The organism is Pseudomonas sp. PS01298, from assembly GCF_029959745.1.
GTDB lineage: Bacteria > Pseudomonadota > Gammaproteobacteria > Pseudomonadales > Pseudomonadaceae > Aquipseudomonas > Aquipseudomonas aylmerensis.
In genome coordinates, this window is sequence record NZ_JASCPP010000052.1 from 1 (window position 1) to 44,333 (window position 44,333).

Genomic DNA, 44,333 nt, shown 5'->3' on the forward strand with positions numbered 1-44,333 from the left:
GGGCTTGCTCGCGAAGGCGGTGTGTCAGCGCCACATGAGCTGACTGGTCCACCGTATTCGCGAGCAAGCCCGCTCCCACATTGGATCGATGGTGCTTTTTAGATCACCACAAATCGACAAACCGGTTTACCGGTGGGCTTGCAAGCCCGTCTGCACGACACCGACCACTTGTGGGAGCTGGCTTGCCTGCGATGAATCCACCTCGGTATGCCAGAAGTATCGAGGTGATGCCATCGCGGGCAAGCCCGGCTCCCACACTGGATTGATGTTGCTTTTAGATCACGACAAATCGACAAACCGGTTTACCGGTGTGCCTGCAAGCCCGTCTGCACGACACCGACCACCTGTGGGAGCTGGCTTGCCTGCGATGAATTCACCTCGGTACATCAGAAGTATCGAGGCGATGCCATCGCGGGCAAGCCCGGCTCCCACACAAGCCGGGTCCGACACGCTGGCTAGATCACGAACAAATCGACAAGCCGGTTTACCGGTGGCTTGCAAGCCCGTCTGCACGACACCGACCCCTTGTGGGAGCTGGCTTGCCTGCGATGAATTCACCTCGGTCCTCCAGAAGTATCGAGGCGATGCCATCGCGGGCAAGCCCGGCTCCCACACAAGCCAGGTCCGAAACGCTGGCTGGATCACGAACAAATCGACAAACCGGTTTACCGGCATGCCTGCAAGCCCGTCTGCACGACACCGACCACCTGTGGGAGCTGGCTTGCCTGCGAATTCACCTCGGTCCTCCAGAAGTATCGAGGCGATGCCATCGCGGGCAAGCCCGGCTCCCACACAAGCCGGGTCCGACACGCTGGCTAGATCACGAATAAATCGACAAACCGGTTTACCGGTGTGGCTTCAAGCCGTGCCTGGTCTTTGCACAAGGCAAAAATCTCGGCGCTGCGCTGCGCGGTGAAGCGTGTGGCCAGGTTGGCCTTGAACTTGTCCTCCAGCAACGGAATGCCATCCACCCGACGCCGACGATGACCGATCGGGTATTCCACCGCGACCTGCTCGGTGCTGGAGCCGTCCTTGAAAAACACCTGCACCGCGTTGGCGATCGAGCGCTTGTCGGCTTCCAGGTATTCGCGGCTGTAGCGTGGGTCTTCGACGATGACCATCTTGTCGCGCAGCTCATCGATGATCGGGTGCGCCGCGTGGAATTCATCTTCGTACTGCTCGGCCACCAGGTTGCCGAACGCCAGCGGCACGGCGGTCATGTATTGCAGGCAGTGGTCACGGTCGGCGGCGTTGGCCAGTGGGCCGACCTTGGAAATGATGCGAATCGCCGACTCATGAGTGGTGATCACGATGCGTTCGATCTGGTGCAGGCGCTCCTTGACCTGCGGGTGCAAGGTCACCGCCGCCTCGCAGGCGGTTTGCGCATGGAACTCGGCGGGGAAGCTGATTTTGAACAGCACGTTCTCCATCACATAGGTGCCATACGGCTGGGACAGGCTGAACGCGCGCTTGTCTTCGGGCTTGAGGGCCAGGTCTTTGTTGGTGTGGCTGAACAGCACATCGTAGAACCCCCACTGCGGCGCACTCAGCACACCGGGGATGCCCATCTCACCGCGCAGGGCGATGTCCGCCAGGCGTACGCCACGGCTCGACGCGTCCCCCGCCGCCCAGGATTTGCGCGAGCCGGCGTTCGGCGCATGGCGGTAGGTGCGCAAGGCCTGGCCATCGACAAAGGCGTGAGACAGCGCCGCCAGCAGTTGCTCGCGATTGGCGCCCATCAGCTTGGCGGTGACGGCAGTCGAGGCGACTTTCACCAGCAGCACATGGTCAAGGCCGACGCGATTGAAGGAGTTTTCCAGTGCGATCACGCCCTGGATCTCATGCGCCATGATCATCGCTTCCAGCACCGCGCGCACGGTCAGCGGCGTATCGCCATTGGCCACGCGTTTCTGCGAGAGGTGATCGGCCACGGCCAGGATGCCGCCGAGGTTATCCGACGGGTGGCCCCACTCGGCGGCGAGCCAGGTGTCGTTGTAGTCGAGCCAGCGCACGATGCAACCGATGTCCCAGGCCGCCTTGACCGGGTCGAGGCGAAACGACGTGCCCGGCACCCGCGCGCCGAACGGCACCACCGTGCCCTCGACCATCGGCCCGAGGTGCTTGGTGCACTCGGGGAAACGCAGGGCCAGCAGCCCGCAACCGAGGGTGTCCATCAGGCAGTTGCGGGCGGTGTCCAGTGCCGCCTCGGAATCGATCCGGTAATCGAGGACGTAGTCGGCGATGTCCTGCAACACCTGGTCGTAGTCGGGGCGGTTGTTCTGGTCGACGTTGGTGCTCATGGCAGTTCTCCAAAAGTTAGGGGTTGTTCCATCCTCAGGGTCAGGTTGATGTGTCATGGCAGGTCTGATTGCCTGCCTTGGTCCTACGCAAATCCTCGCCCCCTTTGCAGGCGCTGGCTTGCCGGCGATAGCGGTTTGTCAGTTCAGACAAGTGTGGCCTGACACGCCGTCATCGCGGGCAAGCCCGCTCCCACAAGGGAGCGGTGTTGATATTAGAAAGCGTCGCCGGGAATGCGCACCCAGCCTTCCATCAATACCCGCGCACTGCGGCTCATGATGGCTTTTTTCACGACCCACTCACCGTTCACCTGGGTCGCTTCCGCGCCGACGCGCAAGGTGCCGGACGGATGCCCGAAGCGCACGGCATTACGCTCGATGCCGCCTGCAGCGAGGTTGACCAGCGTGCCGGAAATCGCCGCTGCCGTGCCGATCGCCACCGCGGCGGTGCCCATCATCGCGTGGTGCAGCTTGCCCATGGACAGTGCGCGCACCAGCAAATCCACATCGCCGGCCTTGATCGCCTTGCCGCTGGACGCCACGTAATCCGCAGGTTTAGCCACAAACGCGACCTTCGGCGTGTGTTGACGCTGGGCGGCTTCGTCCAGGTGCTTGATCAGGCCCATGCGCAACGCGCCATGGGCGCGCACGGTTTCGAACATCGCCAGCGCCTTGGGGTCGCTGTTGATCGCGCCCTGCAGCTCGGTGCCGGTGTAGCCGAGGTCTTCGGCGTTGATGAAAATCGTCGGGATGCCGGCGTTGATCAATGTCGCCTTGAAGGTGCCGACACCCGGAACTTCGAGGTCGTCGACCAGGTTGCCGGTAGGGAACATAGAGCCACCACCGCCCTCTTCTTCCGCCGCCGGATCGATGAACTCCAGCTGCACTTCGGCAGCCGGAAAGGTCACGCCATCCAGCTCGAAATCGCCGGTCTCCTGCACCGCGCCGTCAGTGATCGGCACGTGGGCGATGATGGTCTTGCCGATATTGGCCTGCCACACCCGCACCACGGCCACGCCGTTGCGGGGCACGCGCGCCGGGTCGATCAATCCGGCGCTGATCGCGAACGAGCCGACTGCCGCCGACAGGTTGCCGCAGTTGCCACTCCAGTCGACAAACGGCTTGTCGATGGAGACCTGGCCAAACAGGTAGTCCACGTCGTGATCGGCGCGGGCGCTTTTGGCGAGGATCACGCTCTTGCTGGTGCTCGACGTGGCGCCGCCCATGCCATCGATCTGTTTGTCATAGGGGTCGGGGCTGCCGATGACCCGTAACAGCAAGGCATCGCGTGCGGCGCCCGGCACCTGCGCCGCTTCGGGCAGGTCCTTGAGGCTGAAAAACACGCCCTTGCTGGTGCCGCCACGCATGTAGGTGGCGGGGATCTTGATTTGCGCTGCGTGTGCCATGGTTATCCTCTTCAGGCGGTCGCCGCCGATTCCAGGAAGTCCTGGGCAAAACGTTGCAACACGCCGCCCGCCTCGTAGATCGACACTTCTTCGGCGGTGTCCAGGCGGCAGGTCACCGGCACTTCGACACGTTCGCCATTCTTGCGGTTGATCACCAGTGTCAGTCGCGCACGCGGGGTGCGCTCACCGACCACGTCATAGGTTTCGCTGCCGTCGATCTGCAGGGTGTGGCGGTCGGTGCCCGGCAGGAATTCCAGCGGCAACACGCCCATGCCGACCAGGTTGGTGCGGTGGATGCGCTCGAAGCCTTCGGCGGCAATCGCTTCCACACCGGCCAGGCGCACGCCCTTGGCCGCCCAGTCGCGGGACGAGCCCTGGCCGTAGTCGGCGCCGGCAATGATGATCAGCGGTTGCTTGCGTTCCATGTAGGTTTCGATGGCTTCCCACATCCGCGTGACCTGGCCTTCCGGCTCGATACGCGCCAGCGAACCCTGCTTGACCTTGCCGTTCTCCTGCACCATTTCATTGAACAGTTTCGGGTTGGCGAACGTCGCGCGCTGCGCGGTCAGGTGGTCGCCACGGTGCGTCGCGTACGAGTTGAAGTCGACTTCCGGCAGGCCCATCTTCGCCAGGTATTCGCCGGCGGCGCTGTCGAGCATGATCGCGTTGGACGGCGACAGGTGATCGGTGGTGATGTTGTCCGGCAGCACCGCCAGCGGACGCATGCCCTTGAGCGGACGGGCGCCGGCCAGGGCGCCTTCCCAATACGGCGGACGGCGGATATAGGTGCTCTGCGGGCGCCACTCGTACAGCGGCGCCACTTTGGGGCCGGTGTCTTCGTGGATGGCGAACATCGGGATGTACACGGCGCGGAACTGCTCCGGCTTGACCGAGGCCTTGACCACGGCGTCGATTTCTTCATCGCTTGGCCAGATGTCCTGCAAGCGAATTTCCTTGCCCTCGGCGTCCAAGCCCAGCACATCCTTTTCGATGTCGAAACGAATGGTGCCGGCAATCGCGTATGCCACCACCAGCGGCGGTGAAGCCAGGAACGCTTGCTTGGCGTACGGGTGGATGCGCCCGTCGAAGTTGCGGTTGCCCGACAGCACGGCGGTGGCGTACAGGTCGCGGTCGATGATTTCCTGCTGGATCACTGGATCGAGTGCACCGGACATGCCGTTGCAGGTGGTGCAGGCGAAGGCCACCACGCCGAAGCCAAGCTTTTCCAGCTCATGGCCCAGGCCGGCTTCTTCCAAGTACATGGCCACGGTTTTCGAGCCCGGGGCCAGCGACGACTTTACCCACGGTTTGCGCGTCAAGCCGAGCTTGTTGGCGTTGCGCGCCAGCAGGCCGGCCGCGATCACGTTGCGCGGGTTGCTGGTGTTGGTGCAACTGGTGATGGCGGCGATGATCACCGCGCCGTCGGGCATTTGCCCCGGCACTTCATCCCATTGGCCGGAAATGCCTTTGGCAGCCAGGTCGCGGGTAGCGACGCGAGCGTGCGGGTTGCTCGGGCCGGCCATATTGCGCACGACGCTGGACAGGTCGAAGGTCAGGCCGCGCTCGTATTGCGCGCCCTTGAGGTCATCGCCCCACAAACCGGTGTGGCGAGCGTACTGCTCGACCAGGGTGACTTGCTCGTCTTCGCGGCCAGTGAGTTTCAGGTAGGCGATGGTCTGCTGATCGATATAGAACATGGCCGCGGTGGCGCCGTATTCCGGCGCCATGTTGGAGATGGTCGCGCGGTCGCCCAGGGTCAGCTTCGAGGCGCCTTCGCCGAAAAATTCCAGCCACGCACCGACGACTTTCTGTTGACGCAGGAACTCGGTCAACGCCAGCACCATGTCGGTGGCGGTGATGCCCGGCAGCAGCTTGCCGGTCAGCTCTACACCGATGATTTCCGGCAGGCGCATCCACGACGCGCGACCGAGCATCACGCTCTCGGCTTCCAGGCCGCCGACGCCGATGGCGATCACGCCGAGGGCATCCACGTGCGGGGTATGGCTGTCGGTGCCGACGCAAGTGTCGGGGAAGGCCACGCCGTCGCGCACCTGGATCACCGGGGACATTTTCTCCAGGTTGATCTGGTGCATGATGCCGTTGCCCGGTGGGATCACGTCGACGTTCTTGAAGGCCTTTTTGGTCCACTCGATAAAGTGGAAACGGTCTTCGTTGCGGCGGTCTTCGATGGCGCGGTTTTTCTCGAAGGCGTCCGGGTCAGAACCACCGGCTTCGACCGCCAGGGAGTGATCGACGATCAGTTGAGTCGGCACCACCGGGTTGACCTGGGCCGGGTCGCCGCCTTGCAGGGCGATGGCATCGCGCAGGCCGGCGAGGTCCACCAGCGCGGTCTGGCCGAGGATGTCATGGCACACCACACGCGCCGGAAACCACGGGAAATCGAGGTCGCGCTTGCGCTCGATCAATTGGCTCAGGGAGGCGTTGAGAGTTGCCGGGTCGCAACGGCGTACCAGGTTCTCCGCAAGCACGCGGGAGGTGTAGGGCAAGGTGGCGTAGGCACCGGGGCTGATTGCATCGACAGCCGCGCGGGCGTCGTAGAAATCCAGGCGGCTGCCGGGGAGCGGTTTGCGAAATTCAGTGTTCATCGTCAGGACTCGGTCACGGTAGTTACAAAAGAAGAACCGAAGCAGATCCAGAATTGGAATGTGATCAAAATGTGGGAGGGGGCAAGTCCCCTCCCACACTTGACCTCATACCCATTCCCGGATCGCCGGTTACCTCACTCAGCGACGTTCGATTGGCACGAACTTGCGCTGCTCGACGCCGATGTACTCGGCGCTTGGACGGATGATGCGGTTGTTGGCGCGCTGTTCGAACACGTGCGCAGCCCAGCCAGTGAGGCGCGAGCACACGAAGATCGGCGTGAACAGCTTGGTCGGGATGCCCATGAAGTGGTACGCCGAGGCATGGTAGAAGTCGGCATTCGGGAACAGCTTTTTCTGCTCCCACATGGTCTTGTCGATGGCTTCGGACACCGGGAACAGCACCTTGTCGCCTACTTCGTCGGCGAGTTTTTTCGACCAGCCCTTGATCACTTCATTACGCGGGTCGCTGTCTTTGTAGATCGCGTGGCCAAAGCCCATGATCTTGTCCTTGCGCGCCAGCATGCCGAGGGTGCCTTCGACAGCTTCCTCGGCCGAACCGAAGCGCTCGATCATTTCCATCGCCGCTTCGTTGGCGCCGCCGTGCAGCGGGCCACGCAGCGAGCCGATGGCGGCGGTGACGCAGGAATACAGGTCGGACAGGGTCGAGGCACACACGCGGGCGGTGAAGGTCGAGGCGTTGAACTCGTGCTCGGCGTAGAGGATCAGCGACACGTTCATGACTTTCACGTGCAGCTCGCTCGGCTTCTTGCCGTGCAGCAGGTGCAGGAAGTGGCCGCCAATGGTTGGCTCTTCGGTCACGCAGTCGATGCGCTTGCCGTCGTGGCTGAAGCGGTACCAGTAGCACATGATCGCCGGGAACGCGGCGAGCAGGCGATCGGTCACGTCGCGCTGCACGCTGAAGTCTTTTTCGGGTTCGATATTGCCCAGGAACGAGCAACCGGTACGCATCACGTCCATCGGGTGTGCGTCAGCGGGGATGCGCTCCAGCACTTCTTTCAACGCTTGCGGCAGGTCGCGCAGCTTGCCCAGCTTGGCGCTGTAGGCGGCCAGCTCGGCTTTGGTCGGCAACTCGCCGTACAGCAGCAGGTAGGCAACTTCTTCAAACTGCGCATCGGCGGCCAGTTCGCGCACGTCGTAGCCGCGATAGGTCAGGCCGGCACCCGCCTGGCCCACGGTCGACAGTGCGGTCTGCCCGGCCACCTGGCCACGCAGGCCAGCGCCACTCAGTACTTTTGCTTCAGCCATGTCTGTTCTCCAATCTTGAATTTATTCGGGAGGCGTTCGTCAACCTCGACCCTGCAGGAGCCGGTTTGCCGGCTCCTGCAGGGTTGGCAGGCATTACTTTTTCGCGGCAAACAGTGCGTCGAGCTTCTGCTCGAAGGTGTGGTAGTCGATGCGATCGTAAAGCTCCATGCGGGTTTGCATGGTGTCGATCACGTTCTGTTGGGTGCCGTCGCGACGGATCGCGGTGTAGACATTCTCGGCGGCCTTGTTCATGGCGCGGAAAGCCGAGAGCGGGTACAGCACGATGGAAACATCGGCAGATTTCAACTGTTCGACGGTGTACAGCGGGGTCGCACCGAACTCGGTGATGTTGGCCAGGATCGGGGCGTTCACGCGGGAGGCGAACAGCTTGTACATGTCCAACTCGGTGATGGCTTCCGGAAACACCATGTCGGCGCCGGCCTCGATGCACGCGGCGGCACGCTCCAGGGCCGATTCCAAGCCTTCGACGGCCAGCGCGTCGGTGCGCGCCATGATCACGAAGCTGTCATCGGTGCGTGCATCCACGGCGGCCTTGATGCGGTCGACCATTTCCTGCTGCGACACGATTTCTTTATTAGGACGATGACCGCAGCGCTTGGCGCCTACCTGGTCTTCGATGTGGATGGCGGCGGCGCCGAACTTGATCATCGACTTGACGGTGCGCGCCACGTTGAACGCCGAGGAGCCGAAGCCGGTGTCCACGTCCACCAGCAGCGGCAGGTCGCACACGTCGGTGATGCGGCGCACGTCGGTGAGTACGTCGTCCAGGCCGGTGATGCCCAGGTCAGGCACGCCCAGGGAACCGGCAGCCACCCCGCCACCCGACAGGTAGATCGCCTTGAAACCGGCGCGCTTGGCCAGCAGCGCGTGGTTGGCGTTGATTGCACCGACCACCTGCAGCGGCTGCTCGCTGGCGACCGCGTCACGGAAACGCTGGCCTGGAGTGCTTTTGTTGTTAGAACTCATGACTCACCTCTTCAGGGGGGCGCCGTCGGGGAAATGACGGGCAATGTTGCGTTTGGAAGCGCCGATGTGCCGGCGCATCAACAATTCGGCCAGTTCGCCGTCGCGGTCGGCAATCGCATCCAGGATGCGATGGTGCTCGGCGAAGGCCTGGCGTGGACGATTGGGGGTGGCGGAAAACTGGATGCGGTACATGCGCACCAATTGGTACAGCTCGCCGCAGAGCATTTGGGTCAGGGTGCGATTACCGGCGCCTTGAATTATCCGGTAATGAAAATCGAAGTCGCCTTCCTGCTGGTAGTAGCCGAGGCCGGCCTGGAATGCTTCGTCGCGCTCATGGGTGTGCAGCACCTGGCGCAACTCCTCGATTTCCGCGTCGGTCATGCGCTCGGCGGCCAGGCGACACGCCATGCCTTCGAGCGACTCGCGGATTTCATACAGTTCGATCAGCTCGGCATGGCTCAACGACACGACCCGGGCGCCCACGTGGGGCACGCGCACCAGCAGGCGCTGGCCTTCCAGGCGGTGGATCGCCTCGCGCAACGGGCCACGGCTGATGCCGTAAGTGCGCGCCAGTTCCGGCTCGGAGATCTTGCTGCCGGGGGCGATCTCACCCTTGACGATGGCGGCCTGGATACGGCGAAAGACGTTCTCCGACATCGTTTGGGATTCGTCCGACGCGATTATCGGAGCTTCTGGCTGACCCAGCATATTGTCGACACCTTCAAAAGCAATGCCGCAAAAACTAGCTAATCAGGCCTGCTTAGTCAAAGAATAAATCCACATTGTCGACAATCGTCTAATAACCCTTGATGCACCCGCCCCCGGCATGGCCGGCTGCCAGCGCTGGCGCCAAAAAAGCATCATGTTAGAATGCCCGCCGCATTTGCCTGACATCGCTTGATGAAACGGCGCACCAGAGATTGAGCAGCAATGCCAGTCGCCATGAATGGAACATCGCACTGCACCGCCTCAGGATCTATGAGACTCAAGCCCTTCCCCCTGTTTTGCCTACTGTTCGTCCCCGGTCTTGGCATTGCCGCCGAGAAGACCGTGTATGGCCTCAACGAATACGCCCAATTGGCCGGCATCGACCTGGAAGTCGCGGCCAAGCTGGACACGGGCGCCAAGACCGCGTCCCTCAGCGCCCGTGACATCAAGCGCTTCAAGCGCAACGGCGAATCCTGGGTGCGCTTCTACCTGGCGATCGACACCGCCCACTCCCATCCCATCGAACGCCCCCTGGCCCGCGTCAGCAAGATCAAGCGCCGCGCCGGTGACTACGACCCCGATGAGGACAAGAACTACACTGCCCGCCCGGTGATTGCCCTCGACATCTGCATGGGCACCGCTTTACGCAGCATCGAAGTGAACTTGACTGACCGCAGCGCCTTCCAATACCCGCTGCTGATCGGCTCCGAAGCGTTGAAACGCTTTGATGCGCTGGTCGACCCCAGTCTTAAATATGCAGCAGGCAAACCCGCCTGCGCCGCCGACGCTCATACCGCCGAGTAAACCGAATGCGCTCTCTGACCCTGCACCTGAAAATCCTCATCACCATCCTGGTGGTGCTGGGTATTTCGGTCACCGCCTACCAGATCTTCGTGCTGGGGATTCCCGTTACCGAGGACGCCACTGACGACTTGTGGAACATCGACGCCAAGGTCGAGTTCGTCGCCAACCCCAAGGACCCGGTGAAGATCCAGATGTTCGTGCCGCCGCTGAGCCGCGACTTCGTCAGCCTCAATGAAAGCTTCATCTCCAATAACTATGGGGTGAGCGTCAATCGCATCGACGGCAACCGCAAGGTCACCTGGTCGGCGCGTCGGGCCAAGGGCAACCAGACCCTCTACTATCGCCTGGTATTGACCAAGCGCTACAGCGGCGAAAAGGTCAAGGTCAAGGGCCCGACCTTCCGCGACAGCATTGCCGTGGAAGGCCCGGAAAAAATCGCCGCCGAAGCCCTGCTGGCGCCGATTCGCCAGCACTCGGCCGACGTCGAGACCTTTATCAGCGAAGCCATCAAGCGCACCAACAACCTCAACGACGACAACGTCAAGCTGCTGCTGGCGGGCGACCCGTCGACGCCGCACAAGGCCAAGATCGTCGAGTTGCTGCTGTCCATCGCCCATGTGCCGGTGGAAAAAGTCCACACCATCCGCCTGGTGGCCGACCAGCCGCAAGCCCCGGAACTGTGGCTGCGCAGCTTCAACGGCAATGACTGGCTGTACTTCAACCCGGAGACCGGCGAGCAAGGCCTGCCCGCCGACCGCCTGCTGTGGTGGACTGGCGATGAGAACCTGATCACCGTGGATGGCGGCAAGAAAGCCATGGTCACCTTCAGCTTGAACAACAGCGAGATGAACGCGATTCGCCTGGCCAAGCTGACCGACGAGAACACCGACGCCAACTTCCTCGAGTACTCGCTGTACGGCTTGCCGCTGCAAACCCAGCAGACCTTCATGATCATGGTGATGATCCCGATCGGTGTGCTGGTGATCCTGATCCTGCGCAACCTGATCGGCCTGCAGACCCTCGGCACGTTCACGCCGGTGCTGATCGCCCTGGCGTTCCGCGAGACGCAGTTGGGCTTCGGGATTGTGCTGTTCACCATTATTACCGCGCTGGGGCTGTCCCTGCGTTCCTACCTGGAACACCTGAAGCTGCAGATGCTGCCGAGGCTCTCGGTGGTGCTGACCTTCGTGGTGGTGCTGATCGCCGCCATCAGCCTGTTCAGCCACAAGCTGGGGCTGGAGCGCGGACTGTCGGTGGCGCTGTTCCCGATGGTGATCCTGACCATGACCATCGAACGCCTGTCGATCACCTGGGAAGAACGCGGCGCCAACCATGCGCTGAAAGTCGCAATCGGCACGCTGTTCGCCGCCTCCCTGGCGCACCTGATCATGAGCGTGCCGGAGCTGGTCTACTTCGTGTTCACCTTCCCGGCGATCCTGCTGATCCTGGTGGGCTTCATGCTGGCCATGGGGCGTTATCGCGGCTACCGCCTGACCGAACTGGTGCGCTTCAAGGCTTTCTTGAAGGCTGACTCGTAATGTTCGGCTTCTGGAAGACCTGGAAGGCCCTCGAAGCGCGGGGGATCATGGGCATCAACCGGCGTAATGCCGACTACGTGCTCAAGTACAACAAGCGCAGCCTGTACCCGATCGTGGATGACAAGATCATCACCAAGGAACGGGCCATGGCTGCCGGCATCCACGTGCCGGAAATGTACGGGGTGATTTCCACCGAGAAGGAAATCGACAAGCTCGACGAGATCATCGGCGGGCGCAGCGACTTCGTGATCAAGCCGGCGCAGGGCGCCGGCGGCGACGGCATCCTGGTGGTGGCGGACCGTTTTGAGGGCCGCTACCGCACGGTGTCGGGCAAGATCATCAGTCATGAAGAGATCGAGCACCAGATTTCCAGCATCCTCACCGGCCTGTATTCCCTGGGCGGCCACCGCGACCGCGCGCTGATCGAATACCGCGTGGTGCCCGACCAGATCTTCAAGAGCATCAGCTACGAAGGCGTGCCGGATATCCGCATCATCGTACTGATGGGCTACCCGGTAATGGCCATGCTGCGCCTGCCGACCCGCCAGTCCGGCGGCAAGGCCAACCTGCACCAGGGCGCGATCGGTGTGGGTGTCGACCTGGCCACCGGCCTGACCCTGCGCGGCACCTGGCTGAACAACATCATCACCAAACACCCCGACACCACCAACGCGGTGGATGGCGTGCAACTGCCCAACTGGGACGGTTTCATGAAGCTCGCGGCCGGCTGCTATGAGCTGTGCGGGCTGGGTTATATCGGCGTGGACATGGTGCTGGACCAGGAGAAAGGCCCGCTGATTCTGGAACTGAATGCGCGGCCGGGGCTGAATATCCAGATCGCCAACGACTGCGGCCTGACCCTGCGCACCCACGCGGTCGAAGCGCGACTGGAAACACTCAAAGCCGCCGGCGTGACGGAAACCGCCGAGGAGCGAGTGAAGTTTGTGCAGGAGATGTTCGGGCATATACCGCTGGTAGAAGGCTGAGGGCGTCATCGCCGGCTTGCCGGCGATAGCAGCCTGGGTAGCAATGAAGCGCTCAGGATAGGTCCTCGATCTAACTATCCCCGACATCCCCCCTAGGACGAGATCCTACAGAAGACTACAATCCCCTCCCCCCAAGCCAACGGCTGATCCACCCCGCATGTCGACCTGCTCCGTACACCCAGTGCCCTACCGGGCCAACCCCGCCGAGTATTTTGCGGCGATCCGCCATGCCCCTGGCGCGGTGCTGCTCGACAGCGGCCGCCCCTCAGCCGAGCGCGGTCGTTACGACGTGCTCAGCGCCTGGCCACTGGCGACGTTGACGGTACAACCTGACGAAAGCGGCAGCGATTTCCTGCAGCGTCTACGCGAAAACCTGACACAGCTGGGTGAGGCGGCGATTCCCCAAGGTCTGGAGCTGCCGTTTGCCGGAGGCCTGATTGGCTACCTGAGTTACGACTTTGGCCGGCACCTGGAACACATGCCGCAGCTGGCCGTGGACGATTTGCACCTGCCGGACGCACGCTTTGGGCTGTACGCCTGGGCACTGATCAGTGATCACCTGAAGCAGACCAGCCAACTGGTGTTTCATCCCTCGCTGGCCGACAGCGAGCGCCCACGGCTGACGGCGCTGTTCAGCCAGGGCGTTGTCGACACCGCCGCGACCTTCAAACTCCAGGGGCCAATGGCGCCGGACCTCAGCGCCGAGGCTTATCGCCAAGCCATCGTGCGCATCCAGGACTATATCCAGGCCGGCGACTGCTACCAGGTCAACTTCGCCCAGCGTTTCCGCGCGCCGTGCAGCGGCGATCCCTGGGTGGCCTACTGCGCGCTGCGCGAAGCCTGCCCCACGCCATTCTCAGGGTTCCAGAGCCTGCCGGATGACGGCGCGCTACTCAGCCTGTCGCCGGAGCGTTTCGTGCACATCAGCGAGCGCCGCGTCGAAACCCGTCCGATCAAGGGCACCCGCCCCCGGGGCCTCACGCCCGAGGAAGACGCGGCCAACGCCGCCGAACTGCTGGCCAGCCCCAAGGATCGCGCGGAGAACCTGATGATCGTCGACCTGCTGCGCAACGACCTCGGTCGCACCTGCCGTACCGGCTCGGTACATGTCCCGGAACTGTTCAGCCTGGAAAGCTACCCCAACGTGCACCACCTGGTGAGCAGCGTGACCGGTGAATTGGCCGACACCAAGGATGCCCTCGACCTGATCGCCGGCAGCTTCCCCGGCGGCTCCATCACCGGCGCCCCGAAGATTCGCGCAATGCAGATCATCGACGAGCTGGAACCGACCCGACGCGGCCTGTACTGCGGCTCGCTGGTGTACCTGGACGTGCGCGGCGAGATGGACAGCTCCATCGCCATCCGCAGTTTGCTGGTCAAGGACGGCCAGGTGTGCTGCTGGGGCGGCGGCGGGATCGTCGCGGACTCGCAGTGGGAGGCCGAATATCAAGAGTCGCTGACCAAGGTACGGGTGTTGTTACACACTTTGGAAAACCTGTAGGGCCGTCTTTCCGGCCTCCTGGCCACCCTGGCAAAAACCTGAATCAGAGCCGTTGTGGACGGCGCATGGGCGGGCGGATAGCGTCAACCGCCCACCAGCCCACTGTGAAGGATCACATGAAGCGACTGCCAGCTCGTCAGAAATCATTTCCGCGATTGCATCCCTTCCCACCTGCACCTATGATCTCCCAAATTGGGAGGTTGCAGCGATGCGGATAATCGCCCTACGACCAGATCAATGCGGAGACCGTGTGATGAACATCAAACCGATACATTCCCAGGAGGACCTGACCGCTGCGCTTGCCCGCGTGGAACAGATCTGGGGAGCAGCAATAGGCTCACCTGAGGGTGACGAGCTGGAAATTCTCGCCATACTCATCGAAAAATACGAGGCGGAGCATTTTCCAATGCCGCCTTCGGACCCGGTGGAAGCGATCAAATTTCGCATGGAGCAACTGGGCATGACCGCCCGTGATCTTGAGCCCTTCATTGGGACGAGCGGGCGAGTCTCCGAAGTGCTGAATCACAAGCGCAAGCTGAGCCTTTCGATGATCAAGCGCTTGCATGAAGGCCTGCGCATTCCTTATGAGCGGCTGCTGGCAGGGGCCTAGAATCTTTCACCAGCAAGCCGGCGCCTACATGGATTACACATGACCTGCAGGCGCCGGCTTGCCAGGGATAGTCGTTACAGGCTCAACTGCCGATTCGAGGCCTTGATGAACTCTTTCTTCAAATCCTCGAACGTATGCACCGCCGGGAATTGCGGGAACTCTCGAATCACATTCTCCGGCGCATGGAACAAAATCCCACGGTCGGCTTCGCCCAGCATGCTGGTGTCGTTGTAGGAATCGCCAGCGGCGATCACGCGGTAGTAGAGCGTCTTGAACGCCAGTACCGATTGGCGCTTGGGGTCTTTCTGGCGCAGTTGGTAGCTGACCACGCGGTCGTTTTCGTCGGTGATGAGGCGATGGCACAACAACGTCGGGAAGCCCAGCTGACGCATCAGCGGCTGCGAGAATTCGTAGAAGGTGTCGGACAGGATCACCACCTGGAAGCGTTCGCGCAGCCAATTGACGAACTCAATGGCGCCGTCCAGCGGCGTGAGGGTGGCGATCACTTCCTGGATGTCGGCGAGTTTCAGCCCGTGTTCGTCGAGGATGCGCAGGCGTTGCTTCATCAGCACATCGTAGTCGGGAATGTCCCGGGTGGTGGCCCGCAAAGATTCAATACCGGTTTTTTCGGCGAAGGCGATCCAGATTTCCGGAACCAACACCCCTTCCAGGTCAAGACAGGCAATTTCCACAAGACGCTCCCATTGGTTTTATTGAATTGAGCCAGCAAAAAAGGACTGCCGAACTCTAGCGATTCAAGCCCGCCGCCGCAACGCAGGGCGGATTTTGATACCATCACTTCCCTATAGAGCGCTCAGCGCCACTGACCTGTAGGAACCGTCCTGATGAACCAAGCCTTCGACGTCGCTGAACTCGCCGCGACTTATGCCAACAAATCCGCCCAGGATATTCTCAAGCTGGCTTTCAGCCAGTTCGGTGATGACCTGTGGATTTCCTTCAGCGGCGCCGAGGACGTGGTGCTGGTGGACATGGCCTGGAAGCTCAACAAGAACGTCAAGGTGTTCAGCCTCGACACAGGCCGCCTGCACCCGGAGACCTACCGGTTCATCGAGCAGGTGCGCGATTTCTACAAGATCGATATCGAACTGATCTCGCCGGACCAGAGCAAACTGGAACCTTTCGTCAAAGAGAAAGGCCTGTTCAGCTTCTACAAGGACGGCCATGGCGAATGCTGCGGCGTGCGCAAGATCGAGCCGTTGCGTCGCAAGCTCTCGGGCGTCAGCGCCTGGGCTACCGGCCAGCGCCGTGACCAGAGCCCTGGCACACGCAGCCAGGTGGCGGCACTCGAAATCGATACGGCGTTTTCCACCCCCGAACGCACCCTGTACAAGTTCAACCCGCTCGCGCAGATGACCAGCGAAGAAGTCTGGGGCTACATCCGCATGCTCGAACTGCCCTACAACAGCCTGCATGAACGCGGCTTCATCAGCATCGGCTGCGAACCCTGCACCCGCCCGGTGCTGCCGAACCAGCACGAGCGCGAAGGCCGCTGGTGGTGGGAAGAAGCCACGCAGAAGGAATGCGGGCTGCACGCCGGGAACATCATCAGCAAGGCCTGAGGGCCGATTTGGCTAACAATCTGGGAGCGGGCTCGCCGTAGCAAGCCCGCCCTGCATTTGTTGTTTGTTACCAGCAATCATGTACACAGAGATGTAACCATCGGTGCCATTTATGTGTGCAATCTTTCTGAGCCCGCACCATAACGTAACACCTCGACACGCCCTTCCCTTCCCCTCCTGAATCGACCCCAGGCAGCGTAAAAATAAATAGCTGTTCGAACGGTCAATTTATATCGCTTTAGATTCAGCTAGTTATTTACCAACCCTGCAAAAACGAAATTACCCGCCGTTTTCATAGAACGAAAACTGGCACGCATGTGGCTTAAGGTGAAAAACGCTTTGTATACAATAAAAACAAAACCTACATACACTTTGCCATCAGCGGCTTGCCTGCCGATGTGCTGGAGCCTGCCGGAATGCGTACTAGTCTCTCCAATAATATCGCACTGGATCTGCCCTCCTCCCTGAGCCCCGAGACCACAGGTCCCGGCCCGCTGGTACTGAGCCCGCGTCTGCACAACAAGGACCTGGCCCCCACCAAGGTCGAAGGCCGGCGCTGGGGCCGCTACAGCATCTTTGCGCTGTGGACCAACGATGTGCACAACATCGCCAACTACTCGTTCGCCATTGGCTTGTACGCCCTGGGCCTGGGTGGCTGGCAGATCCTGTTGTCTCTGGAGATCGGCGCAGCGCTGGTGTATTTCTTCATGAACCTGTCGGGGTACATGGGGCAGAAGACCGGCGTGCCGTTTCCCGTGATCAGCCGTATCAGTTTCGGCATCCATGGCGCGCAGATCCCGGCACTGATCCGCGCGGTGATTGCGATTGCCTGGTTCGGTATCCAGACCTACCTGGCCTCGGTCGTTTTCCGCGTGTTGCTTACCGCCATTCATCCAGGCTTCGCCGCCTATGACCACAACTCGATCCTGGGCCTGTCGTCCCTTGGCTGGGTGTGTTTTGTCGCGATCTGGCTGGTACAGCTGGTGATCCTGGCCTACGGCATGGAGATGGTGCGGCGCTATGAAGGCTTCGCCGGGCCGGTGATTCTGCTGACGGTGGCCTCGCTGGCCGGCTGGATGTACTTCCAGGCGGGCGGCAACATTGCCTGGTCGATCCGTGAACCGCTGAGCGGCGGTGAGATGTGGCGCAATATCTTTGCAGGTGGCGCGCTGTGGCTGGCGATCTACGGCACGCTGATCCTCAACTTCTGCGACTTCGCCCGCTCCTCGCCATGCCGCAAGACCATCCTGGTCGGCAACTTCTGGGGCCTGCCGGTGAATATCCTGGTGTTCGCGGCGATCACCGTGCTGCTCTGCGGCGGGCAGTTCCAGCTCAATGGCCGGGTGATCGAAAGCCCCACCGAAATCATCGCGGCCATCCCCAATACGTTTTTCCTGGTGCTCGGTTGCCTGGCGTTCCTGATCGTCACCGTGGCGGTGAACATCATGGCCAACTTTGTCGCGCCGGCCTTTGTGCTGAGCAACCTGGCGCCCAAGTACCTGAACTTCCGCCGCGCCGGGTTGATCAGCGCCACCGTGGCGGTGCTGATCCTGCCGTGGAATCTCTACAACAGCCCGCTGGTGATCGTGTATTTCCTCTCTGGCCTGGGCGCGCTGCTGGGGCCGTTGTACGGGGTGATCATGGTCGATTACTGGTTGATCCGTAAAAGCCAGGTGGACGTGCCCCAGCTGTATAGCGAAGACCCGAAAGGCGTTTATTACTACAGCCGTGGGGTGAATATGCGCGCGGTCGCGGCGTTCATTCCTGCAGCGGTGATCGCCATCCTGTTGGCGCTGTTGCCGGGATTTGCCAGCGTCTCGCCGTTTTCCTGGCTGTTTGGCGCCGGTATTGCAGGGCTGCTGTACCTGCTGATCGCCAAGCGCCAGGCGTTCTACGCCGATATCAGCGGCGAAAGCATTGCAGTCGATAACGTCAGTCATTAATCAAGGACCTTCCATGCGTATCCTCGTGGTCAACGTCAACACCACCGAATCCATCACCGAGACCATTGCCCAACAGGCACGCGCTGCGGCGGCACCGGGCACCGAGATTGTCGGGCTCACGCCGTACTTCGGTGCGGAGTCGGTGGAGGGCAACTTTGAAAGCTACCTGGCCGCCATCGCCGTGATGGACCGCGTGATGGCCTACGACCAGCCGTTTGATGCGGTGATCCAGGCCGGCTACGGCGAACACGGCCGTGAAGGTTTGCAGGAATTGTTGAACGTGCCGGTGGTGGACATCACCGAAGCGGCCGCCAGCACCGCGATGTTTCTCGGTCATGCCTATTCGGTGGTGACCACCCTGGACCGTACCGTGCCGCTGATCGAGGACCGCCTGAAACTCGCCGGCCTGTACCAGCGCTGCGCCTCGGTGCGCGCCAGTGGCATGGCCGTATTGGAGCTGGAAGAAAACCCGCTGGCGGCCATGGAAGCCATTGTGCGCCAGGCAGAGTTGGCCATCAGCGAGGACAAGGCCGAGGTGATCTGCCTGGGCTGCGGCGGCATGGCCGGGCTGGATGAGCAGATTCGCCAGCGCACCGGGGTGCCGGTGGTGGATGGCGTGACGGCGGCGGTGACCATCGCCGAATCCCTGGTGCGGCTGGGGTTGTCGACGTCGAAGATTCGTACGTATGCCACGCCGCGGCCGAAGAAAGTTATCGGCTGGCCGGGCAGGTTTGATCGGTAGACCGAGGTGGGGCTATCGCAGGCAAGCCAGCTCCCACATTGGAATGGGGTCGGCCGGCAGGCTTGGTCGGTAGGCCGAGGTAGGGGTATTGCTGGCAAGCCAGCCCCCCATTGGAATGGGGTCGGTTGTGGGAGCCGGGCTTGCCCGCGATGGCGTCACCGCGGTTCAAGGGCGGGTCAAATCGCGCTGAATCGCCGGCCCAACTGGTGCTCGGCAAACTGCTCGATGATGAAGTCCACAAACGCCCGGGTCTTGCCGGGCAGCAGTTTGTGTTCGGCGTAGTAGATCGAGATAGTGCCGTCATCGACGTACCAGTCGGGCAGCACCCGCACGACCGCGCCGCTGTCGAGGAACGGCACGGCCATCGGCATGCTCACCAACGCGATGCCCAGGCCCTGGGCGCTGGCGCAGCAGGCGGCTTCCGAGTCGCTCATGGTCATACCGGGCTTGAGCACCAGCGGGCGCTGTTCGCGCCCGATACTGGTGAGTTGCCAGGAACGAATGCGCCCGGTTTGCGGCGAGCGGATCAGGATGCCCTTGCAGCGGGCCAGGTCTTCAGGCGAAAGGACCGGCGGGCGCCGCGCCAAGTAATCCGGCGAGGCCACCAGCACGCGATGCGCCGGCGACAGCTTGCGGGCGACCACCCCTTGCGGCAGCTCGAAACCACCGCCGATCGCGGCATCAAAACCTTGGCCGATCAGGTCGACCTGGCGGTTATCGAAATGCCAGTCCGGGCTGATGTCCGGAAAGCGCCGCATGAATTCTCCCAGCAGTGGCACCACATACCGATTGCCAAACACCGGGCCCATGCTGACCTTGAGCGTGCCCACCGGCCGCCCTTCGGCGCTGGCCAGGTTGGCCACGGCATTCTGGATGGTGGTAAGGCTGGCGCTGACTTCTTCGAGGAACAGTTTGCCGGCTTCGGTCAGGGTCAGGCGCCGGGTGCTGCGCTGGAACAGGCGCACGCCGAGGCGCGCTTCCAGCTTGGCGACGCTTTTGCCGACCGCTGCCGGGGTCAGGCTCAGGTGTCGCGCCGCCTCGGCAAAACTGCCGCCCTCGGCGCTGCGCACGAAGCATTCGATACTGCCAAAGCTTTCCATATCAACCCATTCAAAACTTTTGGTTTACACAGACTATAGCAATCACGGTCTACCGGGTGGCTGGGGTGAGGTCGATACTCGCCTCATCAACTACTCGGAGATCGACATGACCACACAAAACCTCACCGGCAAAGTCGCCTTGATCCAGGGCGGTTCTCGCGGCATCGGCGCCGCCATCGTCAAGCGCCTGGCCGCACAAGGCGCAGCGGTCGCCTTTACCTACGTCAGCTCGGCCGCCAAGGCGCAAGCCCTGCAGGACAGCGTAATCAGCGAAGGCGGCAAAGCCCTGGCGATTCACGCCGACAGCGCCGATGCCACGGCGATTCGCAACGCCGTCAATGCCACCGTCGAAGCCTTCGGGCGCCTGGATATCCTGGTAAACAACGCCGGCGTACTGGCCATCGCGCCGCTGGAAGATTTCACCTTGGAAGATTTCGACCAGACCCTGGCGATCAACGTGCGCAGTGTATTTATCGCGACCCAGGAAGCAGCCAGGCACATGGGCGAAGGCGGCCGGGTGATCAATATCGGCAGCACCAATGCCGAGCGCATGCCGTTTGGCGGCGGTGGCCCGTACGCGATGAGCAAGGCGGCGCTGGTGGGACTGACCAAAGGCCTGGCGCGCGACCTGGGGCCACGGGGCATTACCATCAACAACGTGCAGCCGGGTCCGGTGGACACCGACATGAACCCTGCAGACAGTGACTTCGCCGAAAGCCTGATCGGCTTGATGGCCGTGGGCCGTTACGGGCATGTCGAAGAGATTGCCAGTTTCGTCGCGTATCTCGCCGGGCCTGAGGCCGGTTACATCACCGGGGCAAGCCTGACCATTGATGGCGGTTTCAGCGCATAACCCTTGCAGGAGCCCGGCGTGCCGGCGATGGCGATCTTGAGGACGCCATCGCCGGCAAGCCGGGCTCCTACAGTTGATTGTGGGATTTAATTGAACGGCGGCAGGCCATACGCAGCCAGGTCAAACTCCGCGAGTTTGCGGATGATCTGGTCGGCGTGGTGGTACTTGCTGTCGGCCATGGCTTCGTCGGGCACCGCAATGGCGGTCATGTGGGCGGCCTTCGCGGCGGTCACACCGAACGGCGAATCCTCGAACACCAGGCAGTCTTCAGGCGCCACGCCGAGTCGGCGCGCGGCGGTGAGGAAGATATCCGGCGCTGGCTTGGCGGCACCGACTTCCGGGTCGTCAGCCGTCACAATGGTGTCGAACAACCCGAACCACTCGCGGTGCAACGTGGTTTTGTGGCCAAACGAATTACGCGACGAACTGGTGCCCACGGCAATCGGGATGTTGTGCGCCTTCAAGTGCCGCACCAGCGCTTCGGCGCCAGGCATGCCCAGGGCCTTGGGAAAGCGCTCGCTCATCAGCGGTTCGCGGATCTCGAGAAACTCGGCCGGGGTGATCGGCAGGTCCAGCGCCTTGACCACATAATCGGCCAAGTCCTGGGCACCGCGCCCGATGATGTGCTGCTTAATGCCCCAGTCGTAGGTACGCCCGTAGCGTTCGGCGATGATCTGCGTGACTTCGGTGTAGATGCCTTCCGTGTCCAGCAACAATCCGTCCATATCAAAAATCACGGCCTTGATCGGACCGACTGCAGTACGCGGTGCATTCATCAGTAAAACACCCTGGGGAAGGACTAAAAGGATTCAGCACAATAGCGGCCCGGGTTGCCTGCAAGCAACCACCGCGGCCACGATTACCTTCGTCCCCCCCAAGGCTCACTCAGGAAAATCCGCCCCCTGCGTCACGTCCGCCCACGCTTCAAAGTCGGCACTCAATGCCTTGACCTTGGAGCGTGCAAAGCCCAGTGCAGCCTTGCCCAACAGCAAGCGCAGCGGCGGCTGCTCGGCCTCCACTGCCTTGACGATGGCAATCGCCGCGCGCACCGGATCACCCGGTTGCTTGCCGCTGTAATTGCGCACGGTGCTGGCACGGGCCGCTGCAGTATCGCGGTAGTCGTCGATGGCGTGCGCGGCCTCGTTGGCCGAACGTCCAGCCCAGTCGGTACGGAACGGCCCCGGCTCCACCAGCAGGACCTTGATCCCCAGCGGCGCGACTTCCTGGGACAGCGCTTCGGACAAACCCTCCACGGCAAACTTGGTGGCGTTGTAGAAACTCAGGGAGGGGAACGCAGCAATACCGCCCACCGAAGAAATATTCACCACCGTGCCCGAGCGCCGCGCACGCATGCCGGGCAGTACCGCGCGGGTCATGGCGCTGAGGCCCCACACGTTGATTTCGAACATGCGGCGCACTTCGTCCAGCTGGCTTTCTTCGAACGCGCCGAAGTAGCCGATCCCGGCATTGTTGACCAGCACATCGATATGCCCGAAGTGCGCCTGCGCCGCCTGCACCGCCGCCTCGACCTGGGCCTGGTCCGTCACGTCCAGGGCCAGCACCAATGCGTGGTCTTCGTGACCGGCAACGATGTCCTGCACCTGTTGCGGATTGCGCGCGGTCACCACCGTCGGGTAGCCGAGGCTCAAGGTGTGCAACGCCAATTGACGGCCGAAACCGGTGGAGCAACCGGTGATAAACCAGACAGGTTTTGCAGTTGAATCGGTCATGAAGGGCATTCCTCGTGAGGTGAGGAAAAAAGTATGCGCGCGGGTGTTCTTGTTAAAAAGATGCATAATCCGCAAGCCCCTTTCGGAAAAACCACACAATGGACGCGCCGGATTTCCAGCAATTGCGCCTGTTCCTACAAGTCGCGCGCACCAAAAGCTTCACCCAGGCGGCGGATGCCGTCAGCCTTTCCGTGTCGACCGTCAGCCAGCGCGTCGGCGCCCTGGAGAAACAGCTGGGTGTGCGCCTGCTCAATCGCACCACCCGCAGCGTCAGCCTGACCGAGGCCGGCACACAGCTGCTGGAAAAAATCACGCCGCTGCTCGAAGAGCTGGAAACCAGTTTGCACAGTGTCGCCGCCGCTACCGTCGAGGCCAGCGGCACCTTGCGCCTCAACATCCCCTCCACCGCCAGCCGCATGGTGCTGCAACCGCTGTTGCAGGGTTTCCTGCACAAACACCCGGGGATCAATCTGGAAGTGGCCGTGGATAACGCGCTGGTCGATATCGTCGCCCAGGGCTTCGATGCGGGAATCCGCTACGACCACGTGCTGGCCGAGGACATGGTGGTGATCCCGGTGGCCCGGCAACTGCGCTTTGTGATTGTCGCCACTCCCGGCTACTTGCAGGGGCGCAGCGTGCCGACCCATCCTCACGATTTGCTCGAGCATGAATGCGTCAACTACCGCAGCGCACAAACCGGCCTGATGCACCGCTGGGATTTCGAAAAAGACGGCAAACCGCTGCGGGTCACGGTCAAGGGCCGACTGGCGACCAATGACATCGAACTGATGATCAGGGGCGCACTCGACGGCTTCGGCTTTGCCTACGTGGCGCGCTCCAGTGTCGAGGCGTATTTGCACAGCGGCGAGTTGGTGGAAGTCCTGGGCGACTGGATTACCCACAGCGCGTTGTATTTGTACTACTTCAACCGCAGCAACACGCCAAAGAAACTGCGGGTGTTTATCGACTACCTGCAACAACAACTCGGCGACTGACCCAGGCCCCCTTAAAAGCGAACCCATCATGCTCTATCGCGTTATAGCCGACGGCCTCGTGCTGTTTCACCTGTGCTTCATCCTGTTCGTGCTGTTCGGCGGGCTGCTGGCCCTCAAGTGGCGGCCCGTGATGTGGCTGCACCTGCCCGCCGCCGCGTGGGGCGTGGCGGTGGAGGTGTTCCACCTGCCCTGCCCGCTGACCCGCTGGGAAAACCTGTTTCGCCACCTCGCCGGACAGGACGGCTATGCCGGCGGATTCATCGAGCACTACATCCTCACGCTGATCTACCCGGCCGGGCTGACGCCACAGATCCAACTGGGGCTGGGCGCGCTGGTACTGCTGATCAACGCGGCGGTGTATGTGCGCTTGATCAGGCGCAGGTAGGAAATTTGCAGCGTTACGTACAGGATTGAGACAGCTGGCGTGGTGAAGAATCAGACTCCCTCATTCCGTTCGTAGACTCCCCCATGTCCGAAGCCTTCGAAGTCCCCAGCCCCCACGAAAAACACCTCGAACACACCACCGAACATGCCCACGGCCGCGGGGATAATTTCGCCAGCCGCATCGCCGTGATGACTGCGCTCATGGCCACCCTCGGTGCCATGCTCAGCTACCAGGCCGGCTCCACCGAAAGCGAAGCGGCGATGGACAAGAACAACGCCGCCATCATCAAGACTGAAGCGGCCAACCAATGGAACTACTACCAGGCCAAATCCAGCCGACAAAACCTGGCGGAACTGGCCACGCATATCCCCGGTGTGGACGCTGCGCATTACAAGGATGAGATCGAGCGCTACAAAAGCCAGAAGGAAGACGTGCGCAAGCAGGCGGAGAAACTTGAAGCCACCTCGAAGGAATGGGACGAGAAATCCGAACAGGCGCTGCACCAGCATCACCGCTGGGCCCAGGCGATGACCGCGATCCAGATCGCGATTTCGCTGGCGGCGATCACCTTGCTGACGCGCAAGGAGTGGCTTAAACGGATGTCCTACACGGCCGGCGGCATCGCCTTGGTGCTGGGTAGCCTGGCGTGGCTGCACGTCTGAACCTGCAGGCGCAAGCAGTGCGCTGTCGACAGAAAATGTCGGCACACGGCGCGTTTGCACTTTGGCTGCTCCGCTCTATCGCTATATAGTAAAATGCACAGCGCCTGATGCTGCTCAACGCGAGGAAAAGCCGGTGTCCACACAACCCAAAGAAGCCGTGGGCGCCGCCTACAGTATCGACTCCATGCGTTTTGCCCAGGCCATGACCTGGCAAGCCATCGAACAGCTTTCCCAGCGCATCCGCCCCGGCATGCTGGAGTCCGAAGCCCGCGAGCTGGGCAAGCAGGTGCTCGCCGACCTCGACATGCAACGCATCTGGCACCCGCTGCTGGTGCGCTTCGGCGCCAATACCCTGAAGGCCTTCAACCAACGCTCCGACGGCGACCCGGTGCTGGGCGAAAACGATATCTTCTTCATCGACATGGGCGCCGTGTGGCAAGGCCACGAAGGTGATGCCGGCGCGACCTTCGCCACCGGCAACGATCCGCAAATGCTCGCCTGCGCCAGCGCCGCCAAAGAGCTGTTCGACCGCGTGCAGGCCCGCTGGAAAAACGCCAAGGTCGTCGGCCTCGAGCTGTACCGCTACGCCGAAGAACAAGCCCAGGCCATGGGCTGGCGACTCAACCTCGACATCAAGGGCCACCGCGTCAGCGATTTCCCCCACGCCGTCCATCGCGGCGGAGACCTGGGCGACTTCGAGCACTACCCGAACGCCGGGTTGTGGATTCTTGAAATCCAGATCGCCCACCCGACCAAGCCGTATGGCGCCTTCTACGAAGACTTACTCGCCTGACTTTTAAGGAACATCCATGGACCGCTCCACCGAACATCCCGTGCTGCTGTTTTCCTACGGCACGTTGCAAGACAAAGCCGTGCAACTGGCCAACTTCGGCCGCGAGCTGACAGGCCAGCAGGACGCCATGCTCGGCTATTCGCAAAGCTGGGTCGAGATCACCGACCCAGAGGTGCTGGCAAGCAGTGGCAAGACCCATCACCCGATCGTGGCGCCGACCACCGAGCCAGGCGCCCAAGTCGAGGGCAGTGTGTTTCAGATTACCGAGCAGGAATTGGCCGCCGCCGATGCGTATGAAGTGTCGGACTACAAGCGCGTGTCGGTGGCGCTGGCGTCAGGCCTGACGGCATGGGTGTATGTACAAGCCTGAAGATGAAATTTCCGGCAAATGATTTCAATCTTGCAGGCCGGAGATTAGAGTGGCGCGCCTTCGAGAATTGAATCTCGATTTTTAGCCTATGGAGTTACCCCGTGAAGTACGTCAGTAAAGTGGTTGCAGCAGCTGTTCTCGGTTTCACCCTCGCAGGCTGCACCGGCACCGCCATCAAATCCCCGCAATACGACAGCAGCCAATACACCGTTCTCGGTCACAGCGAAGCCAGCGCCACCGGCATCATGCTCTTCGGCGTCATCCCGATCGGCCAGAACAGCCGCTTCGTCCGCGCCCAGGATGCCGCAATCAAGGCAAAAGGCGGCGACGCGCTGATCAACACCCAAGTCCAGGAAAACTGGTTCTGGGCTTGGGTACTGAGCGGTTACACCACCAAGATTTCCGGTGATGTGATCAAGCTGAAAACCGCACAGTAAGCGCACGACGTGAAAAAGCCGCTTATCTCTTCAAGAGAAAGCGGCTTTTTCATGCAATAAGGCCTGATAAAAATGAAAATCTTGGTCATCGCTTCGCTGGGGATCTTATCGCTGGCTCAAACACCCCTGGCCGTCGCGGAAAACAGCAACGGAAAAAACCTCTACCTGCAACGATGCGCGATGTGTCACGGCGCAGACATCAAGGCAACAGGCCCCCTGGCGCATAAAAGCACGCCTCCCACACCTGACCTCACGACCGCCGCTTTCAAGAAGCGCCTCAGTGATTATCCGGGCGTTATCGTTTCTTCGATAATACTTCGCCCTAACGGCGACTTGATCCCGAGAACGTTACGAGAGAACGGCGTAAAGCTGGCGCCGCACGCTTGGAGCATCCAGGATCTGCGTGATTTGAATCAGTACATGAGTGGCGTGATTTCGAAAGCGAGGTAATTTTCAGACGCCAGAAACCACAAACCCCCGGTTTTCTCTGGGAAAACCGGGGGTTTGTGTTTACTTAATGTGGCGGCGAAGGAGAGATTCGAAGCTACCCGTTCTCGATTTTCGGAACTAAGCCCCCCGGTTTACAAGGGCTGCAGCCCGGTGGCGCGCGCAGGATCTGTCCCATGGCAGTCCCATGGCTTAAATGCATCAGGTTGCAGAAAACGGTCACAACAGGCGTTTTGAACGATTTATGTTGAGGCATGGGAAAAAGGTAATTTTGGTAATGAGTTGCGGAAAACCGGATAAAGCCTAATAAAATCAGGTAGTTGATATAGTTTTATAGAGGTAATAATAAGGTAAGTAAATGGTTAGAAAATTACCTTCAGTGCTAGTAATGTCAGTGAGCCGCCAAACCCAGTAAAATGGGGACTTGAACAAAATATTACCTCTCTCGTTACCTTATATTACCCTCCAAGGTAATGGCTGAAAGCCACGTCTTGTAAGGGCTCCAGCCCGTTCTGACCTACCGATTACTAAAATTACCCTTTTCCCACCCCTCGCCTGGAAAATAGCCATGCGCTAACCGTTTTGGCGTTTTTTCCCACACGCTCTTGATGGGTACTGACCGCCGGCAATTGATGGCGATGCTGTGCAATGTCTCAGAATGCCGGAAACCTAGACAGGCTGGGCCTCACAGTCGTTTTCGCGTAGGGCTCGACAGCGGCTGGTAGGCCTCTGATATGAATGGTTCCGAAAACGAAAACACCGCCTGCAACAGGTTTTCACAACCAAAGTCCCCATAAACCGGGCACCTCGTCTGCGTAACCACTCCCCTGCCGCCCTGTGACGCATATGCAAGCCCACTGCACTTTTTTGCAAAGCCTTGCACTCTGTGCAATCGCGGAACATCCCTCAGACCCCGCAGCGGGCTTGGGCAAGGGCGCCGCTTGCATCCACTACCCGTTTGCACAAAAAAGGGACACAAAGCCCGTCGGCGGGAGGGGGATAAGTGCTTTTTCTCCAAAACTTTTCATCATTACCTTCCATATTTCGGAACCTGTGTAGCTCAGCACTTGGTCGCTTCAAGAAATCAGTTGCGTATTTGTCAGCATTGGAAACATAGAACCGATTGGAAAAAAGATAGCTATTAGCTACTATCGATTGCGCCGACAGCTACGTTAGCAAACTATAAAGCACCTTCAAGGATTAGAAATATGACTGGTACATTCCAAAAATTAGCTCCCCATATAATCGGTAATACTCTGATCAGGGAACCACAACAGGAAGCTTACAAGTCGTTGCTAGCGTACGCTGCAGACTCAACTCAATCTGAAAGAGAGGTTGGGATTGTACTTCCAGTAGGGTGTGGAAAGTCTGGAACCATTACCCTCACACCCTTTGCTTTCAGCTCAAAACGAACATTAGTAATAGCACCTGGACTTTCAATCTCCGACCAACTTGAAAAAGAGTTTAACCCTACCAACCCAAAGATGTTCTATCACAAATGCAAAATCTTAACCAAAGCCCCTTACCCAGAACCCGTCGAAATTAGAGGAACGACGACGAATCGCTCAGACCTCGAAGAGGCTGACGTTGTAATAACAAACATTCAACAACTACAACGCGAAAATAATAAGTGGCTTCTGAACTTACCAGACAACTTCTTCGATTTAATAATTTTTGACGAAGGACATCATAGCGTCGCCGCAACTTGGGAAGCCCTAAAGGCAAAATTCCCTGAAGCTAAAATCGTCAATTTTAGTGCGACACCCCTTCGAGCTGACGGCCAAATGATGGCGGGAAAAATAATTTACTCCTTCGCTATTTCCAAAGCAATAAAATCGGGTTTCGTGAAGCGACTCAAAGCAGTACAACTTAACCCACAAACATTACGATATGTGCGCCGCGGCGAAGCTCGAGAAATTGAAGTTACTTTAGATGAAGTAAAAAGACTTGGTGAGGAGGAGGCTGATTTTAGGCGCAGCATCGTCACCTCCGCCGAAACACTTGCTACTATCGCGGACGCCTCAATAAACGAATTAAATAGGTTGCGAACCGAAACAAATGAGGGAAGGCTAAAAATTATAGCATCAGCATTAAACTTTGAACATTGCTGCCAAGTAGTTGAAGCTTATAGATCGCGCGGACTCAAAGCGGATTATGTTCATTCCAAACAAGATAGCGCAGCCAATACACGGGTCATGAAACTTTTGGAAAATCACGAACTTGACGTGATAGTTCAGGTTAGAAAGCTAGGCGAAGGCTTCGACCACCCCTACTTATCAGTCGCTGCTGTTTTTAGCATCTTCTCTAACTTATCTCCATTCGTACAGTTCGTCGGCAGGGTAATGCGAGTTATTGTACAAAATGCTCCGACCTCCCCTTTAAATCAAGGTACCGTTGTATTCCACGCTGGCGCAAATATAGCGAGGCAATGGACAGACTTTCAACAGTATAGCGCTGCAGACCAAGACTACTTTGATCAACTTCTTCCACTGGAGTTTGTTGAGCCCGGCAAGCCCGGTGTGGCTAGAGAATTCTCACCTAACCTCGACGAAAGCGAACCTCTAGAAGTAAAAGGTCAATCCGCTGTACATCTGGAAGAGCTTCAATTACTTGCGACCGACGAAACTGATGCAATTGAACTGCTAAAATCTCGCGGAATCATCCCTGAAAGTTTTAATCCAGCAAAAGATATATTGGAACCCGTACCAACAACTAAAGTGGCAAAGCGGCAGGCGATGCGTGCAAGTCTGGATATGAGAGTACGTAACGAGGCTGCAAAATTATTAGCACAACACGGAATCAATCCGGGCGGAAGTGAGCTAGATAGCAAGCACTTGGGGAGGCCAAATTTAATCGTAGTGAAATCTGCAATTGATAAAAAAATTAATATATCCATAGGCAAATCATCTGGAAGCAGAAGTGAATTCTCACAATTAGAACTGGATCAGATAAACTCCAACCTAGCCGAAACAATCAATTCTGCATGGAGCGAAATTTACAATGGGAACTAAATCACTAATTGAGACGGTGAGAATTGACATAGCTTTAAACTCACACAATTGTCAAGCCAACCAGGCACACCGCATCAACAAGGGTGATGTACGTTTAAAAGTTCGGGATGGTATGGGATGGGCGCACTACTGCAAGGATTGCGCATTAAAAATTATTGATAAAGATATAGCTAAACTAACAAACCTGCGAAATCTAAATCCAGAATAAATCTCCACATCTGGGGGGGGGGAGGAGCCCGCCCCCCAGAACTGGCTTGTATTATTAAAATAGTATTTATTCTAAAAAATTTTACCCCGACTATACAGATTACCGGGATCGGCCGTTACGCCCCCCTTAAATCAATCTACCAAAAAAGGACGTCTGCAGTGACCGTAAAAACTATGGAGTGCATATACTGCAAAGGTTCAGGACCATTTAATAAAGAGCATGTTTTCCCTAAAGGAATGGGCGGTGACGACCTCGACTTTTTACTTATAAATGTCGTTTGTGAAAGCTGTAATTCGAAATTCTCTAAGCTCGAAGCTTCGTTTATGAGATCCTCGCCACTTGCGCTTTCCAGACTAATAAATCAAACAGCTAGCAGAGGAAACCATAAGTCGCCTCAATTTAACACAACTACAAATTTTGTACACGACCCGGAAAGCAACTCACTTCTCGAAGCGACTTACGAAACCGGCCTTAAAGCAATTCTACTTCCGCAACTAATATTAAAAGAATCTCACTTAAGCTTCCACGCTACTAATGCCAAAGAACTAATCAAATTTATAGATAAATTAAAATCTCTTCTCGAACCATCAACCGTTGAAGTAGCAAGAAAAAAGCCAGGACCGAAACCCAATCAATTCATTATTGAGACATATACCTGGACTGATGAATCGTATATAAATACATCTTCCAGACTCCAATCCACGCAACCAAAAAATGTAATTTGGCTGGAGATTTACGAGGAAAAACAAACGCAACCGGAAAGAACACCGTTCGAAACAAGAATCTACCATCGAAAACAGGGAGAAATAGCTTTAAAATCCATTAAAGAGACAAATACGTCTAAAAACCTAAAAGATGCACGTCTATATATGCACGATGGTTTAAAAATAGAAACCGCGACAATTCGAGACATAGAAAAACCGCTAACACATGTAGAATTCACATCAAACATTTCAGAGGGCGATAGAGCTTTCGCAAAGATAGGAATAAACTTCCTCGCTCATATAATGGGGGAAGACTACGTTAGAGACCCATCCTTTGACTCAATTAAAAAGTCTATCTTAACAGGCACCCCAACTCTACCCATTACTATGCTTGTAAAAAATACGAGTAGAGCATCTGATGAAATGCTCGGAGAAGCTATAGATGGTCACCATACGCTAATGTTATGCCCTGCACCGCTCGAAAACGGCAAAACAGCTATTAGTTTTGTCGCAAAACTTTATGGCACCCACTTTGGAATCAGGTTATCTTCAGGCGTCAATTCAAACAAGTTAAAAGAACCTATTTTTCTGGAAGTCGACTACAACAACCATAAAATAAAATCTTACAACTTACTAAAATACATAGAACAATCCGATGCTCATAAAAAAACAAGAGCACATTATTTTGCACAAAAATACCCTATAAAATTGAGCGATGATTTTTTTTCTAAACTAGCTAGTCACCGCATTCATATTCACGAAAAGTTTTAGTGTAAGTGCGGCGTTAGTGTGGAAATCCGCCGCATTATTCGGGACATTCGCAGGACCATGAGTATGGCTGGCCAGTTGCAAATTCATCTGCTGCACCAAGTCGAGTAAATCACAAAGCACCTGCAGCACATTCACTCCTTCAGAACCCAGCCAGGTCTTGGGAGCAACAAACCGCTGGCTGGCCGCCGCCACGCTCTTACGCAGCCCCTGAATCTGCTCCTCCATATCGCCGCCTACGGTGGCGTTATGCTTCTGCCCCACCACCAGGTTCAAATCCCGCCCGGTAGCCTGATGCAGATCATCCACCGCCGCCAAGCTTGCGGACCCACCCGACAGCAGCTTCAACGCGCCCAGTGCCTCGATCTTCTTGATCCCACCCACCGACTCGGTTGAATGGTCGTCCACTGTCCTGGTATGGCTCTGGAAGCTCTCAATGTTCTGCATTGCCTCCACTTCCCGTTCGATCGCCTTGTCCTGGATCTTGCCGTCCGTTTGGCGCAGCCAGTTGCCGTCGGCGTCGACGCGTTGCTGGCAGGCTTCACTGTGCTGCCACACCTGATCGCCCTTCGGCACCCGGGGTAGGCTCAGGCCGTGGGGCAGGATCTGCGTGATGAAGGGCTTGTGTGGCAGGCCGTAGGCAAAGCTGACCACCACGGTGGTGCCCTCTTCCGGGAAGCCGAACATGCCCGCCTCTTGCCCGCCCATGGGTGCCGGCAGTGGTAGGCCGGTCAGGATCGGCAGCGCGGGATCTGGCTCGCCATCGGGCAGGAGCACTTCCACGTCGACGCCAAAGCGCGGACGGAAGTCGTCGCACAGACCAGGTGCGGCCGGTGCATCGGGCACGGCCACCACCCGGCCAAAGCGTGGCAGGTGATAGCCGCCGGTGAGTTCGGGAAATTGCCGTTCTACGCTGCGACGGATTGCGTCATCCATTTGATCGCCATTTGATTGCCGGCAAGGGTCACGCTGATGATCCTCTCGCCCTGGTGATGGTTGCACCTGGGCGCAGTCCTGGAAGGGCCGCGATCATTGCGCTCTGGTTGCCTTGGTAGCCGCCGAACAGTTCGACCGGCAGCTGCAGCGGCAAGCGGATGCCAAAGAAACTGTCGGCCCAACTGCCCACAAACACCTCGCCGTCGCCCTGCTGCTGCCAGATAAAGTCGGGAATGCTGAACACGCTGGCCAGACTGTCCATAGCCAGATAGCCGGCAGTCAGGCTGTAGAAATACGGCGCCTTGACCTTGGCATATGCCTTTTCCGGCTCGCGAAAGCGCAGACCGGTCCCGGCGCTCGATGCGCAAGGTTCGCCTGTTGGCGCCTGCGTGGGATGCCCTGCGCAAGGTCGATGCGCTAACGCGAAAGCGAAAAGCGGAAACCGTGGACATTGTTGAGCGGGACAACAAGACCGTACGCCAGCACACGCTGCATTTCGTATTTTTGAACACGAAAGCGGCCTCTCGCACCCCAACGATTTTGTTGTGAGCGATCGCTTTTTTAAGGCTCATTTGCTCGCCGCCGGCGTTCGCTATCTGGGGCCTGGCCAATGCCGGCACACCTACGCAAGTCAGTTGCTGACGACGGGTATTGCGTCAATCGATTGGATCGCCGAACAGATGGGGCCTACCAACGGCAATATTATCCGCCAGCACTATGGGACTTGGATCAATGAGGACGGGCCAGACGTGGTGGGAATGCTGAAACTGGCACTCAAACTCTAACCAGTTGAGGTGGGATTGGTATACCAGATCCTACCGGATCTGGTCTCCACGCTCACAAAAAAAGGCTTCCACACCTGGCTTCGGTGTGGGGGCCTTTTTTACATAAGCGGCGATATAGGTATATCGACGCTACACAACACTCTTGTGCGTGGCAACTTGAACGTCTTCTTGCCGATTAGCTGCCAAGATGGCCTGCAAACGGCCACACGCAGGCCGCCGAACCTTAATTCTCCGTACGCTGCTGCGGATAGTGTTTGTTGCTGCTGTCCGAAAATGCCATTTTGAGAAATTCACTCTTTACGGTGCAAAAGAAAAATTTTCTGATGCGTAAAAACTAAGTCTATAGTGTGAGTAGGGAGAACTTACTATGCTGCAGGCTTTCAAGGGGGCATCGTGGCAACTAAAGAATATCGTAACAATCATTACGTTCCTGAGTGGTACCAGAAAAAGTTTTTATCCGCAGACGGCGGCGAGGCTAAATTTTATTACCTTGACTTAAAGCCCGAAACAATTACTACAGCAAATGGCACACGATATAAGCGCAAGGACATGATGCGCTGGGGCCCCGATAGCTGTTTCAAAATAGAAGATCTTTATACAACAAAACTAGGCAACTTCGAATCAACAGAAATCGAAGAAAAGTTTTTTGGACAAATTGATACTGAAGGGCACAAAGCTGTTGAGTACTTTTCTAAATTCCAGCATCCTGATGTAGATCCTCAGTCTTTTCACAATCTACTACTTTATATGAGCACTCAAAAACTCAGAACTCCAAAGGGCTTGAAGTATTTGGCATCTAAAACACAGTCACGTGACAAAAATGAATTATTATTTATGCTACAGAAACTACAGAGTTATTTTTGTGCGTTATGGACTGAATGTGTTTGGCAATTGGCTGACTGTAAGAGTACGGATACAAAACTAATCCTGTCAGATCACCCCGTTACCGTATACAACAAAGGTTGTTTCCCTCAATCTGCATTGGCGAAAAAGGTAGGTGATCCTGAGGTTTGGCTGAACGGCACTCACACATACTTTCCCTTGTCGGAAGAACGCGTCCTGATTCTAACTAACCTGTCTTGGGTCAGGTGTCCGTACGGAAACCCTATGAAAGAGCGGCCAAACCCAAAGCTATTTCGAACGGCAATGTTTAACTTCACGAGCATTCAAACTCATAGAGAACTCACAGAGTTAGAAGTACTCCAAATTAACTACATAACAAAAATTCGAGCTGAGCGGTACGTTGCGGCACGAGAAAAGGAATGGCTATATCCTGAAAAAAAGGTGACACCTTCTCTATGGCCACAACTAGGGGATAGTTATTTATTAATGCCTGACCCGCGATCCGTAACATATTCTACCTCTACGATGGTTGGTTATGAAAATGGTCGATCAGAGACAATGGATGAATACGGTAGACGACCTGGACAGAAAGGTTATAGCGGTGAGAGCAATAATAGAAAAGACTGGAACAGTTTCTTAGCTTTTCAAGGTGAATACGCTAGACGATTTGGCCCGAAACGGCGCGGTCGATCATTCGAATTGAATAGAATTTCAAGCGAAGAGGACTCTGATGACTATCATGCGTACCATCTGGGTTTAGAGAGAACACACAGAAAACGTTAAAAACGAGGTCAGGGGTTAGCGTTTAAATAATGTGGCGATCAAGAACAGACTCCACAATAGAGCGCGTTATATCGTTTTATAATATTCCTTAACTTTATTCGCTCAAAATTTCACGGAGGCGCCTCTCAAGTGCTCCTCTGAACAAGATTCGTAGATTGTCTGCATCGAGCTTTGAAATGGTCTCTTCAAGGTGAAGCTTAAAAATCAGGTCATGGGTGCAAGCCTCACGCCTCCGCGCTTCAAGTGCGGTGGGTGAGCAAGCAATCCCAGCGAGGAAATGAGTCGACACGCTACTCGCGGGATGAATATCGCTCTTGGCAACAGACATGACTTCCTACCTGGTTCTCAAACGATTGAAGACACGCTTACGAATCTGCGCCCTTCTCTAAGGAGTAGTGGGTCTAACACTAAGTTCATAACGGAACTAAGTGCACCCGTCTCGCGAGTAAAAAAACGCACCAAAAAGACGCGCCAGTCCCATGGTGGTCCCATGGGGCCATTTTTTAGACGCCAAAAACCACAAACCCCCGACTTTCTCTAGGAAAATCAGGGGTTTGTGTTTACTTAATGTGGCGGTGAAGGAGAGATTCGAACTCTCGATACAATTTCTTGTATACACACTTTCCAGGCGTGCTCCTTAAGCCACTCGGACACTTCACCGTATCTCGTCAAACCAGTTCAGTCTGTCGAGGCGCGCTAATGTAGTCGAAAGCCTTTCTGATGGCAAAGGTTTTTTTCAGAATTTTCATGCGGTTAGACCGCTATACCGGGAGGTGCCCGGCAAGGGGTGGTGATTCTGCCATTCTTGGGCATGGGCAGCACGTGTCTGGAACGGCGATTGCGCCCTGCCCTAGGCTATTGGGCGACCGGCATGCCGGAAAAGTCTGACTGGGTAGTCAGTCACGGCGCTTTACCGGGGCGGGCGTGGTGGGTAACGTCTGTGCATACGCTTCTATAAACAGCCTATCTATAACAAGTCCTACAAGGAACCGCGTCATGAGTGAGTTGATTGCTTACCACCTCGAAGACGGTATCGCGACCCTGACCTTGAGCAACGGCAAGGTGAATGCCATTTCTCCCGATGTGGTCAGTGCGTTTAATACAGCGCTGGACCAGGCCGAGAAGGACCGCGCGGTGGTGATCATCACCGGGACGCCGGGGATTTTGTCGGGTGGTTATGATTTGAAAGTGATGACGGCCGGCCCTAAAGAGGCAATCGGCCTGGTGACGTCGGGCTCGACGTTGGCCCGTCGCCTGTTGTCGCACCCGTTTCCGGTGATTGTGGCGTGCCCTGGGCATGCCGTCGCCAAGGGCGCATTCCTGTTGTTGTCGGCGGATTATCGGATTGGTGTGGAAGGCCCGTTCAGCATTGGCCTGAATGAAGTGGCGATTGGCATGACCATGCACCACGCCGGGATCGAGTTAGCGCGGGATCGCCTGCGCAAATCCGCGTTTCACCGTTCGGTGATCAATGCCGAGATGTTCGACCCGCAAGGCGCCTTGGGCGCAGGCTTCCTCGACAAGGTGGTCGCACCGCAAGAGCTGCATGCTGCAGCGCTGGAAGCGGCCCGCCAGTTGAAGAAGCTGAATATGAACGCCCACAAACACACCAAGTTGAAGGTGCGCAAGGCGCTGCTGGAAGCGCTGGACGATGCGATCATCCAGGACCAGGGCCATATCCTTAGCTAAAGCCTGCAGCCGCATAAGAAAGCCCGACCTTGAGTCGGGCTTTTTCTTACAGATAAATTCGAATCATCCTCAGCCGCTCTAGCCTGCCGATGTCAGCAGATGTTGAAACATGTACTTAAACATCGCCTATCTCCTCCCTCTACAGGGGTAATTGCCGAATACAGTGCACAACCGTACACTGCGCCACCTTTTGTCCCGATGGGCTGTTTCGATGCTTTTTCTGTTGCGTATGTTGTTGATGGGCCTGCACTTTATGGTCGCCGGCGTGCTGGGCGTGCTGATCGGTGTCTGTCGGCCGTTCAACCCGGATAACAGCCGTTTATGTGCTCGCCTCTACGCGCTGCCGGCCATGTGGATCCTGCGCCTGAATGTGAAGGCCGACGTGGACTCGCTGCGCAACAAGCCCGGTACGTGCGTGATCATTGCCAACCACCAGTCCAACTACGACCTGTTTGTGTTCGGCACCGTGGTGCCGCACCGCACGGTGTGTATCGCCAAGAAAAGCCTCAAGTGGGTGCCGCTGTTCGGCCAGCTGTTCTGGCTGGCGGGCAATGTGCTGATTGATCGCGGCAACGCGCACAAGGCGCGCCGCGCGATGCTTACCACTACACACACCTTGCAGCATGAGGACACGTCGATCTGGGTGTTTCCGGAAGGCACGCGCAACCTGGGCAAAGGCCTGTTGCCGTTCAAGAAAGGTGCGTTCCATATGGCGATTGCCGCCGGTGTACCGATCGTGCAGGTGTGCGTGAGCAATTACGTCACCCACATGCAGCTCAATCGCTGGAACAGCGGTGATGTACTCATACGCTCGCTGCCGCCAATTCCTACGACAGGCCTGACTGCAGACGACATCCCGCAGTTGATGCAGGCCTGCCAGGCGCAGATGGATGAATGCATCGCCGGAATGGACCGCGAACTGCAAACCGCCTGGACACCCGCGCCTCTGTAATTCTGTGGGGCCACCCGCCCCCCCTATGCTGCGGATAAAAAAGCACGCTGCGGCCACGGCCACAAGGGAACGCCATTCAGGCTAAGCTGCCCAACACCTGTCCTCCCAATAAGAAGTGATCAGTATCATGGGTAGAGTTGTTGCGGCCGCTGTCTACAGCGCCGGAAAGAAAGTCACTGACATCACTCTCGACGAAGGCGCGGCCTGGGCCGCCAAACCCGACCACTTTGTGTGGATCGGCCTGGAAGAGCCCAGCGCACAGGAGCTGGCCAACCTGCAACGCCAGTTCAACCTGCATGAATTGGCCATCGAAGACGCCCTGGAAAAACACAGCCGCCCCAAGCTGGAAACCTTCGGCGATGCGCTGTTTATCGTCACTTATTCACCGGTGCGCGACAACGGCAAGCTGGAGTTTATCGAGACACATATTTTTGCCGGCAACGGCTACATCATTACCGCACGCAACGGCCACTCGGCGTCCTACGGTTATGTGCGCCAGCGCTGTGAGGCGCGGCCGCTGTTGCTGGAGCATGGGGAAGATTTCGTCCTCTATGCACTGCTCGATTTCGTCACCGAAAACTACCAGCCCGTGAGCGAGGCGATCCATGCCGAGATCGATGAGCTGGAGCGCAATGTGCTGTGCAACTCCCTCAGTGAAGTCGATATCCAGAACCTCCACGGCCTGCGCCGCGACGTGCTGCGGCTCAAGCGCTACGTGGCGCCGATGGTGGAGATCAGCCAGGAGCTGCAGAAGCTGAGCTTCCCGTTTATCGACAAGAATATGCGCCCGTATTTTCGTGATGTGCAGATCCACGTGACGCGGCAGATGGAAGATCTCACCACCCTGCGCGACATCGCCAGCCAGACCATTGAAATCGGGGTGTTGCTGGAGGCGTCGCGTCAAAGCGTGGTGCAGCGCAAATTCGCCGCGTGGGCGGCGATTCTCGCGTTCCCCACCGCGGTGGCGGGGATTTACGGAATGAACTTCCAGAACATGCCCGAGCTGCAATGGCACTACGGCTATTTTGCCGTGCTCGGGTTTATCGCGGTGGGCTGTACCAGCCTGTGGGCCAGTTTCAAGCGCTCGGGCTGGCTTTAAACCCGGGCCTCGGGCTTGTGCGCCACAAAGCGCATCATCCATTCCGCCACGGTCACGCCGTGGTGGTCACGCTCCAGGCTGGACACACCGTTGGTGTAGACCTTTTCGCCCAGGGTCGTCTGAAGAATCTCCAGCAATTCGCGGGAATAGTCGTGGATAAACTCCGGGTGGCCTTGGAAGCACAGCACCTGGTCACCGATGTGGTACGCGGCGAACGGGCAAAAATCGCTGGAGGCAATGACCGTGGCGTTGTCCGGCAACGTGGTGACCTGGTCCTGATGGCTGATCAATAGCGTCAGCTCTTCCACTTCAGGGCTCATCCACGGCGCCTTGGCATCGAGTTTGTAGTCGTGGATGCCCATGCCCCAGCCCTGGCCGGCACGCTCGGTCTTGCCGCCCAGCAGCAGCGCCAGCAATTGGTGGCCGAAGCAAATGCCGAGCAACTTGTCGCCACGCTCGTAGCGTTCGAGCAGGTACGTCTTGAGGGTCTGGATCCACGGGTCGGTACCGAAGGAGTCGGCCTTGCTGCCGGTCACCAGATAGGCGTCAAACACTTCATCGTCCGCGGGGTATTCGCCCTGCACCACGTTGTACACGACGAACTCGGCGGGAATCGGCTGCTTGGAGAACAGGCGCTTGAACATCTGCCCGTACCCTTGGTATTGATCGATCAAGCCTGGACGCAGGATATCGGTTTCCAGGATACAGACGCGTAGCGACATAAAAAATACCTGACACGGTGATGGGAATAATGCACACCCCAGAGCCTGCCTTGAAATACCCTGACAAGGCAAGCCCCGCGCATATCCAAAACCGTCAGAACGTCGCGTTCTGTGCCGCTTTCTCCAGCAACAACGCCGGCGGCGAGAACCGCTCGCCATATTGCTCGGCCAGATAACGGGCGCGGGCGACAAAGTCGTTCAGGCCGTACTGGTTGATAAACTGCAACGCGCCACCGCTCCAGGCCGCAAAGCCGATGCCGAAAATCGACCCGATGTTGGCGTCGGCGGTGGACAGCAACACGCCCTCCTCCACGCAACGCACGGTTTCGATAGCCTGGATAAACAGCAAACGGTCGCGTACATCCTGTGCCGAAATCCGTTGCCCGGGCTGTTCAAAGCGGCTTTTCAATTCCGGCCAGAGATACTTCTGCCCGCCCGCCGGATACTCGTAAAAACCGCCCCCCGCCGCTTTGCCCACGCGCTTGTACTCGTTCACCAACAGGTCAATCACCACCGTCGCCGGATGGCTCGGCACGCTTTTACCTTCCGCCTGCAGATCCTTGGCCGCCTGCTGTCGGATATGGCTCATCAAGCTGAGAGACACTTCGTCAGACACCGCCAACGGCCCCACCGGCATCCCCGCCTTGCGCGCCTCGGTCTCGATCATCGCGGCGGCCACCCCTTCGCCGAGCATGGCAATGCCTTCATTCGTGAAAGTGCCGAACACCCGCGAGGTGAAAAAGCCGCGACTGTCGTTGACCACAATCGGGGTCTTCTTGATCTGCAGTACGAAATCAAACCCCCGGGCCAGGGTTTCGTCCGAGGTGTGCGCGCCCTTGATGATTTCTACCAAGGGCATCTTGTCCACCGGGCTGAAGAAATGCAGGCCGACAAACTTGCCTGGGTCGGGCACCGCCGTGGCCAGGCCGCTGATGGGCAAGGTCGAGGTGTTGGAGGCGATCACCGCTTCGGCACCGACGACTTGCTGAGCAGCCGCAGAGACCCTGGCCTTGAGTTCGCGGTCTTCGAACACGGCTTCGATAATCAGGTCGCAACCGGCCAGGTCGGCGTCATCCTGCGTAGGATGAATGCGCGCGAGGGTGCTTTCGCGCTGATCCGGGGTCAGTTGCCCACGGCTGACCTTCTTGTCCAATAACTCCGCCGAGTGCGCCTTGCCCTTGTCGGCCGCCGCCTGGTTGATGTCCTTGAGCACCACCTCAATGCCGGCGCAGGCACTGACATAGGCGATGCCTGCGCCCATCATCCCGGCGCCGAGCACGCCGACTTTGCGCGTCACGTAAGGCGCAAAGCCCTCGGGTCGGGAACGGCCGGCGTTGATCTCATTGAGCTGGAACCAGAAGGTGCCGATCATGTTTTTCGCCACCTGCCCGGTGACCAGCTCGGTGAAATAGCGGGTTTCGATCAGGTGCGCGGTGTCGAAATCCACCTGGGCGCCCTCGACGGCGGCGCAGAGGATTTTCTCCGGGGCAGGGAAGCAGCCCTGGGTCTTACTGCGCAAAATCGACGGCGCTATTGCCAGCATCTGCGCAACCTTGGGGTTCGACGGCGTGCCGCCTGGAAGCTGATAGCCCTTGGTGTCCCACGGCTGCCTGGCCTCTGGATTAGCCAGAATCCACGCGCGGGATTTGGCCAGCAGCTCATCGCGGTTCAGCGCCAGCGCCTGGATCAAACCAGCCTGCAGCGCCTGTTGTGGGCGGACTTTCTTGCCTTCCAGCAGATACGGCAGGGCTTTTTCCAGGCCGAGCATGCGCACCATGCGCACCACCCCGCCGCCGCCCGGCAGCAGGCCGAGAGTCACCTCCGGCAAGCCGAGCTGCACCGATTTGTCATCCAGCGCGACGCGGTAGTGGCACGCCAGGCAAATCTCCCAGCCGCCGCCCAACGCGGCGCCATTGATCGCGGCGACCAGCGGTTTGCCCAGGGTTTCCAGGCGTCGCAGTTGCGCCTTCAGCACCCGCACGCCGTCGTAGAAATCCTTGGCGTGGGCCTTGTCGACCTTGATCAGTTCATTGAGGTCGCCGCCGGCAAAAAAGGTTTTCTTCGCCGAGGTGATGATCACACCGGCAATCTGCTCCTTTTCCGCTTCCAGGCGCGTGACGGTGGCCGCCATGGCCTCGCGATACACGCCGTTCATGGTGTTGGCACTCTGGCCGGGCATGTCGAGGGTCAGCACCACGATCTGGTCTTGGCCTTTTTCGTAACGAATGGCTTCGGTCATGACAAATTCCTTCGGCTCAGAGGCGTTCGATAATGGTGGCGATGCCCATGCCACCGCCCACGCACAGGGTGGCCAGGCCGTAACGTTGCTGGCGCGCCTCCAGTTCGTCGAGCAGGGTGCCGAGGATCGCGCAACCGGTGGCGCCCAGCGGATGGCCCATGGCGATGGAGCCGCCGTTGACGTTGACCCGTGCGGGGTCGATGCGCATGTCCTTGATGAACTTGAGCACGACAGACGCAAACGCTTCGTTGACTTCAAACAGGTCGATGTCTTCAACGCGCAAACCCGCCTTGGCCAGGGCCTTGCGGGTAGCCGGCGCCGGGCCGGTGAGCATGATGGTCGGATCGGTGCTGGTCACCGCCGTGGCGACGATTCGCGCCCGCGGTTGCAGGTCCAGCTCGCGCCCCTTGGCCTCGGAGCCGATCAACATCAGCGCAGCGCCGTCGACAATCCCGGAGCTATTGCCCGGCGTGTGTACATGGTGAATGCGTTCTACATGGCTGTAGACCCGCAGCGCGGTGGCGTCGAAGCCCATCTGGCCCATCATTTCGAAGCTGGGCTTGAGCTTGCCGAGGCCTTCGAGGGTGGAGTCACCGCGGATAAATTCATCCTGGTCGAGCAGCACAATGCCGTTCTGGTCCTGCACTGCGATCAGCGACTTGCTGAAGGAACCGTCAGCGCGCGCCCTGGCTGCTTTCTGCTGGGACTGCAGGGCAAAGGTATCGACGTCCTCGCGCGTGAAGCCCTCAAGGGTGGCAATCAGGTCGGCGCCAATGCCCTGGGGCGTGAAGTGGCTGTGCATATTGGTGTGCGGATCAAGTACCCAGGCGCCGCCATCACTGCCCATGGGCACGCGGGACATGGACTCGACGCCGCCGACCACCACCAGGTCCTCAAAGCCGGAACGCACTTTCATCGCGCCGAGGTTGACCGCTTCCAGGCCCGAGGCGCAGAAGCGGTTGACCTGCACGCCGGCGACGCTGACGGCCCAGTCCGCGACGAGCGCGGCGGTCTTGGCGATGTCCGCGCCCTGGTCCCCCACGGGCGTGACGCAGCCGAGCACGATGTCATCCACCTGGTGCGTGTCGAGGTCGCTGCGTTGCGCCAGCGCTGTCAGCAGACCGGCCACCAGGTCGACCGGTTTGACACTGTGCAAGGCACCATCGGCCTTGCCTTTGCCCCGGGGCGTGCGTATCGCATCAAAGATCAAAGCTTGGGTCATGACATCCTCGAACCGCTGTGCATGTGTGCCCCTACCTTAGGCCCGATTGACACGGTTTCAATGACGGATGCGCTCATTGCTTTTGACCACCACGCTCGGACGAACGGTAGGCTTACGCGCGTATTGCTTGATTAATCGTTTTAGCTGTCTAGCCAAGGCATTGGCGCCAAGATGGCGATAGGCCTCATAGCGTTTTAAGCTGAAATCCTGATTAGCTGATATTAAATGGATCTAAGCCACGCAGAACGAGGGCTCTAAGGTTCAATCAGTAGGAAGTTGCTGCCGGGTTTTGCTGGAGCAACTGTAAGAAAAGCGACACGTCATAACGGCATAGTAGATTTTACCGGCACGCATTTGACGCTCAGGAATAACAACAAAAGGCAGTCAGCCATGTTCAAACATTCGAAAGTACGTCAGGCGGGACTCATTCTTTTCGCCACCACACTGATTCTGATCCTGCCCAACCTGACCAAGGTCATTGGGTGACCACTCACTCGCCACATTCCGTGCATACACAGCACCAGGACTGCAGTTTTTGGCAGCACCTGCCGGGACATTGCGTATAGCGGTCCTGCTGCAGGCGCTGCCGTTTTGCGTGCGAATTTGCGCTATCGTGAGCCCCATCGTCCCCTCGCATCGGGCTTATCCGTTGAAACTCATCCTCGCCCTTCTCGCCTTGTTCATTGCCGTACCTGCCACGGCAGCCTCGTTGAGCATCGAACTCGACCACACGCGCAAGACCTGGCAGACCGCCGACCTGCTCAAGCATCCGGACGCGCAGACCGTGCAGATCGTCGACGACGTGTCCTACAAGCGCAATATGACTTATCGCGCGGTACCGCTGGCCGTGCTCCTACCGGGTCTCACGCCTGAAGCTCATCTGCAAGCCGTTGCCCTGGATGGGTTTGCCGCCGAACTGGCGGCGGCGCCGTTGCTGCAAACTCGCGGCGCCCGCGCCTGGCTGGCCGTGGAAGACCCGGCTCACCCCTGGCCCGCGCTGGCCGACGGCAAGCCGAGTGCGGGGCCGTTCTACCTGGTGTGGACCGATCCGCAAGCCGGGCATATCAGCCCTGAGCAGTGGCCATTCCAGATCTCCACGATCAAACAGTTGAAGACGGTGGCCGAGCGCTTCCCCGCGCTGTTGCCCGACCCGGCGCTGGCCGCGAATGATCCGGTCAATCAGGGCTTCGCGTTGTTCCAGAAAAACTGCCTGGCCTGCCATCGCCTCAATGGCGCCGGCGATGCGCAGGTGGGGCCGGACCTGAATATTCCCTACAACCCCACCGAGTATTTCGGCGCCGATTTCCTCAAGCGTTATATCCGCGACCCGCAGAGCCTGCGGCATTGGCCACAGGCAAAGATGCCAGCATTCGCCGCCAGCGTGTTGCCAGACAGCGAGTTGGATTTATTGGTGGGTTATTTGAAGCATATGGCGGGGCGTAAGCAGCAGCCGTGAATGCTGGGTGATGGGTAGGTGGGCTTGTTCTGGCAACTGAGATTGTTGTGTCAACCTAGCTTGTTGTGGCGAGCGGGCTTGCCCCGCGTTGGGCTGCGCAGCAGCCCCGATAAAGCAGAATGCATTGTGTCAGGCACTCCTCAGTGCAGGGTTTTAGGGCTGCTGCGCAG

The 44,333-nt window shown here is 58.5% G+C and carries 37 protein-coding genes, 1 tRNA gene and 2 pseudogenes; 24 read left to right on the forward strand and 16 right to left on the reverse strand.

Features of this window, described 5'->3' with window-relative positions; all coding sequences use genetic code 11:
• Window positions 1-815: 815 nt before the first annotated feature.
• From prpD to QMX97_RS18480, 6 genes are all read right to left on the reverse strand, one after another.
• Window positions 816-2,300: a 2-methylcitrate dehydratase gene (gene prpD, locus QMX97_RS18455; protein ID WP_282397349.1), complete on the reverse strand. Its 1,485-nt coding sequence runs from the start codon at window positions 2,298-2,300 to the stop codon at window positions 816-818.
• 212 nt (window positions 2,301-2,512) lie between these two features.
• A complete protein-coding gene (gene prpF / locus QMX97_RS18460) occupies window positions 2,513-3,703 on the reverse strand; it encodes a 2-methylaconitate cis-trans isomerase PrpF (protein ID WP_282397350.1) in 1,191 nt (396 codons plus the stop codon).
• An 11-nt stretch (window positions 3,704-3,714) separates the two neighbouring features.
• Window positions 3,715-6,309, reverse strand: coding sequence for a Fe/S-dependent 2-methylisocitrate dehydratase AcnD (acnD, locus tag QMX97_RS18465; RefSeq protein WP_282397351.1), 2,595 nt, complete (start codon window positions 6,307-6,309; stop codon window positions 3,715-3,717).
• A 138-nt stretch (window positions 6,310-6,447) separates the two neighbouring features.
• On the reverse strand, window positions 6,448-7,575 hold the full coding sequence (prpC, locus tag QMX97_RS18470; protein WP_120449478.1) for a 2-methylcitrate synthase: 1,128 nt from the start codon (window positions 7,573-7,575) through the stop codon (window positions 6,448-6,450).
• 93 nt (window positions 7,576-7,668) lie between these two features.
• Window positions 7,669-8,562 carry a methylisocitrate lyase gene (prpB, locus tag QMX97_RS18475; protein WP_282397352.1) on the reverse strand — a complete coding sequence of 298 codons (894 nt, stop codon included), beginning with the start codon at window positions 8,560-8,562 and terminating at the stop codon, window positions 7,669-7,671.
• A gap of 3 nt (window positions 8,563-8,565) precedes the next feature.
• Window positions 8,566-9,270, reverse strand: coding sequence for a GntR family transcriptional regulator (locus QMX97_RS18480; RefSeq protein WP_065909498.1), 705 nt, complete (start codon window positions 9,268-9,270; stop codon window positions 8,566-8,568).
• A 270-nt stretch (window positions 9,271-9,540) separates the two neighbouring features.
• On the opposite strand from QMX97_RS18480, the gene QMX97_RS18485 reads away from it, so the two are divergent.
• From QMX97_RS18485 to QMX97_RS18505, 5 genes are all read left to right on the forward strand, one after another.
• Window positions 9,541-10,074 (forward strand): ATP-dependent zinc protease, encoded by a 534-nt coding sequence (locus QMX97_RS18485; protein ID WP_065909496.1) that lies wholly within the window; start codon window positions 9,541-9,543, stop codon window positions 10,072-10,074.
• A 5-nt stretch (window positions 10,075-10,079) separates the two neighbouring features.
• Window positions 10,080-11,612 (forward strand): inactive transglutaminase family protein, encoded by a 1,533-nt coding sequence (locus QMX97_RS18490; RefSeq protein ID WP_065909494.1) that lies wholly within the window; start codon window positions 10,080-10,082, stop codon window positions 11,610-11,612.
• Complete coding sequence (locus QMX97_RS18495; RefSeq protein WP_106802933.1) at window positions 11,612-12,598, forward strand: alpha-L-glutamate ligase-like protein; 987 nt, start codon at window positions 11,612-11,614, stop codon at window positions 12,596-12,598. Before QMX97_RS18490 ends, QMX97_RS18495 begins: the two co-directional genes overlap by 1 nt.
• A gap of 157 nt (window positions 12,599-12,755) precedes the next feature.
• Entirely contained in the window at window positions 12,756-14,099 is a 1,344-nt protein-coding gene (gene pabB / locus QMX97_RS18500) for an aminodeoxychorismate synthase component I (RefSeq protein WP_282397353.1), read from the forward strand.
• Between the two features lie 253 nt (window positions 14,100-14,352).
• On the forward strand, window positions 14,353-14,709 hold the full coding sequence (locus QMX97_RS18505; RefSeq protein WP_120449487.1) for a transcriptional regulator: 357 nt from the start codon (window positions 14,353-14,355) through the stop codon (window positions 14,707-14,709).
• 74 nt (window positions 14,710-14,783) lie between these two features.
• Here QMX97_RS18505 and thrH read toward each other — a convergent pair whose 3' ends face one another.
• The gene (thrH, locus tag QMX97_RS18510) at window positions 14,784-15,401 is read right to left on the reverse strand and encodes a bifunctional phosphoserine phosphatase/homoserine phosphotransferase ThrH (RefSeq protein ID WP_282397354.1); all 618 of its coding nucleotides are present in this window, start codon (window positions 15,399-15,401) and stop codon (window positions 14,784-14,786) included.
• Window positions 15,402-15,554: 153 nt separating this feature from the next.
• Here thrH and QMX97_RS18515 point away from each other — a divergent pair, with 153 nt between their 5' ends.
• The 3 genes from QMX97_RS18515 (at window position 15,555) to QMX97_RS18525 (ending at window position 18,974) form a co-directional block, all read left to right on the forward strand.
• Window positions 15,555-16,289 (forward strand): phosphoadenylyl-sulfate reductase, encoded by a 735-nt coding sequence (locus tag QMX97_RS18515; RefSeq protein WP_016973617.1) that lies wholly within the window; start codon window positions 15,555-15,557, stop codon window positions 16,287-16,289.
• Window positions 16,290-16,705: 416 nt separating this feature from the next.
• Entirely contained in the window at window positions 16,706-18,232 is a 1,527-nt protein-coding gene (locus QMX97_RS18520; RefSeq protein ID WP_282397355.1) for an NCS1 family nucleobase:cation symporter-1, read from the forward strand.
• Window positions 18,233-18,245: 13 nt separating this feature from the next.
• Entirely contained in the window at window positions 18,246-18,974 is a 729-nt protein-coding gene (locus QMX97_RS18525) for an aspartate/glutamate racemase family protein (protein ID WP_282397356.1), read from the forward strand.
• 176 nt (window positions 18,975-19,150) lie between these two features.
• Here QMX97_RS18525 and QMX97_RS18530 read toward each other — a convergent pair whose 3' ends face one another.
• On the reverse strand, window positions 19,151-20,074 hold the full coding sequence (locus tag QMX97_RS18530) for a LysR family transcriptional regulator (protein ID WP_282397357.1): 924 nt from the start codon (window positions 20,072-20,074) through the stop codon (window positions 19,151-19,153).
• 106 nt (window positions 20,075-20,180) lie between these two features.
• Between QMX97_RS18530 and QMX97_RS18535 the strand changes: the two genes are divergently transcribed.
• Window positions 20,181-20,927, forward strand: a complete 747-nt coding sequence (locus QMX97_RS18535) for a 3-oxoacyl-ACP reductase family protein (RefSeq protein ID WP_106802926.1) — start codon at window positions 20,181-20,183, stop codon at window positions 20,925-20,927.
• An 86-nt stretch (window positions 20,928-21,013) separates the two neighbouring features.
• Here QMX97_RS18535 and QMX97_RS18540 read toward each other — a convergent pair whose 3' ends face one another.
• Both QMX97_RS18540 and QMX97_RS18545 read right to left on the reverse strand, forming a co-directional pair.
• Window positions 21,014-21,703 (reverse strand): HAD-IA family hydrolase, encoded by a 690-nt coding sequence (locus tag QMX97_RS18540; protein ID WP_106802925.1) that lies wholly within the window; start codon window positions 21,701-21,703, stop codon window positions 21,014-21,016.
• Between the two features lie 105 nt (window positions 21,704-21,808).
• Complete coding sequence (locus QMX97_RS18545) at window positions 21,809-22,657, reverse strand: oxidoreductase (protein ID WP_282397358.1); 849 nt, start codon at window positions 22,655-22,657, stop codon at window positions 21,809-21,811.
• Between the two features lie 98 nt (window positions 22,658-22,755).
• Between QMX97_RS18545 and QMX97_RS18550 the strand changes: the two genes are divergently transcribed.
• From QMX97_RS18550 to QMX97_RS18590, 9 genes are all read left to right on the forward strand, one after another.
• Window positions 22,756-23,652: a LysR family transcriptional regulator gene (locus tag QMX97_RS18550; protein WP_262133418.1), complete on the forward strand. Its 897-nt coding sequence runs from the start codon at window positions 22,756-22,758 to the stop codon at window positions 23,650-23,652.
• A 28-nt stretch (window positions 23,653-23,680) separates the two neighbouring features.
• On the forward strand, window positions 23,681-24,037 hold the full coding sequence (locus tag QMX97_RS18555) for a DUF2784 domain-containing protein (RefSeq protein ID WP_106802922.1): 357 nt from the start codon (window positions 23,681-23,683) through the stop codon (window positions 24,035-24,037).
• Between the two features lie 83 nt (window positions 24,038-24,120).
• The gene (locus QMX97_RS18560; protein ID WP_282397359.1) at window positions 24,121-24,699 is read left to right on the forward strand and encodes a DUF4337 domain-containing protein; all 579 of its coding nucleotides are present in this window, start codon (window positions 24,121-24,123) and stop codon (window positions 24,697-24,699) included.
• 133 nt (window positions 24,700-24,832) lie between these two features.
• On the forward strand, window positions 24,833-25,492 hold the full coding sequence (locus tag QMX97_RS18565) for a M24 family metallopeptidase (protein ID WP_106802921.1): 660 nt from the start codon (window positions 24,833-24,835) through the stop codon (window positions 25,490-25,492).
• A gap of 16 nt (window positions 25,493-25,508) precedes the next feature.
• Window positions 25,509-25,862, forward strand: coding sequence for a gamma-glutamylcyclotransferase family protein (locus QMX97_RS18570; RefSeq protein WP_120449503.1), 354 nt, complete (start codon window positions 25,509-25,511; stop codon window positions 25,860-25,862).
• 101 nt (window positions 25,863-25,963) lie between these two features.
• Window positions 25,964-26,299, forward strand: a complete 336-nt coding sequence (locus QMX97_RS18575; protein WP_065909457.1) for a hypothetical protein — start codon at window positions 25,964-25,966, stop codon at window positions 26,297-26,299.
• Window positions 26,300-26,371: 72 nt separating this feature from the next.
• Entirely contained in the window at window positions 26,372-26,749 is a 378-nt protein-coding gene (locus QMX97_RS18580) for a c-type cytochrome (protein WP_106802919.1), read from the forward strand.
• A gap of 1,205 nt (window positions 26,750-27,954) precedes the next feature.
• Entirely contained in the window at window positions 27,955-29,757 is a 1,803-nt protein-coding gene (locus tag QMX97_RS18585) for a DEAD/DEAH box helicase family protein (protein WP_282397360.1), read from the forward strand.
• Between the two features lie 366 nt (window positions 29,758-30,123).
• Entirely contained in the window at window positions 30,124-31,440 is a 1,317-nt protein-coding gene (locus tag QMX97_RS18590; RefSeq protein ID WP_282397361.1) for an HNH endonuclease, read from the forward strand.
• On the opposite strand, the gene QMX97_RS18595 is transcribed toward QMX97_RS18590, so the two are convergent.
• Window positions 31,402-32,373 (reverse strand): hypothetical protein, encoded by a 972-nt coding sequence (locus QMX97_RS18595; protein WP_282397362.1) that lies wholly within the window; start codon window positions 32,371-32,373, stop codon window positions 31,402-31,404. The genes QMX97_RS18590 and QMX97_RS18595 overlap by 39 nt on opposite strands.
• Window positions 32,346-32,725: pseudogene (locus QMX97_RS18600) on the reverse strand (hypothetical protein); the annotation flags it as partial. The pseudogene QMX97_RS18600 and the gene QMX97_RS18595, both read right to left, overlap by 28 nt.
• On the opposite strand from QMX97_RS18600, the pseudogene QMX97_RS18605 reads away from it, so the two are divergent.
• Together QMX97_RS18605 and QMX97_RS18610 are read left to right on the forward strand one after the other, a co-directional pair.
• A pseudogene (locus QMX97_RS18605) lies at window positions 32,719-33,158 on the forward strand (site-specific integrase); the annotation flags it as partial. The pseudogenes QMX97_RS18600 and QMX97_RS18605 sit on opposite strands and share 7 nt — an antisense overlap.
• A gap of 393 nt (window positions 33,159-33,551) precedes the next feature.
• Window positions 33,552-34,784: a DUF4238 domain-containing protein gene (locus QMX97_RS18610; protein ID WP_282397363.1), complete on the forward strand. Its 1,233-nt coding sequence runs from the start codon at window positions 33,552-33,554 to the stop codon at window positions 34,782-34,784.
• Between the two features lie 570 nt (window positions 34,785-35,354).
• On the opposite strand, the gene QMX97_RS18615 is transcribed toward QMX97_RS18610, so the two are convergent.
• Window positions 35,355-35,444, reverse strand: a tRNA-Ser gene (locus QMX97_RS18615).
• Between the two features lie 336 nt (window positions 35,445-35,780).
• On the opposite strand from QMX97_RS18615, the gene QMX97_RS18620 reads away from it, so the two are divergent.
• From QMX97_RS18620 to QMX97_RS18630, 3 genes are all read left to right on the forward strand, one after another.
• Window positions 35,781-36,473 (forward strand): crotonase/enoyl-CoA hydratase family protein, encoded by a 693-nt coding sequence (locus tag QMX97_RS18620; protein ID WP_201145717.1) that lies wholly within the window; start codon window positions 35,781-35,783, stop codon window positions 36,471-36,473.
• 211 nt (window positions 36,474-36,684) lie between these two features.
• A complete protein-coding gene (locus QMX97_RS18625; RefSeq protein ID WP_106802882.1) occupies window positions 36,685-37,425 on the forward strand; it encodes a 1-acylglycerol-3-phosphate O-acyltransferase in 741 nt (246 codons plus the stop codon).
• Window positions 37,426-37,552: 127 nt separating this feature from the next.
• Window positions 37,553-38,524 carry a magnesium and cobalt transport protein CorA gene (locus QMX97_RS18630; protein WP_065909380.1) on the forward strand — a complete coding sequence of 324 codons (972 nt, stop codon included), beginning with the start codon at window positions 37,553-37,555 and terminating at the stop codon, window positions 38,522-38,524.
• Here QMX97_RS18630 and QMX97_RS18635 read toward each other — a convergent pair.
• The 3 genes from QMX97_RS18635 to QMX97_RS18645 form a co-directional block, all read right to left on the reverse strand.
• Window positions 38,521-39,246 carry an amidotransferase gene (locus tag QMX97_RS18635; protein WP_065909379.1) on the reverse strand — a complete coding sequence of 242 codons (726 nt, stop codon included), beginning with the start codon at window positions 39,244-39,246 and terminating at the stop codon, window positions 38,521-38,523. The two genes, QMX97_RS18630 and QMX97_RS18635, sit on opposite strands and share 4 nt — an antisense overlap.
• 94 nt (window positions 39,247-39,340) lie before the next feature.
• Window positions 39,341-41,485 carry a 3-hydroxyacyl-CoA dehydrogenase NAD-binding domain-containing protein gene (locus QMX97_RS18640; protein WP_282397364.1) on the reverse strand — a complete coding sequence of 715 codons (2,145 nt, stop codon included), beginning with the start codon at window positions 41,483-41,485 and terminating at the stop codon, window positions 39,341-39,343.
• A gap of 16 nt (window positions 41,486-41,501) precedes the next feature.
• Window positions 41,502-42,707 carry an acetyl-CoA C-acetyltransferase gene (locus QMX97_RS18645; protein ID WP_282397365.1) on the reverse strand — a complete coding sequence of 402 codons (1,206 nt, stop codon included), beginning with the start codon at window positions 42,705-42,707 and terminating at the stop codon, window positions 41,502-41,504.
• 649 nt (window positions 42,708-43,356) lie between these two features.
• On the opposite strand from QMX97_RS18645, the gene QMX97_RS18650 reads away from it, so the two are divergent.
• Entirely contained in the window at window positions 43,357-44,163 is an 807-nt protein-coding gene (locus tag QMX97_RS18650) for a cytochrome c (protein WP_065909373.1), read from the forward strand.
• Window positions 44,164-44,333: the final 170 nt, after the last annotated feature.

Coding starts and splice junctions, on each gene's coding strand:
- prpD (WP_282397349.1), bottom strand. CDS start 2,300: ATGAGCACCAACGTCGACCAGAACAACCGCCCCGACTACGACCAGGTG.
- prpF (WP_282397350.1), bottom strand. CDS start 3,703: ATGGCACACGCAGCGCAAATCAAGATCCCCGCCACCTACATGCGTGGC.
- acnD (WP_282397351.1), bottom strand. CDS start 6,309: ATGAACACTGAATTTCGCAAACCGCTCCCCGGCAGCCGCCTGGATTTC.
- prpC (WP_120449478.1), bottom strand. CDS start 7,575: ATGGCTGAAGCAAAAGTACTGAGTGGCGCTGGCCTGCGTGGCCAGGTG.
- prpB (WP_282397352.1), bottom strand. CDS start 8,562: ATGAGTTCTAACAACAAAAGCACTCCAGGCCAGCGTTTCCGTGACGCG.
- QMX97_RS18480 (WP_065909498.1), bottom strand. CDS start 9,270: ATGCTGGGTCAGCCAGAAGCTCCGATAATCGCGTCGGACGAATCCCAA.
- QMX97_RS18485 (WP_065909496.1), top strand. CDS start 9,541: ATGAGACTCAAGCCCTTCCCCCTGTTTTGCCTACTGTTCGTCCCCGGT.
- QMX97_RS18490 (WP_065909494.1), top strand. CDS start 10,080: ATGCGCTCTCTGACCCTGCACCTGAAAATCCTCATCACCATCCTGGTG.
- QMX97_RS18495 (WP_106802933.1), top strand. CDS start 11,612: ATGTTCGGCTTCTGGAAGACCTGGAAGGCCCTCGAAGCGCGGGGGATC.
- pabB (WP_282397353.1), top strand. CDS start 12,756: ATGTCGACCTGCTCCGTACACCCAGTGCCCTACCGGGCCAACCCCGCC.
- QMX97_RS18505 (WP_120449487.1), top strand. CDS start 14,353: ATGAACATCAAACCGATACATTCCCAGGAGGACCTGACCGCTGCGCTT.
- QMX97_RS18515 (WP_016973617.1), top strand. CDS start 15,555: ATGAACCAAGCCTTCGACGTCGCTGAACTCGCCGCGACTTATGCCAAC.
- QMX97_RS18520 (WP_282397355.1), top strand. CDS start 16,706: ATGCGTACTAGTCTCTCCAATAATATCGCACTGGATCTGCCCTCCTCC.
- QMX97_RS18525 (WP_282397356.1), top strand. CDS start 18,246: ATGCGTATCCTCGTGGTCAACGTCAACACCACCGAATCCATCACCGAG.
- QMX97_RS18530 (WP_282397357.1), bottom strand. CDS start 20,074: ATGGAAAGCTTTGGCAGTATCGAATGCTTCGTGCGCAGCGCCGAGGGC.
- QMX97_RS18535 (WP_106802926.1), top strand. CDS start 20,181: ATGACCACACAAAACCTCACCGGCAAAGTCGCCTTGATCCAGGGCGGT.
- QMX97_RS18540 (WP_106802925.1), bottom strand. CDS start 21,703: ATGAATGCACCGCGTACTGCAGTCGGTCCGATCAAGGCCGTGATTTTT.
- QMX97_RS18545 (WP_282397358.1), bottom strand. CDS start 22,657: ATGACCGATTCAACTGCAAAACCTGTCTGGTTTATCACCGGTTGCTCC.
- QMX97_RS18550 (WP_262133418.1), top strand. CDS start 22,756: ATGGACGCGCCGGATTTCCAGCAATTGCGCCTGTTCCTACAAGTCGCG.
- QMX97_RS18555 (WP_106802922.1), top strand. CDS start 23,681: ATGCTCTATCGCGTTATAGCCGACGGCCTCGTGCTGTTTCACCTGTGC.
- QMX97_RS18560 (WP_282397359.1), top strand. CDS start 24,121: ATGTCCGAAGCCTTCGAAGTCCCCAGCCCCCACGAAAAACACCTCGAA.
- QMX97_RS18570 (WP_120449503.1), top strand. CDS start 25,509: ATGGACCGCTCCACCGAACATCCCGTGCTGCTGTTTTCCTACGGCACG.
- QMX97_RS18580 (WP_106802919.1), top strand. CDS start 26,372: ATGAAAATCTTGGTCATCGCTTCGCTGGGGATCTTATCGCTGGCTCAA.
- QMX97_RS18585 (WP_282397360.1), top strand. CDS start 27,955: ATGACTGGTACATTCCAAAAATTAGCTCCCCATATAATCGGTAATACT.
- QMX97_RS18595 (WP_282397362.1), bottom strand. CDS start 32,373: ATGGATGACGCAATCCGTCGCAGCGTAGAACGGCAATTTCCCGAACTC.
- QMX97_RS18620 (WP_201145717.1), top strand. CDS start 35,781: ATGAGTGAGTTGATTGCTTACCACCTCGAAGACGGTATCGCGACCCTG.
- QMX97_RS18625 (WP_106802882.1), top strand. CDS start 36,685: ATGCTTTTTCTGTTGCGTATGTTGTTGATGGGCCTGCACTTTATGGTC.
- QMX97_RS18630 (WP_065909380.1), top strand. CDS start 37,553: ATGGGTAGAGTTGTTGCGGCCGCTGTCTACAGCGCCGGAAAGAAAGTC.
- QMX97_RS18635 (WP_065909379.1), bottom strand. CDS start 39,246: ATGTCGCTACGCGTCTGTATCCTGGAAACCGATATCCTGCGTCCAGGC.
- QMX97_RS18640 (WP_282397364.1), bottom strand. CDS start 41,485: ATGACCGAAGCCATTCGTTACGAAAAAGGCCAAGACCAGATCGTGGTG.
- QMX97_RS18645 (WP_282397365.1), bottom strand. CDS start 42,707: ATGACCCAAGCTTTGATCTTTGATGCGATACGCACGCCCCGGGGCAAA.